The sequence below is a fragment of the Microbacterium sp. genome (assembly GCF_031179285.1).
Taxonomy (GTDB): Bacteria; Actinomycetota; Actinomycetes; order Actinomycetales; family Microbacteriaceae; genus Microbacterium.
This window is the reverse complement of sequence record NZ_JAPSHY010000018.1, coordinates 1-57671: the sequence shown is the minus strand read 5'-3', so window position 1 is coordinate 57671 and position 57671 is coordinate 1. Positions and strand designations below refer to the sequence as shown.

At 68.8% G+C, this 57671-nt stretch carries 45 protein-coding genes (1 of these 45 running past the window's edge); 24 read left to right on the top strand and 21 right to left on the bottom strand.

Features of this window, described 5'->3' with window-relative positions:
- The 7 genes from RIN18_RS12130 to RIN18_RS12100 form a co-directional block, all read right to left on the bottom strand.
- A protein-coding gene (locus RIN18_RS12130) for a glycoside hydrolase family 38 C-terminal domain-containing protein (RefSeq protein ID WP_309104236.1) crosses the window boundary here: on the bottom strand, positions 1 to 2604 show its 5' portion. 141 nt of this gene lie to the left of the window's left edge; 2604 of the gene's 2745 nt are visible here — the first part of the coding sequence; the start codon lies at positions 2602 to 2604; its stop codon lies off the left edge, out of view.
- Complete coding sequence (locus tag RIN18_RS12125) at positions 2601 to 3179, bottom strand: SIS domain-containing protein (RefSeq protein WP_309104235.1); 579 nt, start codon at positions 3177 to 3179, stop codon at positions 2601 to 2603. The genes RIN18_RS12130 and RIN18_RS12125 overlap by 4 nt, the downstream gene beginning before the upstream one ends.
- Positions 3172 to 4134 (bottom strand): ROK family protein, encoded by a 963-nt coding sequence (locus RIN18_RS12120; RefSeq protein ID WP_309104234.1) that lies wholly within the window; start codon positions 4132 to 4134, stop codon positions 3172 to 3174. Before RIN18_RS12120 ends, RIN18_RS12125 begins: the two co-directional genes overlap by 8 nt.
- A 177-nt stretch (positions 4135 to 4311) precedes the next feature.
- Complete coding sequence (locus RIN18_RS12115; protein WP_309104233.1) at positions 4312 to 5361, bottom strand: hypothetical protein; 1050 nt, start codon at positions 5359 to 5361, stop codon at positions 4312 to 4314.
- A gap of 316 nt (positions 5362 to 5677) precedes the next feature.
- Positions 5678 to 6706: a LacI family DNA-binding transcriptional regulator gene (locus RIN18_RS12110; RefSeq protein WP_309104232.1), complete on the bottom strand. Its 1029-nt coding sequence runs from the start codon at positions 6704 to 6706 to the stop codon at positions 5678 to 5680.
- Positions 6703 to 8550 (bottom strand): MBL fold metallo-hydrolase, encoded by a 1848-nt coding sequence (locus tag RIN18_RS12105; protein WP_309104231.1) that lies wholly within the window; start codon positions 8548 to 8550, stop codon positions 6703 to 6705. The genes RIN18_RS12110 and RIN18_RS12105 overlap by 4 nt, the downstream gene beginning before the upstream one ends.
- Positions 8547 to 10325, bottom strand: a complete 1779-nt coding sequence (locus tag RIN18_RS12100) for a hypothetical protein (RefSeq protein WP_309104230.1) — start codon at positions 10323 to 10325, stop codon at positions 8547 to 8549. Before RIN18_RS12100 ends, RIN18_RS12105 begins: the two co-directional genes overlap by 4 nt.
- A gap of 63 nt (positions 10326 to 10388) precedes the next feature.
- On the opposite strand from RIN18_RS12100, the gene RIN18_RS12095 reads away from it, so the two are divergent.
- Complete coding sequence (locus tag RIN18_RS12095; protein ID WP_309104229.1) at positions 10389 to 11942, top strand: beta-N-acetylglucosaminidase domain-containing protein; 1554 nt, start codon at positions 10389 to 10391, stop codon at positions 11940 to 11942.
- Between the two features lie 14 nt (positions 11943 to 11956).
- Here the strand turns inward: RIN18_RS12095 and RIN18_RS12090 are convergent, their stop codons facing one another.
- Entirely contained in the window at positions 11957 to 13624 is a 1668-nt protein-coding gene (locus RIN18_RS12090; protein ID WP_309104228.1) for an ABC transporter ATP-binding protein, read from the bottom strand.
- Positions 13625 to 13794: 170 nt separating this feature from the next.
- Between RIN18_RS12090 and RIN18_RS12085 the strand changes: the two genes are divergently transcribed.
- The 8 genes from RIN18_RS12085 to RIN18_RS12050 all read left to right on the top strand — a co-directional run bounded on the left by RIN18_RS12085 (position 13795) and on the right by RIN18_RS12050 (position 22666).
- The gene (locus RIN18_RS12085) at positions 13795 to 15003 is read left to right on the top strand and encodes a membrane dipeptidase (protein ID WP_309104227.1); all 1209 of its coding nucleotides are present in this window, start codon (positions 13795 to 13797) and stop codon (positions 15001 to 15003) included.
- Positions 15003 to 16622 carry an ABC transporter substrate-binding protein gene (locus tag RIN18_RS12080; RefSeq protein WP_309104226.1) on the top strand — a complete coding sequence of 540 codons (1620 nt, stop codon included), beginning with the start codon at positions 15003 to 15005 and terminating at the stop codon, positions 16620 to 16622. The genes RIN18_RS12085 and RIN18_RS12080 overlap by 1 nt, the downstream gene beginning before the upstream one ends.
- 32 nt (positions 16623 to 16654) lie before the next feature.
- Positions 16655 to 17617, top strand: a complete 963-nt coding sequence (locus RIN18_RS12075) for an ABC transporter permease (protein WP_309104225.1) — start codon at positions 16655 to 16657, stop codon at positions 17615 to 17617.
- Complete coding sequence (locus tag RIN18_RS12070) at positions 17614 to 18513, top strand: ABC transporter permease (protein WP_309104224.1); 900 nt, start codon at positions 17614 to 17616, stop codon at positions 18511 to 18513. Before RIN18_RS12075 ends, RIN18_RS12070 begins: the two co-directional genes overlap by 4 nt.
- Positions 18514 to 18522: 9 nt before the next feature.
- A complete protein-coding gene (locus RIN18_RS12065) occupies positions 18523 to 19701 on the top strand; it encodes a Xaa-Pro peptidase family protein (RefSeq protein WP_309104223.1) in 1179 nt (392 codons plus the stop codon).
- A 47-nt stretch (positions 19702 to 19748) separates the two neighbouring features.
- Positions 19749 to 20648, top strand: a complete 900-nt coding sequence (locus RIN18_RS12060) for an alpha/beta hydrolase (protein WP_309104222.1) — start codon at positions 19749 to 19751, stop codon at positions 20646 to 20648.
- Positions 20645 to 21694 (top strand): AsnC family transcriptional regulator, encoded by a 1050-nt coding sequence (locus tag RIN18_RS12055; RefSeq protein ID WP_309104221.1) that lies wholly within the window; start codon positions 20645 to 20647, stop codon positions 21692 to 21694. The genes RIN18_RS12060 and RIN18_RS12055 overlap by 4 nt, the downstream gene beginning before the upstream one ends.
- Positions 21695 to 21778: 84 nt before the next feature.
- On the top strand, positions 21779 to 22666 hold the full coding sequence (locus RIN18_RS12050; protein ID WP_309104220.1) for a type II CAAX endopeptidase family protein: 888 nt from the start codon (positions 21779 to 21781) through the stop codon (positions 22664 to 22666).
- Here the strand turns inward: RIN18_RS12050 and RIN18_RS12045 are convergent.
- The 6 genes from RIN18_RS12045 to RIN18_RS12020 all read right to left on the bottom strand — a co-directional run bounded on the left by RIN18_RS12045 (position 22623) and on the right by RIN18_RS12020 (position 27987).
- The gene (locus RIN18_RS12045) at positions 22623 to 22949 is read right to left on the bottom strand and encodes an NIPSNAP family protein (RefSeq protein WP_309104219.1); all 327 of its coding nucleotides are present in this window, start codon (positions 22947 to 22949) and stop codon (positions 22623 to 22625) included. The genes RIN18_RS12050 and RIN18_RS12045 overlap by 44 nt on opposite strands.
- Positions 22946 to 23668, bottom strand: coding sequence for a hypothetical protein (locus RIN18_RS12040; RefSeq protein ID WP_309104218.1), 723 nt, complete (start codon positions 23666 to 23668; stop codon positions 22946 to 22948). The genes RIN18_RS12045 and RIN18_RS12040 overlap by 4 nt, the downstream gene beginning before the upstream one ends.
- Positions 23669 to 23682: 14 nt before the next feature.
- Entirely contained in the window at positions 23683 to 24999 is a 1317-nt protein-coding gene (locus RIN18_RS12035; RefSeq protein ID WP_309104217.1) for a cytochrome P450, read from the bottom strand.
- A gap of 62 nt (positions 25000 to 25061) precedes the next feature.
- Positions 25062 to 25706 (bottom strand): hypothetical protein, encoded by a 645-nt coding sequence (locus tag RIN18_RS12030; RefSeq protein ID WP_309104216.1) that lies wholly within the window; start codon positions 25704 to 25706, stop codon positions 25062 to 25064.
- The gene (locus RIN18_RS12025) at positions 25703 to 26599 is read right to left on the bottom strand and encodes a hypothetical protein (RefSeq protein WP_309104215.1); all 897 of its coding nucleotides are present in this window, start codon (positions 26597 to 26599) and stop codon (positions 25703 to 25705) included. Before RIN18_RS12025 ends, RIN18_RS12030 begins: the two co-directional genes overlap by 4 nt.
- A complete protein-coding gene (locus RIN18_RS12020; RefSeq protein ID WP_309104251.1) occupies positions 26596 to 27987 on the bottom strand; it encodes an FGGY family carbohydrate kinase in 1392 nt (463 codons plus the stop codon). The genes RIN18_RS12025 and RIN18_RS12020 overlap by 4 nt, the downstream gene beginning before the upstream one ends.
- Before the next feature lie 81 nt (positions 27988 to 28068).
- On the opposite strand from RIN18_RS12020, the gene RIN18_RS12015 reads away from it, so the two are divergent.
- Genes RIN18_RS12015 through RIN18_RS12005 form a run of 3 tightly spaced genes read left to right on the top strand, consistent with a single transcriptional unit; the run spans position 28069 to position 30676 of the window.
- Complete coding sequence (locus RIN18_RS12015; protein WP_309104214.1) at positions 28069 to 28821, top strand: DeoR/GlpR family DNA-binding transcription regulator; 753 nt, start codon at positions 28069 to 28071, stop codon at positions 28819 to 28821.
- Positions 28818 to 30080 carry a 3-oxo-tetronate kinase gene (gene otnK / locus RIN18_RS12010; RefSeq protein ID WP_309104213.1) on the top strand — a complete coding sequence of 421 codons (1263 nt, stop codon included), beginning with the start codon at positions 28818 to 28820 and terminating at the stop codon, positions 30078 to 30080. Before RIN18_RS12015 ends, otnK begins: the two co-directional genes overlap by 4 nt.
- Positions 30077 to 30676 carry a class II aldolase/adducin family protein gene (locus RIN18_RS12005; RefSeq protein WP_309104212.1) on the top strand — a complete coding sequence of 200 codons (600 nt, stop codon included), beginning with the start codon at positions 30077 to 30079 and terminating at the stop codon, positions 30674 to 30676. Before otnK ends, RIN18_RS12005 begins: the two co-directional genes overlap by 4 nt.
- A 10-nt stretch (positions 30677 to 30686) precedes the next feature.
- Here RIN18_RS12005 and RIN18_RS12000 read toward each other — a convergent pair whose 3' ends face one another.
- On the bottom strand, positions 30687 to 32222 hold the full coding sequence (locus RIN18_RS12000) for an FAD-dependent oxidoreductase (protein ID WP_309104211.1): 1536 nt from the start codon (positions 32220 to 32222) through the stop codon (positions 30687 to 30689).
- Between the two features lie 223 nt (positions 32223 to 32445).
- Here RIN18_RS12000 and RIN18_RS11995 point away from each other — a divergent pair, with 223 nt between their 5' ends.
- From RIN18_RS11995 to RIN18_RS11970, 6 genes are all read left to right on the top strand, one after another.
- Positions 32446 to 33438: a sugar ABC transporter permease gene (locus RIN18_RS11995; RefSeq protein WP_309104210.1), complete on the top strand. Its 993-nt coding sequence runs from the start codon at positions 32446 to 32448 to the stop codon at positions 33436 to 33438.
- Positions 33438 to 34391, top strand: a complete 954-nt coding sequence (locus tag RIN18_RS11990; RefSeq protein ID WP_309104209.1) for a carbohydrate ABC transporter permease — start codon at positions 33438 to 33440, stop codon at positions 34389 to 34391. Before RIN18_RS11995 ends, RIN18_RS11990 begins: the two co-directional genes overlap by 1 nt.
- Positions 34392 to 34459: 68 nt before the next feature.
- Positions 34460 to 35824, top strand: coding sequence for an extracellular solute-binding protein (locus RIN18_RS11985; RefSeq protein WP_309104208.1), 1365 nt, complete (start codon positions 34460 to 34462; stop codon positions 35822 to 35824).
- 163 nt (positions 35825 to 35987) lie between these two features.
- Positions 35988 to 36650 carry a dihydrofolate reductase family protein gene (locus tag RIN18_RS11980; RefSeq protein ID WP_309104207.1) on the top strand — a complete coding sequence of 221 codons (663 nt, stop codon included), beginning with the start codon at positions 35988 to 35990 and terminating at the stop codon, positions 36648 to 36650.
- Between the two features lie 44 nt (positions 36651 to 36694).
- Positions 36695 to 37054 carry a YciI family protein gene (locus tag RIN18_RS11975; protein ID WP_309104206.1) on the top strand — a complete coding sequence of 120 codons (360 nt, stop codon included), beginning with the start codon at positions 36695 to 36697 and terminating at the stop codon, positions 37052 to 37054.
- A gap of 14 nt (positions 37055 to 37068) precedes the next feature.
- Positions 37069 to 38298, top strand: a complete 1230-nt coding sequence (locus RIN18_RS11970) for an RNA polymerase sigma factor (RefSeq protein ID WP_309104205.1) — start codon at positions 37069 to 37071, stop codon at positions 38296 to 38298.
- A gap of 30 nt (positions 38299 to 38328) precedes the next feature.
- Here RIN18_RS11970 and RIN18_RS11965 read toward each other — a convergent pair whose 3' ends face one another.
- A complete protein-coding gene (locus RIN18_RS11965) occupies positions 38329 to 39735 on the bottom strand; it encodes a GH1 family beta-glucosidase (RefSeq protein WP_309104204.1) in 1407 nt (468 codons plus the stop codon).
- Between the two features lie 206 nt (positions 39736 to 39941).
- Between RIN18_RS11965 and RIN18_RS11960 the strand changes: the two genes are divergently transcribed.
- Together RIN18_RS11960 and RIN18_RS11955 are read left to right on the top strand one after the other, a co-directional pair.
- Positions 39942 to 40382 (top strand): DoxX family protein, encoded by a 441-nt coding sequence (locus RIN18_RS11960; protein ID WP_309104203.1) that lies wholly within the window; start codon positions 39942 to 39944, stop codon positions 40380 to 40382.
- A 158-nt stretch (positions 40383 to 40540) separates the two neighbouring features.
- Positions 40541 to 41734, top strand: coding sequence for an endo-beta-N-acetylglucosaminidase H (locus RIN18_RS11955; RefSeq protein ID WP_309104202.1), 1194 nt, complete (start codon positions 40541 to 40543; stop codon positions 41732 to 41734).
- Positions 41735 to 41815: 81 nt separating this feature from the next.
- Here RIN18_RS11955 and RIN18_RS11950 read toward each other — a convergent pair whose 3' ends face one another.
- Genes RIN18_RS11950 through RIN18_RS11935 form a run of 4 tightly spaced genes read right to left on the bottom strand, consistent with a single transcriptional unit; the run spans position 41816 to position 48192 of the window.
- Complete coding sequence (locus RIN18_RS11950) at positions 41816 to 45031, bottom strand: glycoside hydrolase domain-containing protein (protein WP_309104201.1); 3216 nt, start codon at positions 45029 to 45031, stop codon at positions 41816 to 41818.
- On the bottom strand, positions 45028 to 45963 hold the full coding sequence (locus RIN18_RS11945; RefSeq protein ID WP_309104200.1) for a carbohydrate ABC transporter permease: 936 nt from the start codon (positions 45961 to 45963) through the stop codon (positions 45028 to 45030). Before RIN18_RS11945 ends, RIN18_RS11950 begins: the two co-directional genes overlap by 4 nt.
- A complete protein-coding gene (locus RIN18_RS11940) occupies positions 45960 to 46886 on the bottom strand; it encodes a sugar ABC transporter permease (protein ID WP_309104199.1) in 927 nt (308 codons plus the stop codon). Before RIN18_RS11940 ends, RIN18_RS11945 begins: the two co-directional genes overlap by 4 nt.
- A 4-nt stretch (positions 46887 to 46890) precedes the next feature.
- On the bottom strand, positions 46891 to 48192 hold the full coding sequence (locus RIN18_RS11935; protein WP_309104198.1) for an extracellular solute-binding protein: 1302 nt from the start codon (positions 48190 to 48192) through the stop codon (positions 46891 to 46893).
- 219 nt (positions 48193 to 48411) lie between these two features.
- On the opposite strand from RIN18_RS11935, the gene RIN18_RS11930 reads away from it, so the two are divergent.
- A complete protein-coding gene (locus RIN18_RS11930) occupies positions 48412 to 49722 on the top strand; it encodes a glycosyl hydrolase (RefSeq protein ID WP_309104197.1) in 1311 nt (436 codons plus the stop codon).
- Between the two features lie 19 nt (positions 49723 to 49741).
- Here RIN18_RS11930 and RIN18_RS11925 read toward each other — a convergent pair whose 3' ends face one another.
- The gene (locus RIN18_RS11925; RefSeq protein ID WP_309104196.1) at positions 49742 to 50773 is read right to left on the bottom strand and encodes a LacI family DNA-binding transcriptional regulator; all 1032 of its coding nucleotides are present in this window, start codon (positions 50771 to 50773) and stop codon (positions 49742 to 49744) included.
- A gap of 155 nt (positions 50774 to 50928) precedes the next feature.
- Between RIN18_RS11925 and RIN18_RS11920 the strand changes: the two genes are divergently transcribed.
- The 3 genes from RIN18_RS11920 to RIN18_RS11910 form a co-directional block, all read left to right on the top strand.
- Positions 50929 to 53928, top strand: a complete 3000-nt coding sequence (locus tag RIN18_RS11920) for a glycoside hydrolase family 38 C-terminal domain-containing protein (RefSeq protein WP_309104195.1) — start codon at positions 50929 to 50931, stop codon at positions 53926 to 53928.
- A gap of 140 nt (positions 53929 to 54068) precedes the next feature.
- Positions 54069 to 54479, top strand: coding sequence for an MmcQ/YjbR family DNA-binding protein (locus RIN18_RS11915; protein ID WP_309104194.1), 411 nt, complete (start codon positions 54069 to 54071; stop codon positions 54477 to 54479).
- 633 nt (positions 54480 to 55112) lie between these two features.
- Positions 55113 to 57671, top strand: a 2559-nt coding sequence (locus RIN18_RS11910; RefSeq protein ID WP_309104193.1) for a CshA/CshB family fibrillar adhesin-related protein, incomplete at its 3' end; no start/stop codon positions are given.

Sequence of the window (57671 nt, the reverse complement as noted above, 5' to 3'; positions counted from 1 at the left end):
CAGACGTGCGGATGCCGCCTGCCCGCGGGTCTCCACCGCGCGCATCACGATGTCGGCGACGGCGCCGTCCGGCACGTCCTCGCTGCCCTTCACCGCGGTGATCATCACCGCGCCGGAGCCGTCGTCGACGAAGCTGCGCTCGCCGGGGAGGTCGCCGTCGTGGAACGATTCCTGCTGGGCCCTGACCGGAGCCCCGAGCACCGCGGCGCGCCTCGTGGGCTGAGCGGCCCGCCAGTCGCCGGTGTGCGGGACGAGTTCCATCCGGAAGTGCTGCACGCCCTGATCCTGGAACGAGTAGATGCCGTCCGGGTCGAGCAGTCGCGGGTCGTGCCATGAGTACACGGGGCTGCGGACAGCCGTGATGCCGATGCTCGGCACATCGAGTCCGGCGGAGCCGGCGGGGGAGACGTCCCAGCCGTGCTTCGTGGTGCAGATCACCGTGAGTCCGGCGGCCGCACCGTCGACGGTGCCGGTGAGGTCGACCCAGGACTGGGCCGGCTCTTCGGCTCCATCGACCGGGCGCTCGATGGTGCCGTACGGGATCTCGTAGGTCGCCGACGGATCGTCGAGTCCGACCGGGAACCGCAGCTTCAGCAGATGCGCCTTCTCGCGCCAGTCGATGGTGACATCGACGCGGAGGGCTCGGGAGTCGTGGGCGAGCAGGTACTCCTCGATGAGAGAGCTCGCGCCCCAGGATCGCTCGACGCGCACGCGGGAGCGCAGCGGACCGGTCTCGCGCACGACGATGCGGTCCAGCGTCATCACCGCCCCGGGCCACGCATACGACACCACGCGGTGGCCCCAGGTGTCGGTCGGGTCGTCGCAGACGGCCGTGCGCGGCTGGCCGCGGGTGCCCCGCAGCGGGTCGACGCCGGTGTCCTTGTCGAGCAGCGAGATGACGTCGCCGGTTGCGGGATCGAGCTCGACACGCAGATGGGCGTTCTCGATGACCGTTCCGTCGTCTGCGACGACGAGGCCGCTCTCGGCCGGAAGCGCCGGCCCCGGTAGCAGCCGATACACGGAGTAGCCGAGCGCGGGCACCTCGGCACGGAAGGTCACCGCGCCCCGGCCGCGGTCGCCGGTCGTCGCCGTCGACTGCGTCGCCTGTGAGAGCACGGGGGTTCCCTCGTGATCGACGACCCGCACTCCGGTCGGCTGCACGCCGTACTGCATGTCGACCTCGACAGAGACAGGCCACGGATGCTGGTTGAACACGACGACCGGCTGGGTAGCGGTGTCCATCGGAATGTCGATGCGCCGGGCGATGCGGTTGTGTGCGCGGGTGATGATGCGCTTCGAGATCGCGATCGCCTCGCCGAGCTGGTCGCGGGCGTCGTCGTACGACGGCTCGATGGCCGAGCCGGGCAGGATGTCGTGGAACTGGTTGAAGAGGATCTGCTTCCACGCGCGCTCGAGATCCTCCCGGGGGTAGTCATCGCCCCCGAGAGAGACGTCGATCGCCGCCCAGCGCTCGGCCGAGAGCACCGCCCACTGAGCTTTGCGCTGCCAGGCCTTGATGCCGGAGTGCGCCGAGTAGCACCCAGGCGCGTGGTGCTGCAGGTCGTCGCGGCGCACGGTGAGGCCGTCGAGGAACCCCTCGCCGCGGGCGAGCATCTCGTCGAAGTAGCGGCGCGGTGACGACATGGTCATCCTCCCGAAGGTGCCCATCCGGTCGTACCGGTGGATGGATTCGATGTTGGCCTTGGTGGGACCGCCGCCGTGGTTGCCGACGCCGTAGAACACCATCATGTCGCCGAGGGCGCGATCGAACTGGCCGAGCGACTTCTCGGTCTGCCAGGAGACGTCGCCGGGAGGGCTGCAGTACTCGAAGGGGATGCGGTACCCCAGCACACGTGACCCGTCGGGGGATTCCCAGTGGAACAGCGTGTCGTCGAGGTCGCCCTCGTGAGGGCCTGGCCGCAGGAAACAGTACGAGTCCATGCGCTGCCCCTGCAGGATCTGCGGCAGGCTCGCACTGTGACCGAAGGGGTCGACGTTCATCCCGACTGAGGCGATCTTCCCGAACCGCGACTGCAGGTAGCGCTGGCCGTACAGGCCCTGACGGGCGAAGGACTCACCCATCGGCATGTTGCAGTCGGGTTCGACCCACCAGCCGCCGACGTTCACCCATCGGCCCTCGGCGACACGCTCCTGGATGCGGGCGAACAGCGCAGGATCCTGCTCCTCGACCCACGACAGCAGCACGATCTGGTCGCAGGTGAAGATGAAGTCGGGGTACTCATCCATGCGGTCGAGCGCGCTCGAGAACGTCGCCCGCGCCTCCTGGTACCCCTCCTGCCACGGCCAGAGCCAGACCGGGTCGAGGTGGGCGTTTCCGATCATGTGCACGGTGCGCTCGTGTGTGGCGACCGGGCGCGGCGTCGGAGTGAGACCGCGCTGCTCCCCGGAGGGGGCGTTGGCGGTCGGAGCCTTCGTCTGCGAACCCGTGACGGCGGGGTCGTCGGGTGAGACGCCCGGCGGTTCCGCGAGGAGGCCTGCGGCCTCGACGCTGTGGGCGTGCTCGGCGACGGCTGCGTCGCCGGGCTCTGCGACCGTGGTGTCGTGCTCTGCGGTCGGGGTATCTCGCTCTGCGGGGATGGTCATGACAGGTCCTCTCCGGCTGCCCACGCGTCAAGGATCTCGGAAAGGGCGTGCAGCAGGAAGGTGTGCAGCTCCTGGATCCGGGGGGTCTCGGTCGACGGTGCGATCAGGGCGTGGTCGGCCAGCGGCAGCGACGGGCCGCCGTCGCCGCCCGCGAACAGCAGCGTGGTCGCGCCGTTCGCCCGAGCCGCGGTGAGCGCATTGATCACGTTCGCCGATCGACCGGAGGTCGTGAACGCGGCGACGACGTCACCGGGCCCGGCGAGCGCCTCGACCTGGCGCGAGAACACGTCTTCGAAGGCGTAGTCGTTGGCGATGCAGGTCGAGACGGTGGCATCGGTGGTGAGGGTGACCGCCGGCAGCGGCCGACGATCACGGCGATAGTGGCCGATGAGCTCACCGGTGAAGTGCTGGGCGTCGGCGGCGCTGCCGCCGTTGCCGAGCGTGTAGAGCGTTCCGCCGCGGGTGAACGCGTCGATGAGCATGTCGCCGACGGCGCGCACTTCGGCGAGGAGTGGTTCGGCGGCGGTGGCGGTGCGGATATGGGCGTCGAGCTGGGCATCGAGCCAGTCAGACACGGGTCTCCTCCAGGAGGTCGAGGGCGAGGGCGCCGGCACCGATGACGCACACCTCGTCGCCGAGACCCGCGAGGGTGACGACGGCGCGGGCGGCGGGCGGCATGGCAGTGGAATGGACGATGTCGCGCACGGGGTCGAGCAGAAGGGCACCGGCCCTGGTCACGCCGCCGCCGAGGACGACGACGTGGGGTTCGAAGACGTTGACGAGGTCGGTCACCGCCTGGGCGAGGAGCGCCGTGGTGTCATCCCACAGCTCCCGGGCCAGCGGATCCCCCTCGGCGGCCGCCGCCGACACGTGCTCGGCGCGCACGACGTCGACGTCGCGCAGGCTCGAGGGGCGGTCGCTCTCGGCGAGCAGTTCGCGCGCGCGCACGGCGATGTTCGTGCCGGACGCGTACGCCTCGAGGCACCCCCGCCGTCCGCACGCGCACTGCCGCCCGCCGGGGCGGACGGTGAGGTGGCCGAACTCGCCGCCGTTCCCCGCGGCACCGCGATGCAGACGCCCGTCGATGATCGAACCGCCTCCGACTCCGGTGGAGAGCGTCAGGTACAGCGCGATCTCCGCGCCGCGCGCGGCGCCGTATCGGTGCTCGCCCAGCACCGCGGCGGTGGCGTCGTTCTCGACGACGGCTGGAACTCCGAACGCCTCGCTCGCCAGCGCCACGATCGGCACGTCGATCCAGCCGGGCAGGTGCAGGGGCCGGGTGAGTACTCCGGTCGTGGCGTCCAGCGGACCGCCGCAGCTGATCCCGACCGCGGCCGGAGCGCCGAGGTCGGCTGCGGCGATGCTGCGGCGGCCCATGTCGAAGAGGTGGGCGATGACGGCATCCGGTCCGCGCTGCTTGTCGGTCGGCTCAGAGAGGAACCCGTGGCTCTCGCCGTCCGGAGTGACCATGGCGACAGCGAGTTTGGTGCCGCCGATGTCGAGCGCCAGCACGGCCTGCTGCTTTGCCATTCGTTCCTCCGGACTGCGCGACACCCCCGTGCACGCCTGTGTGACATCGTTCCCACATCATAGCAATGAGAAGCTCCCTCACAAGTGCGAAGAACGACCCGCCCTGGGCATCGTCGATGACACCGAGCGACCCCTCAAGCCGAGGACGCCTCGGGGCGGCTATCCCAGCCGCTGGTATCAGTCGCCCCAGCGCTCCCGCACCGTCGCGATCGCTTCCGCGACGCCGCACGGGGTGAGACGATCAGCGAGCAGCAGCTCGCGCAGAACATGGAGCTGCAACGAGACGATCGTCTCGCGGTCCACGCGCGGAAGCCGCTCGAGCAGCGCCCTCTCTCTCTGTCGTGCGCTTGACGCGTGGGCGTCGAGCTCGGCTGCGGCGGCGCCGCTGGGGTCGGAAGTGCGGGCGGCACCATCGGTCGCGTTCAACGTACGCGAGCCGGAAAGATACTTCTCCCCCGAGCCCGCGGCGCCGCTGCCGGCTGTGCCGGTTTCCGTCCTTCCGGAGCGACGGTCGCCCCCTCGTCCGGAGAGGAGTGCGATCGACCCGACGAGCACGACGAACTGCAGGGCGAATGCCGCCACCACGAGCACCGACAGATCGCCCGGGTGGATGACGATGCGGGCGACCGCGAGCACGCACGCGAGTGCATAGAGAATGACGGCGATCACGAGGTGCCGCGCGGGGAGGAGCTCCCACCGTTGCATCGTCCCGGCCGCGACGCCTCGGTCGTAGCGGTAGAGGCACACGAAGGAGACGAGCATCGTCGCGGCGGAGAACACGATTGCAGCCGGCTCGGTCAGCAGGAAGGCGTCGCTTCTGATGAGTGCCGATTGGCCGAAGACGGCAGCGGAGAGGATTGCGAGGGCCAGCCCGGTGCTCGCCCAGGCGGCTCCCGACCGCACCGGCGCCGCCGAGTCGTGCGCGCGGTCGGTCGTGCCCTCCTTCTCGACATCCGAGCGGCCGCGGTCCTCGCGATCGTCACGGCGGTGCACCGGCTCCCACACCGCACGGACGGCGTGGCCGATCTGCGGGTTGACGGCCATGACGGCCGCATCGTGCACGACCAGGGCAGCATCGGCCCCGCGGTCGCCGAACGTGCGCTTCGCCAGGCGTTTGCGGATGTCCTTCAAGAGAGCGAGGTCGACAGCGCCCCGGCGGCTCTGCCACGCCTCTCCCGCCAGGTCATCCCACACCTTCGCTCGAGCGCGCCCCGTTGATGCCATCACACCTTCAGGCTACGACGTGGGCGCCGGCCGGGTCTCCGCCGCCCCGGAGTACGCCCAGCATCAGCCTTGAGAAAGTCGCGCGCGGACCAGCCCTCGCCTCGACCTCGGCGGGCAGCTGCTTCAAGCAGGCCATGGCGGTCATGTCGCGAGCACTGATTCCCTTGTTTCCGACGTAGCAGCCGCGTACACACTCAGCCCTGGCTCGACGGGTAGATCCCATCGCGGAGATCGCTCCGCACCCGCGTGAAGATAGACCATGACCCGCGAGCACCATCACCGCATTCTCGTGAGTCCCGGCTCGACGCTCGGCTGAGGTTCAGTCCGGCGGGGCCGCGATCGACCCGCGGTCGAGGAATCGGGTCGGCATGACGATCGTGCGCGCCGGTGCGTCGGGCGCCTCGATGCGTTCGAGCAGCGCGCGCATGGCGGCGGCGCCCATAGAGCCGGCATCCTGCAGCTGGGTGGAGACACCGGGCTGCACCATGCTCATCCACGGTGCGTCATCGAAGCCGACGACGCTGACGTCGGCGGGGATGCCGAGACCGAGCTCGGCGGCAGCACGCCAGACGCCCTCGGTGAGCACGTTGTTGGCGGCGAACACCGCGGTGGGACGGTCAGGGAGCGAGAGCAGGCGCCGCGCGGCGGCCGTCGCCTCCTCGGCATCCCACCCCGCCTGCACGATCAGCGAGTCGTCCGCGGGCATCTCCCGCGCTTCGAGGGCGTCGAGATACCCCTGCTGCCGCTCCTCGCCGGTCGTCCACTCGGTCTCGTCGATCAGCAGGGCGATCCGCCGATGACCGGCATCCAGCAGTCGGTTCGTGGTGTCGCGCGCGGCGGAGCGGTTGTCGATGACGACGGCGTCGTGCTCGTCGGCGTCGAAGCGGCGGTCGACCTCGATGAGCGGCACGCCGATGCGCCCGAGAAAGCGCCCGAGCTCACCCGAGACCGGCGTTGCGATGACACCCGAGACGCGGGACGTCACGAGCACCTCGGCCGCCTCGAGTTCATCATCGCCATCGCCGCGCAGATCGACGAGCACGAGCGTCCTGCCGTGCGCGCGAGCCTCGTCGCCGATCCCGGAGGCGAGCTCCGCGTAGAACACGTTGCGAAGGTCGGACACGAGTACGCCGACCGAGCGGCTCGTGCGCTGCTTGAGGCTGCGGGCCGTCGCATCGACGACGTAGCCGATCTCCTTGGCCACCGCCCGCACCCGCTCGCGCACCTCGGGGGCCGCGTAGCCGTTGCCCGACAGCGCTCGCGATGCGGTCGAGCGGGAGACACCGGCGGCGTCGGCGACCTCGCGGATCGTGGGGCGCTCGACGGGCCGGCGGCGCGGCTCGCTCACGGCCGTGGTCCAGAGACGTCCACGAGCGCCTCGGCGTGCTGGCCCAGGCGCAGGTCGCCGATCGTCACGTCGATGGCCAGGCGCTGGCGCCGACCGACAGCGGCTGGGGTCACGGTCAGCTGCACGGAGGCCTCCTCGCTCGGTCCGAGATCAAGGGCGAGCTCGGGCTGGGACGAGCGCCAGCCTAGCGGCAAGACCAGAGCGATCCGTGCCGCGGCGCGTTCGGGCAGCGGATTGCGCACCCGCACGGTGAAGCCGACCTCTTCCCCGACCTCGGCGGTGCTCCGGTAGGGCAGCAGCCGCGCCGCCTGACCGTCGGGGCCGATGCCGATCTCGTCCAGCGGAAGCAACCGCCGGTGCAGGCCGTCGACCTGCTGGGCCGCCGTCGCCAGGTAGTCGAGATACTCGTCGTCGACCCAGCGCGGCTCCCAGTGGCCGCTCGCCATGAGACCGGGACCGATCCGCCGATACAGCGCGGCGCTCTGCGCGTAGTCGCCGATGCGGAAGAGGTTGCGGTACTGGTAGTTCATGATGTCGCGCCGGCCGTCGCGTCCGCCGAGACCCTCCTGCTGGTCGCCGGTGAAGACGACGGTCATGCCGTCGATCTGGAGCGAGTACGCCACGGCGTACAGGGTGTGCCCCGGCTGGGCGTGAGCGGTGAACGTGTACTCGTTCCAGGTGAAGGGCTCGTCCAGCGGCAGGATGCGGTCGGCGATGATCGGGTCGTACCACTGGCAGGGCAGATCCTCGAGCCACGGATCGGCCATGGTGGGCGCGACGTTCTCCGGGATCCAGAGTTCCGTTCCCTCGACATCGCGCAGCAGCGGCATCCCCGCGATGTGGTCGTCGTGATAGTGGGTCGGCAGGGCGACGGTGATGCGCGTCACGCCGTACTGCTGACGCAGCGCGGGCAGCGACGCGAGCCATGGCCGTCGCGACGCCCGCTCCTGACCGGGTGGCAGGCCCGTGGTCATGTCGTAGCCGTAGTCGATGATGAGCGCCTCACCGGTCTCGGAGAGCACCACGTACGAGCATGACATCGACGTGCGATTGAGCAGCAGGTGCGGCGTCAAGGCGAGGTACGGGTCGTCGAGACGGGCGAGCAGATCCCACGGATACGAGCGCCGTGAATCGACGTACTCCTGCATGGTCGCAGCCAACTGGAGCAGGGCGCTCGCCGCATCGTCCATCACCTCGCCGTGCGAGGGTGCCAGGCGGGTGACGCCCTCGCGGGCGAGCATGTGAGAGCTCAGCACCGTCATCGCCGGGCCCTCGTTCTGGGTGTACGACCACTGCGTCGCCGCGAGCGACCACACCTTCCCCGGGGCGAAGATGAGGTCGCCCGAGAACCCGATCGTCTCGCCGTCGCGCTGCAGCAGATAGCTGACCGAACCGATGGTGTGACCGGGCGTCGGCACGACCCGCAGCCGCACCCCGGAGAGGTCGACGTCGCGATACTCGGGGACGGCGGCGTCGACCGGCACCGACGCGAGCAGTGAGAACCGGTCCTGGCGGAGCAGGTAGTCGTTGTCGAGGGGTCGCGACTCCCACATCTCCTCCACGCGGTCGAAGAGCTCGCGCTCGACCGGTGGCACGTGGATGCGGGCGCCGTGCTGCGCTGCGAGCGGCAGACCCTGGCCCTGATCGCGATGATGGTGCGTCATCAGCACATCACTGATGCGCCGGATGCCGAGCTCGGCGAGATGGTCGAGCGCGAGTCCGGACCCGAAATCGACCGCCACCGCATCGCGCGCCCCTTCCGGTGCGCCGGGGTCGACGATGAGATACACGTTGCAGGTGTCGGCGATGCGCCATACGCCGCGCGCGATCGCCGTCGCGGTCATCTCAGGGTCTCCCGGTAGTCGTCCCACACCTGGGCGATCTCGGCGAGGTGTGCGAGGTCGATCGGCTCGTCCGCACCCACCCGCTCGAGGTAGTACAGCGCCGGCACGCCGAACTCGGATTGCGAGCGCGCGTAGTCGAGCCACTCGTCGCGGTTCGGCATGGGCCACTGATCGGTGTCGACCGGATGCCGGGGCAGGACCGCGTCGATGATCTCGTGCCTGGCCCGCAGCTGTGCGGCCACCGACACCGGGGTCCCGGTGGTGTCATGCTCGAGCACGTCGTTGGTGCGGATCATGTCGGCGATGTCGCCGAACGAGGGGTGCACGGTGTGTGTGATCACGAGGGCGTCGGGCTTGGTGCGGGTCGCCGCCGCGTGCAGCCGCGCGACGAGGCGATGAAGCGCGGCGATGCCCCAGACGCCGTCGCTGTCGGGGGCGGAGTGCAGCATCGTGCCGCTGGGAGTGCGCTGGGTGAAGTCGACCTTGAACCCGTCGGCGTCCAGGCCGTCGGCCGAGAGCAGCCGCTCCACCATGCTGTCGAGGCGCGCGAGGTAGGCGGGGCTCCCCGGATCCACGGCGACAGGCCGCCCGGCGGCATCCGTCACGCACTCGTCGGCGGGAAGACCCGCAGGGTCCCAGGCCTTCCACCACAGCAGCACCCGCCGCCCGGCTGCGTGCTGCCGGGCGATCCAGCCGCGCATGTCGGGCCACGCGTCGGTGTCGGGTTCGGCGGTGCCGTACCGCGCCTGCCAGCGGTCGTCGATGACGATCGTGCCCGGGTTGAGGCCGGCGCCTTCGAGGGTCGTGAGGAATTCGTCGTAGATCTCCTGGCGGCAGAGATCCGGTGCGGGCGCGCCGCCACGGGCCACCTGCGCACCCCAGCCGCAGAAGATCGGCTCGAGCCACCAGGGGTGGACCTGCTTCGAGGGCGGGGGCGCGCCCCCGGTGCTCTCGAGATCGGCGCGGTACTCGGCGAGTGCGTCGGCGGGCGAGTCCACCGGCCGCAGCACGATCGACGGTGAACGCCAGGTGCCGTTGACGGAGGTGTGTCCCTCGAATGCCAGGCGGAGGAGGCCGCCGTCATCGACGGGATCGAATCGCAGCGTCGTGAAGCCCAGCTGCTCGACGGGCGCGCGCAGCCACGCCGCGAGCCACGGCCCTTCGCCCGGGGTGAACGCGTCGGTCGCGGGGGCACGGCCGAACGCGAGCGCCAGTGGCGGCGGCGAGAAGATGCCGTTCAAGCGACCCGGGTCGGCATCCCCGACGACGCCGAGGGATGCCGCCGACCACACCGGGCGCACGAAGGCGACCGGTTCGGTGGGGCTCGGCACATAGAGGGACTGCGCATCGAAACCCGAGCGGAACGTGCCGGCCGCTCCCGTCGGGAGCACGCCGTCGCCGCCGAGGAGCGTGACATCGGTGAGCCGCCCGGCGCCTTCGGCCGTGAGCGTGACCTCAACGGAATCATCGGTGCAGCGAAGCTCGATCGTGCGGTCGTCCCAGGCGCTCGACTCGGTGCGGACGGACACGGTGATGGCATCCGGCTCCGCGCGCACCTGCGGCTCGTGAATGAGCATCGCCTCATCGCGGGCCGAGAGCGTGTGCGCGCTCGACAGTGCGCACAGCCGCATCCACCGTCGCCCCTCGGCGTCAGCGAATTCGAAATAGGGGGAGCGGACGAGACCGCCGGGACCCGTTCGCCACGAGAGGGTGAAATTCGCCCCCCGGATCGTCTGCCGGTCAGAGGCACTCGTCATCGAGGGAGCGGAGCTCATGAATGCAGTCTATGTGACAACGTTCTCATATGCGAGTGGTGACTTGTGTAGTAACGTTCCCACGTGCGCGACGACGACACGAGGACTTCCGCTCTCCTTCCCTGGCCGCTGACATGCGACATCCGGGGTGGCACCTCCACGCCCGTGCGGACGGCGCCGGGTCTGAGGGAGGTCGGAGACCCGACGCTGCCGAGCGAGGGGTATCGACTCGAGGTGCGGCAGGGCACAGCGACGGCATACGCGTCGGGCCCGCGCGGGTTCCGCCACGCGTGGGTCACCCTCGATCAGCTCGTCACCATCCACGGCGGCATGGTGCCGGATGCGGTCATCGACGACGCGCCGGTGCTCTCCCGGCGCGGGATCATCGAGGGCTTCTACGGCGCACCGTGGTCACACGAGGAGCGGCTCGCCGCGCTGCGGCTCGCCGGAAGACTCAAGCTGAATTCCTATGTGTACGCACCGAAGGACGACCCGTTTCACCGCGAGCGGTGGCGTGAGCCGTACCCGGCCGAGGAGCTGAGCCGGCTCGTCGAGCTCGCCACGCACGGCGCCGCGCACGGCGTCGACGTCGTGGTGGCACTGCACCCCGCGGGCTCGATGGTCTTCTCCGACGACGCCGAGCAGGAGCGGCTGATCACGAAGGCGACCCAACTGCTCGATGCCGGCGTGCCATCGGTCGCGCTGCTGTTCGACGACGTGCCGCCGACGCCGACCAACGATGCCGACCGGCAGCGGTTCGGTGATTCCGGAACCGGGCTCGGCGATGCGCACGCTCTCACGATCCGCCGGTTCCGGGATGCGCTCGCCGAGCGACTGGCGGGCGGCGACCTGCTCGTGGTGCCGATGGACTACGCCGGGACCGGCACCTCGGAGTACCGTGAGGCGTTCGCCGCCGGACTTCCCGATGATGTCCTGGTGTGGTGGACCGGTCACGACATCGTCGTCGGTGAGGTGACCCGTGCGCACATCGATGCCGCCGCCCAGGTGTTCGGCGACCGACTGCTGCTGTGGGACAACTTCCCGGTGAATGATTTCGACCGCGGCCGCGCCTTTCTCGGTCCGCTTCTCGGCCGCACCGCCGATGTCGCAGGATCTGCACTGCACGGCGCGTGGTCGAACCCGATGGTCGAGTACGCCGCCGGCGGCTTCGGCATCGCAGCGTTCGCCGACTGGGCGTGGAATCCGGCGGCATACGAGCCGCAGCGCGCCGCCCGCGCCGCACTGCGGATCGTGGCTGGGCGCCAGGCCGACCGGCTCGGTCCGCTCGTGCGGACCCTGTCATCATGGCCGCCGTCGGCGCCGATGGATGCCGAGCTGGATGACGCGGCAGCATCCGCGCTCGCCGGGGTGGGCGACCGACTGCGCTCCCGCCTGACGGAATGGGCGGAACTCGCCGAGGTGAGCCTCGACGAGCAGCCGGCACGTTCGTTGGCGCCGTGGATCCGAGCGGCGATCGACATGGCCACGGCCGGCCTCGCCGCGCTGGATGTGCTCGACGGCCGGCGCGGTGCGACCGTCGCGGAAGCGGCGCTGGCCGCAGCCGAGGCACATGAGGCGAAGGTCGGCACCGACGTGGTTCCCGACTTCGTGCGCGCGGTCATCGACCGGCACGGCTGACGACCATTGCGTGCTCAGGCGCTCAGGGGTGTCCTGCGCGCGAGCATGCCGCGCTCCGCCCGCGTCTGCGGAGGGATCGCTGACAGCAGGGAACGCGTGTAGGGGTGGGACGGGTGCCGGTACACCTCCTCGGTCGCGCCGATCTCCACCATGTTCCCGAGGTACATCACGGCGACCCGGTCCGCGATGTGGCGGACGAGTGAGAGGTCGTGCGCGATGAAGACGATGGACATGCCCAGCCGTTCGCGCAGCTCGCAGAGCAGATCGATGATCTGCGCACGGATCGACACATCCAGTGCCGACACGGGTTCGTCGCATACCAGCACATCGGGATTGAGGGCGAGCGCCCTCGCGATACCGATGCGCTGCCGCTGTCCGCCGGAGAACTGATGCGGGAAGCGAGACCCCATCTCGGGTGTGAGGCCGACAAGATCGAGCAGTTCCGCGACGCGTTCGCGACGGCGGGAGGGCGTTCCCGTCCTCGTGGCGGCGAGCGGCTCCGCGATGATCTGCTGCACCGTCATCCGCGGATTGAGTGACATGTACGGATCCTGGAACACCATCTGCACCCCGCGTCGCAGGATCCTCCGATCGCGGAGTCGGCCCCGCGTCACCTCCTGATCGCGGTAGCGCAGGCTCCCGGCATCCGGGCGATCCAGTCCCACCAACATTCGGGCGAGGGTCGACTTCCCGCTCCCCGACTCTCCGACGATCGCGAGGATCTCACCGGCACGCAGCTGCAGGTCCACGCCTGCCACGGCGGCGACGCGGTGCGCGCGACGCCCGCTCCCGGAACGGAAGGTGCGCTCGAGGCCGCGGGCGTCGAGGATCGGCGCCGAGCCGTCGTCGTCCGCGGCGGCGCTGACATCTCGCGGCATCGAGTTCAGCAGCTGCCGGGTGTACGGGTGCTGCGGGGCGGTCAGCACCTCATCGGCGCTGCCCGCCTCGACGACACGACCCGTGCGCATGATGGCGACCCGATCGGCGACCTCCATCACCACGCCGAGGTCATGCGTGATGAGCAGGATCCCCATGCCCAGACGATCGCGAAGCGACAGCAGTAGATCGAGGATCTGGGCCTGCACGGTGACGTCGAGTGCGGTCGTCGGCTCATCCGCGATGATCAGGTCCGGTTCGAGGGCGATCGCCATTGCGATCAGGATCCGTTGCCGCTGACCACCGGAGAACTGGTGCGGATAGTCGTACACGCGCTTGTCCGGTGTGGGGATGCCGACCAGCGTCAGGAGTTCGACGGCACGCGCCTCGGCAACCTGCCTGCCGACGCGACGGTGGGCACGGATGAGGTCGACGATCTGGTCGCCGATGCTGAGCACGGGATTCAGTGCCGAGAGCGCGTCCTGCAGCACAAGGCTCACCGTGACGCCACGCAGGCGCCGTCGCTGCTCGGCGTCGAGGGAGAGCAGATCCGTCCCGCTCAGGGTCATGCGCTCTGCCTCGACGTCTCCGTCGTCGAGGAGCCCCATGATCGCGCGCGCCGTCATGGATTTGCCCGACCCGGACTCACCGAGCAGGGCGAACACCTCTCCGCGGCGGACGGCGAGATCGACGCCGTCGACGACGCGCGTGCGGCGGCCGTTGCCGGACAGCGTGACGGTCAGGCCCTGCACCTTGAGGACCGCATGCTCGGGACCGATGGGCGAAGAGGCGGGAGAGTTCTCCATGGATGCCATCATGCCAACAGTATGCCTCTGAAATGTTTCGAACAGGAAACATCTCGGCCGAAAATCTTCAAAACAGTTGACATCTGCGCCGAAATAACCGAGATTCGAGGAAATCTCCCGTTCGTCGAGCGAGAGACGCAACCGCATCCGAGAACCGAAGGAGCGCATCCGTGCTCGAAGAAGCAGACCGCTACACCGGCTACACCGCTTACGACTACCTCGAAGCCGGCAAGGACTACCGCGAGTTCCGTTACGCCAAGCAGATCGGCCGAGTCCCCGCTTACACCGGGCTCGACCTCAGCGACACGCAGAAAGAACGTGCCGAGCGCCTGCTGCGCGAGGAAACGGTGATCTCGTTGCACGAGCACGTGCAGGTCTTCCCCGAGGACATGGGCGAGCTTCGCGACCACATCCGTCAGGGCCGCGAACCCACGGGCTACCAGGGTCTCGCCCGGTCGGGCTTGACCGCCGTGTTCGACAACGGCATGGACGGGACCTGCTGCATCTCCAGCGATGCCGGCTGGAAGTACCAGGACGTGCTGTTCGACCTCGGCGTGCGGATGGCCGACCTCGCGCACCAGGACTTCGTGATCAAGGCCGAATCGATCAAGGACATCCGCTATGCGGCCGAGACAGGCCGCGTCGCCCACATCTTCGCCCTTGAGGCCTCGACCATGATCGAGAACGAGGTCGACCGCCTGGACGTGCTCTACGGGTTCGGCGTACGACAGATGGGCATCGCGTATTCGGAGGCCAACATGCTGGGCGGCGGGCTGAAGGAGCGCGGTGACGGCGGACTCACCTACTTCGGCGAGCGTGCTGTCGAGCGAATGAACAAGCTCGGCATCGCGATCGACATCTCGCACTCCGGTGACCAGACCTGCCTCGACGTGATCGCGCACTCGCAGAAGCCGGTGTTCATCACTCACGCGGGAGCGCGGGGGCTCTGGCCGACCAACCGGATGAAGACTGACGAGACGATCATCGAATGCGCCAAGCGCGGTGGCGTGATCGGCATCGAGGCCGCACCGCACACGACCATCTCGCCTCAGCATCCGAAGCACTCGCTGGAGTCGGTCATGGATCACTTCCAGTACTGCGTCGACCTGGTGGGGCTGGAGCACGTGAGCTTCGGTCCTGACACCCTGTTCGGCGACCACGTCGGACTGCATGACGCCTTCTCATCGAACCTCTCGCTGGGCCAGGCGCATGCCAATGTCGAGTACGAGAAGCAGCCGTACGTCGACGGCATCGAGAACCCGGCGGAGGCCTTCTACAACATCATCGGCTGGCTCGTGAAGCACGACTATTCCGACGACGAGATTCGCGCCGTCGTCGGTGGCAACACCATGCGCGTACTCGAGGAGGTTTGGGTCTGATGAAACACAGCAAGTTCCTCGCCCTCGGCGCGGCTGCGGCTCTCGCCGTCGGCCTCGCCGGGTGCGCACCTTCCGCGCCGGAGCCGGGTGAGTCGTCCGGCGGTGGCGGTGCGAGCGACGAGACGCTCAGCATCGGCACCACGACCGACGTCGTCAACTTCAATCCGGTGCTCGGAAATAGTCGGACGGACTCGTGGATCACGAACCTGATGTACCCGCACCTGCTGAGCATCAGCGACGACGGCACCAAGGAAGCTCACGTCGCGACCGATTGGGGCTACGTCGACGACACCACTGGGTTCTACGAGATCCGAGAAGACCTCACCTGGAGCGACGGGGAACCCCTCACCGCGGAGGACGTCGCTTGGACGCTCAATGCGGTCAAGCGCGACCAGGCGCCTGGCACGTTCTTCGGCCAGCTCGGCAACCTCGAGACGGCCACCGCCGTGTCCGACACGCGGGTCGAGCTCGCTCTCACCCAGCCGGATTCGTCGATCGTCGAGGAGATCGGCTTCTGGGGCGTCGTCGTCCCGAAGCACGTGTTCGATCCGAAGGGGTCGATCGCTGAGTTCGCGAACGACGGCAGCGACGGCGGCTGGGTGGGAATGGGACCGTTCATCCTCAGCGACTTCCAGGTCGGTCAGCATTACACGCTCGAACGCGTCGAGGACTATCCGCTCGTGGATGGCGGCGTCCCTGGCCCAGCCGAGGTCGTGTACCGCGTGTACCCCGACGTGAACACCGAGATCCTGGCCCTTCAGAGCGGCGAGATCGACGTCATCGCGAACGCCCTGCCGCCGGCGCAGGTCGAACAGCTGAGCAACACCGACGGGCTGCAGGTCATCGAGGCGGCGGGCCTCGGATACGCGCATCTCGTGTACAACATGGAGCGGCCGGAACTCGCCGACGTACGCGTGCGCAAGGCTCTGGCCCACGCCGTGGATTACGAGGCGATCCGCACCGTCGTCCTGCAGGGGCAGGCGGTGTCCACCGGATCCAGTGCGCTGATGCCCGTGCTCGCGAAATACCATGACGACTCCGTCAAGGAGTACGAGTTCGACCCGGACACCTCACGCTCACTCATGGAGGACGCCGGATACACGGCCGGTGCCGACGGGAACTTCCCAGTCTCCTTCCGGATGATCTACTCGCTGCAGGACAGCGTGACCAGCCAGTGGGCGCAGATGGTGAAGGACAGCGCGGCAGAGGCCGGAATCACGATCGAGCTGCAGGGCACCGAGCGCAACACCTACCTGTCGATGACCAACGAGGGCGACTACGACATCTATGCGGGCAACTTCGCCATCATGGACGACCCGGTGACGAACTTCGCCCTGTCCTACCTTCCCGGTGGCGCGATCAACTACACCCACGTCGACGACCCGGAGCTGAACGCCTTGATCGAAGAGGGCATGGTCACCTTCGACGAGGACGAGAAGATCTCGATCATGCGCGAGGCCAACAAGATCGTGCATGAGCAGGTGTACGACAACATCATGTACACGCAGAACCTTTTCTTCGCAGCCAGCGACGAATGGGACGGCTTCATCTCGAAGCCGAGCGAGCTCCTCTCGATCGTGAACCCGCTCTCGATCGCGAGCGCTCACCCGGTCGAATAAGAATCACTGCACTCTCGAGGAAGGTCGCCCGGGTGTCCCGAGCATCGTTCATTCTCCGTCAAGCAGGCCGAGGACTGCTCACGATCTGGTTCGCCGTGACCGTGACCTTCCTGCTCTTGCGTCTGCTTCCCGGTGACCCGGCACTCGCGCTGGCGAGTCCGAACATGACCGACGACATCCGGGCGACCATCCTCGAGCAGTATGGGCTGGATCAGCCGCTGCTGATCCAGTACGGCCTGTACATGTGGCAACTGGTGCAGGGAAACCTGGGCATCTCGTTCACGCAGTCGATCCCCGTGCTCGACGTTCTCCTGCAGCGGCTGCCGTGGACCCTGCTTCTGACGATCACCGCCCTGGTCCTCACCATCCTCATCGGCATCCCCCTCGGCGTCGTCGCCGCTGCCCGCAAGGGCCGCTTCATCGATCGGGCGGTGCAGGTCGTCGGAGTGACGGGACAGTCCCTCTTCGTCCCGAGTGTCGCGATCCTCCTCCTGTTCGTCTTCGGCCTGAACCTCGGCTGGTTCCCGATCGGCGGCGCGTACACCAACAACACCTACGGATTCGAGTGGTACCTGAGCGTCGCCCAGCACCTCGTCCTGCCCGCCGTCTCGCTGATGCTGATCCAGGTCGGCTCCTATGTGCTGACGATGCGTTCCACCCTCATCGAGACGCTCGGCGAGGACTACATCCTGCTGGCGAAAGCGAACGGACTCCGCGGACGCCGCATCCTGTGGAAGCATGCGTTGCGAAACGCCCTGCTGCCGACGACGACGCTCATCGGTCTACAACTCGGCTTCCTCGTGGGCGGCGCTGTGCTCACCGAGACCGTGTTCGCGTACCCGGGGATCGGTCGCGGCATCTATGAGGCGGTCACGCAACTCGACTTTCCCGTGCTGCAGGGCGCGTTCCTCATGCTCGCCGTGACTGTGGTGGTCGCGAACACAGTGACCGACATCATCTACGGCTACCTGGACCCGAGAGTGAAGACCTCATGACCGCGCCGCTTCCTTCATCCGTCCCCCTGGTGCCGACCGAGCCGGCAGCGTCGGGGAGCGAGCGCGCGAGCGCCCACACCTGGCGCGCCTTCCGCCGTGATCCCCTCGGCATGATCTCCCTCAATCTGCTGGTTCTGCTAGTGATCATCGCGCTCGCGGCGCCGGTCATCGCACCGTATCCCGCGAGCTACGGTCCCGATGTCCTTCGTCCACCGGGCGGTGCGCACTGGTTCGGCACCGACGCGCTCGGTCGTGACGTCTTCGCCGAGGTGATCTGGGGCACGCAGCAGAGCGTCCTCGTCGCCGTGGCCGCTTCCGTGATCGCGATCGTGTTCGGCACGATCATCGCCGTGATCGGCGCGTACTTCCGCCGGCTCGACAGTGTGATCAGCGTGATCGTCGACATGACTCTCTCGCTGCCCGTGCTGCCGCTGATGATCCTGATCGCGGCTCTCGTCGGACCCAGCACCTCGACGATCATCCTCGTTGTCGCCGCATTCTCCTGGCCCGAGGTCACCCGCCTCGTCCGGTCGCAGGCGCTCACGGTCGTGGGACTGCCGTACGTCGATGCCTCCCGGCTCATGACGACGTCTCCGCTGTGGATCATCACGCGCCACGTCCTGCCTGCCGTGACGCCGGTCGTCGTGGTGTCCGTCGTCGTCACGGCATCGCGTGCGGTGCTGTCGGCGGCCGGACTCGCCTTCCTCGGACTGGGTGACCCGACCACCTGGTCGTGGGGTCGCATCCTCTACGAAGCGCAGCAGGCCGGCGCCATGGTGAGCGCGTGGTGGCTGACGCTGTTCCCCTCCGTCGCGATCTTGATCCTCGTGCTCTCCGCCACGCTCCTGTCGATCGCATACAACGACGCGCGCAACCCCCGCCATCTTGCCCGCTAGGAGACCGACATGACCGTTTTCGACCAGCGACTGGCTCCCGAGTTCTTCGACGACGTGCAGCGCCGGGTGCGCGAGCGCCTGGCCGAGGAAGGATTGGACGCCTTCCTCACCGACCACCCGGAGGACATCGCGTACCTCACCGGGTTCTTCCATCACCCCTCCGAACGTCCGGTCGCGGTCTGGCTCGAAACGAGCGGACGCGTGGTGATGATGCTTCCGGAGCTCGAACGCGAGTACGCGCAGTCGCAGTCGTCCCGCGCCGAGTTGGTGGCCTTCTTCGAGTACCCGGGTGTCGTCGCCCCGTTCGAGGTCCTCGCTGCCGCAGTGTCGCCGCGGGGGCGCGTCGGCTTCGCCTCGACCATGCCGTACGCGCGTCTCGCCGCCGCCAGGGCGGCGATGGGCAACGCCCAACTTGTCGCTTCCGACCTGCTTGCGCGGACGCGATACGTCAAGTTTCCCGAGGAGATCGCGCTCCATCGCGAGGCTGCTCGCATCACCGACCGGATGCTGGCGGCCGGCGTCGCACTCGTCACCGACTCGGTCGCTGCGGGCGGAGAGCTGCCGACCGAGGCCGAGCTCGAGCGCCATGTCACAGCGGCGGGAACCGCTCTGATGTATGCGGAGCACCAGAACGTGGTCGTCGCATCGCTGCTGGCGGGCGGGCTCGTGTACTCGGGCGCGAACTCGGCATTCCCGCACGGCCTGCCCTCGGTCAATCGCCTGAAGGCGGGGGACACTTTCATGCTGTCGCTCGGATGCGCGGTCGGCGGGCGTTTCATCGAGGGAGAGCGCACCTTCGTGCTCGGCGAGCCGACCGTCGAGCAGCGCCGGTACCACGACGCGATCCATGCCGCGCAGAAGGTCGGTCGCGAGACCATCCGGCCGGGGCTCGAATGCCGGGACGCCAACCGCCTCTGTCTCGACGTGATCCGCGAGGCGGGGCTCGGCGAGTACATCCGGCACCGCCAAGGGCACGGGATCGGACTCGGAATGCACGAGGCTCCCTGGTTGGAAGACGGCGACGCGACAGTGATCGAGGCGGGGATGGTGGTCTCCAACGAACCGGGGATCTACGTCCCTGGTCATGCCGGATACCGCATCAGCGACAGCATGCTCGTCACCGAGCACGGAGCAGAAGCGCTGACCACTTTCCCCCGCGGTCTTGACGACTGCACCATCCCGCTCTGACGCCCCGGCGCCCCTCAGACCACCCCTGATCCCGAGAAGAGGACGATATGACATCCACCCCGCCGGTCTCCCCGGAGTTCGCCGCCGCGACAAGCGACCATGAGTGGGTCGAGATCAACGGCAACCATCTGGCGGTCGAGGTGCTCGGTCCCGACGACGCCCCGGTCATCATCACCCACCACGGTGCTCCGGGCCTCGGCTCCCGAGCCGAACCGCGGGCGAGCTTCGGCCGGCTCGCGGACGAGTATCGCGTGGTCGTCTTCGATGCGCGCGGGAGCGGGCAGAGCGAGGGAAACGGTACGTACAGCCACGAGCAGTGGGCGGCGGACATCGACGGGCTGCGGGAATGGGTCGGCGCCGAGAGGATCGTGATGGCCGGCGGGTCCTACGGCGGATTCATGGCGATGGAGTATGCCCTGCGGTATCCGGATAGGGTCGCCGCGATGGTGCTTAGAGACACGTCCGCCGACAACTCCAACGCGCATCTGGCGCGAGAGAACGCGTTGGCCTCGGATCGCGTGCGCATCGACATGGAGAAATTCGACCGCATCGACCTCGGTCAGGTCCGCGACGACGAGGATCTGAAGGACTGCTGGCGCGAAATCCTGCCGCTGTACGACTTCGTCTACGACCCAGAAGCGGTGGAGCGGAAGGTCGAGGCCACCCCCTACCGCTACCGCGCCCACAACTACGCGTTCTCGGTGAACCTGCCGGGTTACGATCTGAAACCACGCCTGTCCGAGATCGCGGTGCCGACACTCATCACCGTGGGGCGGGCCGACTGGATCACGCCAGTATCGTGTAGCCAGGTGATCGCGGATCTCATCCCCGACTCGGAGATGGTGGTGTTCGAGAAGTCGGGGCATTCCCCGCAGATCGAGGAGGCGGAGGCGTGGACCAGGACCGTGCGCGGGTTCCTGCACCGGGTGTACCCGCCGACTCGATGAGCAGCATCGGAATCGCGAGGGAAGTGACCGACCTCGATCGTCGCATCGTGGTCGCGCTGCAGCAGGATGGGCGGGCGAGCTGGACCTCCATCGCCGAGTTCGCCGGCGCCTCCGTCTCCACCGTCACCCGGCGCGGCCAGCAGCTGCTGGCCGAGGGCGTCGTGCGCGTCGGGATCGTTCCGACACTGGGCAGCGAGGGGCACGTGGAGACGTTCTTCGTGCGGATCAACTGCACCCCCGGCTCGCAGCTGGGGGTCGCCCAGGAGCTGATCGGTTCTCCGTACGTGCGGTTCGTGACGCTCGTGACCGGGAAGTTCGATGTGTTCGCAGAGGTGGTGATCCCAGGTGATTCCGCGACGTACGCGCACGTGCTCACCGACCTCCAGGCGATCCCCGGAGTCGAGCGCTGGCGGAGCGACCTCGTCGTGCACACGTACAAGGTGAGCTTCGACTGGGGTCGTCAGCTGTACGACGCTCATGCCGAGGCGACGAGCGACCCGAAGTCCTACATGCCGGCGCCGAACACCTGCGACCCCAGTCACTTCGACGACGCCGACCGGGCGATCATCGAGGAACTGCGGCATAACGGTCGGGCGTCGTTCCTGTCGATCGGCACGAAACTCGGCATGAACGAGAGCAGCGTGCGACGTCGGTACGAGCGCATGCGCAGCGCCGGCTGCCTCACCACGGTGACGATGGTGCCGGCGTCCGCTCTCGGGATGAGTGCGGAGACGCTGCTGATCCTCCGGGTCGAACCCTCGAGGATCTCATCTGTCGCGCAGACGCTGGCGCAGCACGTCTCCGTGAGGTTCCTCGCGGCTGCACTCGAGGAGAATTCGCTGTACTGCGAGATCATTCTCCCGAGCACGGAGACCCTCCACGACTTCCTGACGGGGACGATCGCGCACCTGAAGGGCGTGCGGGGCTGGAACGCGTCGATGGAGCTGGTGTTCATGAAGCGGGGTTTCATCGAGACACCGTGGTGGCGAGCTCAAGTCGCCTCGGCAGGCGAGGGCGGCACTCGGAGCGTGAGACAGCTCGGCTGACGCCACCCCGGTACGGGGCAGGTCAGCGAAGACCATACCCGCGTAGCATTGACCCCTTTCGAGGCCGCTGCGAGCGTTACAGCCATGATGTCGAGCACACTTTCCCGCCCCGTCCGCACAGACCTCGGTCTGTTCGCGATCGCGACCGCCGTCCTGACGGGTGCGCCGTTCCTGATCCTTCTGCTCACCGGATGGGACGTTCGCAGCGGGCCAGGGCTGTGGGTCTTCGGGGTGGGGACGTCGGGTCCTTCCCTGGCCGCCCTGATCGTCTTCCTCGTCTGGTCTCGTCGCCGGCGACGTGTCCCACGGCGGCGCGTCGCCGCCCCTTGGTTGTGGTTGCCCGCGGCGCTCGTCCTCGGCATCCTGCCCACCGTGATCGCGAACCTGCTCATCGATCCGGCCAGCATCACCGCCGCCGCCATCCACGCTCCCGAGGTGCTGGCCAGCTTCGGCGGCGGGCTGCTGTTCGTCGTGCTGTTCCTCATCGCCGGGCCCATCGCCGAGGAGTTCGGGTGGCGGGGGTTCGTGCAGCCGAGACTGCGGTTGCACTGGACTCCGATTCGCACGGCCGTGGTGCTCGGGTCGGTGTGGGCGCTGTGGCACATCCCGCTGTACTTCCTGCCGGGCACCGGTCAGTACCAGACCGGACTGTTCACCCTCGGCGGGCTCACGTTCGTGCTCTCCTGCGTGCCCATGTCGCTCGTGTACCTGTTCGTGTCCGAGCGGCTCGGCGGCCAGGTGTGGGCGGCGATCCTGATCCACTTCGCCGCCAACGCGATCGGTGCGTTCTTCCCGTCCGAGGATCCGGCGGTTCTCATCACGCAGCTGGTGGTCGCCGTGGCCCTGGCCGGACTCGTGCTGCTCGCCTGGGGGCCGGGCCGAGGTGCTGCGCACCCCGCGGAGGCCGGCTCCGGCGACGGTCCGGATGTCAGTCGGGGAGTGGGTTCACGCCAGGCAGCAACGGCCGCATGAACGTGCGCTCATAGCGCAGGACACAGCCGCTGGAATCGCGGATGCGGTCGGCAGCGATGAACTCCGGGTCGACGCCGAACCGCTGTCGGTAGGTCTCGTAGTCGGCGAGCGACGGGAAGGAGAACAGCGCGAGCGCCTGATCACTCGCGCCCTCCGACGGCAGGAAGTACCCATGGTGGGTGCCGCCGTGCCGGTCGACGAGGGCCATCCACGCCCGGGCGAACTCCTCGAAGGCATCGATCCGGCTCGGATCGATCGTGTAGGTCACGACGCAGGTGATCATTCCGGCACCCTACCGGGCCGTTCGTCGGGCTGGACGTGTCGGTACGACGGCTGTCGAGCGAGCCGGACCCAGCGGTAGGTGCCGGCCCCCGGCAGCAGTCGGCGGACGGCGTCGAAGCGCAGGTGCGCGTCGTCCTGCTCCGCCGCGGTGCGAAGGCTGGCCTCGGCGAACGGATGCCAAGTCCCGGTGGGACCCGCGAAGACGAACTGCACCCGCCACGGCGTCGTGCGCAGGGAACGGGCGAGGCCGGGAAGATCGGCGGGGCGCCGCGCACCCCTCTCGCCGCGAGCGCCGAGCAGCACCGGTCCACGGGAGGAACGGTACGGCAGCAGCGTGCCGAAGAACCCGCGGGTGGCCGCGACGCGCGGCATGAGGATGAAGCGCCCCGGCACCCCGGAGCCCGTCGACGCGAACTCGACGTCTGCCCATCCCTCCGCCGTCGGGACGCGGATGGCGAGGCCGATGACGTCCGGCGACCACCCCGGAAGCCCGACGGAACGGGAGACGCGCGCCGTCACGGGAACGGGGGCCTCCGGAACCTCATCGATCCAGCGGATGCCGGACGCGGCATCCGAACCCGTCCACTCCAGCGAGCCCTCGAGGAGGATTCCACGCGGATGGATCGGACGGGGCCGACGGACGACCGCGATCGCGGCGAACACGGCTCGCAGCAGCACGCCGGCGATGGCCGCCGCACCGTCGACGAAGCGTCGGATCATGCCGTGCTCCTGCCTCAGTGGAAGGGGCACCGGGACGCTCCGCCCGCTGCTCGCACACGCCCGCCGGATCGCGGCATGGTGGGAAGCCGTCGACGATTCACCTCGAGGCCGGCATGGGTGACGGTCACGCGCGGGTCGCTCATGGCGGCGATGCCGGCGGCAAGACCGGCGATCGCCAGCTTCTCGCCGGGGCAGCGGTGCCCGGTGGCGACGTCGGCACCGCCGTGGGGGATGAAGACCTCGATGGCCTCATAGTCGTCGACGCCGACGAAGCGTTCGGGGTCGAATGACTGCGGATGCCGCCAGGAACGAGCATCCGTATCGGTGCCGAGGATGTCGAGCACGAGACGCCCGCCCGCGGGCAGTCGCTCGCCGTCGAGTTCGATGTCGGAGATCGCCCAGCCGGGGAGCATCGGCACGAACGGAGAGGTGCGCCGGACCTCCTGAGCGAAGGCGGTCGCCAGAGGACCGCTGACGAGGGTGCCGCGTGCGGCGGTCTCCGCCGCGATCCGCTCCCGCCACTCCGGGTGCTCGTGCAGCTGCTTCGCCGCGAAGGCCACGAACCGCGCCACGGCGATCATGGGGCGCATGCTGTTCTGCAGTTCGATCCCGGCCAGCCGCGGTGGCAGCAGCGCACCGTCGGGGTCGCGGTGCCACGCCCACTCGTGAAGCGCCGTGCCTTCGACGGCTTCGAGGTCGCCCGCGCGCACCGCCTCGACGAGGCGCTCGGCATGCCGGTCCGACCACGCGCGGTTCATCGCGGCGAGCACGAACTCCGGCGAGTAGGGCACGCCGAATCCGTCGACGATCTGCGCGAGCCGGGCCGCCCAGCGTGTCTTCGCCGCAGCGGTGCCGGGAAGCCCGGCCCACCGCATGATCGCGCGCCCGAGTGCGCCGACCCCCGCCTCATACGCGGTACGCGCGCTCGTGCCATCCGCCCATTCGTCGAGTTCGGCCTGCCATTCGCGCTCGAGGTGGGGGGTGAGGCGCTCGACCTGCGCGTCCTCGTACGCCACATCGACGAACGTCGCCTTGCGGTGACGGTGATCGTCGCCGTCGAGGCTGTGCACCGAGCCGTGACCGAACAGCGTCTCCTGCACGATCGCCGGCATCGCCCCGTGACGTCTGACCCGGTTCTCGTCGTAGAACAGCGCGACCCCTTCGGCGCCGCGGACGAGGAGAGCATCGCGGCCGAGCAACCGCATCGGAACCGCTCGTGCTCCCTGCTGCGCACGTCGCCAGATGTGCGCACCGAAGTCGTAGCCGCGAGTGAGGATCGCGATCGAGTCATCGCGCAGGAGGGCCGTCATCCCGGTCGGTCGTGTCTGCATACCGACACGCTGTCAGCCCACGCGCGGCGCCTCCAGGGGGAAGCGCTGTGGCCTCGAATGTGCTAGTCGCGAAGGCCGGCGATGAATCCGTCGACACCGGATGCCGGCGACGTCAGCACCCGCGCGTCGTCACCGGCGCCCGTCGCCATGGAGGCCTGGGCGAGGACGATCACGTCGACGTCTCCCGCGCTGCGGACGGCTTGTGCCACGAGGGCGTCGTGACGGTCGAGGTCGCCGGCGGTGCGGGCGGCCGCGGCACCCGCCACGACGGTCGAGGTGACGTCCACCCCTTCCTGCCCCGCGGCACTTTCGACCAGACGGGCCGTCGGGCCGAGGGTCGCCTCGAGCGTTGCCAGCACCAGGATGCGGCCGCTCCCCGCCCTGGCGCGAGCCACAGCTTCGGCGGCCATCGGAGCATCGACCCGAGAGAGCCGAACCCCCACCACGGATGCCGCCTCGACCGCCGCCTCGCCGATCGACGAGCAGGTCACGAGCACCGCCTCGGCACCGGCGTTACGGAACGCCCGCAGGTGTCCGCGCAGCAGCGCTCGCACGGCATCCGTCACGCCGTTCGCGATCACGCTCGACAGCAGTGAGGCATCCGCCGTGTGCACGACGTCGAGGTCGTCGCGACGCTGCAGCAGCAGCTCCTGGAACACCGGAACCAGTGCCGGTACGGTGTGCAGCACTCCCACCCGCACGGTCACGCCGACACTCCGGCGGCGCTCGCGGAGCCACTCCAGTCCCGCCAGGGCCGTGCGTGCCGGTCGACCACCTCGGCGAGCGCCTCGAGGCGCCCGACCGACCGCGATCGCAGCTCTGCCCGGACGTCGTCGGTGCCGACGACGTCGCTCCAGAGGGCCCGGCCGGCGAGGAAACCGCTCGCGCCCTCCTGGCACGCCGCACGCACCGCGTCGGCGAAGTGTTCCCGCTCCACTCCCTGCGAGAGCACCACCCAGGGTCCCGTCATACAGGAGTTCAGCGCCGCGCTCGCCTCGCGCTGCTCGGACTCCGTGCCGGATCCGGCCATCGGCACCTGCGCCTTGTAGAGGTCGGGCCCGAGCGCCGAGAGCTCCCGTGCCGCCTCGCGGATCGCGGCATCCGCGTCGAAATCCGCCTCGCCGGGGGCCGCCTTCACCACCGGCTCCAGCACCGAGAGCACGCCCTTCTCGCGCGCCACGGCGATGAACCGCTCGGCGAGCGCCACTCGCGCGTCGCGCCGCTCATCGCGTCGCCAGATGAGCAGCAGCTTCAGCGCTTCGACGCCGTCGGGAATGGCATCGACCGCCGCCTCGTCGAGCGAGGTGTCTTCGACGGGGCCGCCGTCTGCCTGATCGAGCGCATCGACGGCGAGGATCACCCCCGTGCCCGCCGGCACCGCTGCGCGCACCGCGTCGAAGCCGAACTGACGATCCGCCAGGAAGCCGGACGCGTACGGCCCGAGCACCTCGGCGACGGCGACCTTGAAGTCGATGAGCACATCGTCGGCCGGGCGTCCGCGACCGGCGAGGTCGAACATGTGCCGCAGGCTCTCCCGCTGATCCATGGCGACCATGGCGAAGGCTCCGGAGGGGCGTGCGATGGCGTCGAGCGTTGTCATTGTTCTCCTTCAGCTGAGACGGCCGCGAGGAACCGCCGATGGATGTCTTCGAATCCCGCATCGCCTGCAGGCGTCACCGCGGCGCGCGGGAGGACTATGTCGGCGGGTATCACTTCCGCGCGCACGCCGGCGAGCAGGGCGGCCCCTGCGGCGACCGGTTCGGAGATCGAGCACAGGGAGGCCGAGACGCCGGATGCGGCGATCAGCGGCGCCCATGAGGGGATGCGCTCGGCGAGCGAGCCGAGCACGGTCAGGTGCGTCGACGGTGCGCCCGCGAGGGTGTCGGCGCTCTCGCGCATCCACCGGGCGTGCGCGACGAGGGACTGCAGCACGGCGCGGGCGCGCGTGTCTGCGTCATCGGCCGTCCCGTTCAGGTGAACGCGCGCTCCGGCGTCGGGGCGCGGACACTGCCGACCCGCGGGGTAGGGGAGCACCACGAGAGGACTGGAGATCCAGCGATCGGCCGGCATCGCCGCGAGACGCTCGATCGCGCGGTCACCGGGATGTTCGGCCTCCCACCACGAGAGCATCGCGCCGCAAGCGCGACTGCCTCCCAGGATCGTCCGCGCCGATCCGTCGACGGTCCGCCCCACCGAGAAGCCGTCTGCCACGGCACGCGCGACATCGACGGTGCCGGTGATGCGCACGATCGCCTCGGCGGTGCCGAGCGAGTCGGCGGCATCTCCCGGATGCCGGGCACCCACGGCCCAGGCCCCGACGGCGTGATCGTGGCCGGCGACGAACACCGGGATGCCGGCATCCATCCCGAACGCGCCGGCGCGGGTGGTGCCCACCGGCTCTCCCGGTGCGCGCAGCGGCGGGAGCACGGCTAGGTCGATCCCGAGGGAGCGGGCGAGGTCCGCATCCCACGATGCACCGTCGCGGCCGGCGAGCATCGTGCGGGCGGCGAGAGTGTGGTCGGTGGCGCGCTCGCCGGTGAGGGCGTGGGCGACGAGGTCGGCGACGCCGGCCCAGTGCCGCATGCCGGCGAACGCCCCGGGGTTCTCGGCCCGCAGCGCCGTGAGCGCGACGGCCGCGGGTTTGGTCGTCGCCGGGACTCCCGTGGATGCCGGCAGCGACGGGTGTGCGTCGAGGAGTGCGTCGAGGTGCGCCGGATCGACGGGGCGGTCCCAGCGCAGCAGGTCGGTCAGGGGCGCGCCGTCGGCCCCCAGCGCTGCACCGCTCTCCGCCATCGAGGCGATGCCGATGGCGGCGATCGGCTCGACCGCGTCGGCGGTGCTTTCGCGCACGAGAGCGGCGACCGTGTCGAGCAGCGCCGGCACGTCTGCGGGCGTGGGTCGCCGTGCGACGCGGAGGACGGACACGGCGTCGCGCACGGCGACGAGGGCGGCCTTCGTCGTCGTGCTGCCGATGTCGACACCGAGCATCAGGGTCACCTGCACAGTTTGTGACATTTTGAACACAAATTGCAAACATGTCCGATAATCAACAGAGACGGAAGGACGCCGATGCGATACACGAACGCGCCGGAGCGCCGCGCGCACCTGGAGCGGCAGATCTCCAATGACGGCTATCTGTCATCCGCCGACGCTGCCCGGCTTCTCGGTGTCTCGGAGATGACGGTGCGCCGCGATCTCCGGATGCTCGAGGAGCAGGGCCTGGCCCGCCGCGTCGCCGGAGGTGCCACGGTGCCGAGCGCCGGGGTGCCGTTCGAGGGGCGCGACGCCATCGGCTCGAGGCAGAAGCGGGCCATCGCCCAGCTCGCCGCGGAGGAGGCGGGGGGGGCGGACACCGTCGCCCTGGACGCCGGAACCACCGTCGCCGCTCTCGTGCCGCTGCTCTCGGCGCGGACGGTGGTGACGCACTCGCTTCCGGTGATCGAGGCCGTGACGCGGACGGGGTCGCCGGGGCTCATCGCCGCGGGCGGCCACTATCAGCCCGACACCCGCAGCTTCGCCGGCCCCCTCACCGAGGAGACGCTGCGCGGGATGCGGTTCGACATGGCCTTCCTCTCGGCCACCGCCGTCGGCGGTGACGGTCTCTGGGGCACCAACGCACTCGACGCCGCGATCAAGCGGATCATCGCGCGGCAGTCGTCACGGGTGGTGCTGCTCGCCGGTGCGGAGAAACTCCGGCTGACCGCTCCGGTGCGCATCGCCGCACTCGACATCATCGACATCCTCATCACCGACCGTCGTGCGGATCGGGGCGTCCTGGTGCCCTTCGAGGACGCCGGCGTCGAGGTCAGGATCGCGCGATGACGATCGAGCTCGGTGTCATCGCCGACGACATCACGGGCGCGTGCGATGTCGCCGCCGGTGTGAGTGCAGCGGGTCTGGATGTCGAGGTGCGCCTCGGTGCGCCGAGAACCGGCGAGCAGCTCGTTGCCTCCTGCGTGATCGTGGCGCTCAAGTCGCGCACGGCCCCGGTCGCGGATGCCGTCGTGGAGAGCGTCGCCGCCGCCAGGGCGTTGCGCGATGCCGGCGCTCGGCGGCTGTATCAGAAGTACTGTTCGACGTTCGACTCGACGGATGCCGGCAACATCGGCCCGGTCGCCGACGCGCTGCTCGATCAGCTCGCGTCGGCGACGATCTCGGTCGGCACACCGGCGACACCCGCGGTGGGGCGCACGATGCACCGCGGACATCTGTTCGTGGGTGACCGGCTGCTGTCGGAGTCATCGCTCGCGATGCACCCGCTGACCCCGATGCGCGACCCCGACCTGGTACGCGTGCTCGCGCGGCAGACGCCGCGAGGCGTCGGATCCGTGCCGATCGAGGTCGTCCACGCCGGCGCCGCAGCCATCCGCTCGCGCGTCAGTGAACTGCGCGCGACGCACGTGCGTCATGTGCTGCTGGATGCGATCGAGGACGCGGATCTGGATGCCGCAGCGACGGCGCTCTTGGACGAGGACGATGTGCTGCTCGGCGGCGCCGCGGGTCTCTCCGTCGCCCTTGCGCGCCGGCTGGCCGGTGGTCGCGAGCATGTCGTCGCGCCGCCGCCGTCCGGGCGAGGACTCGTTCTCTCGGGCAGCGGGTCCGAGCGGACCAGGGCGCAGGTGGCCGCCCACCGCGGCCCGGTGCGCACGATCCGCGTCGACGAGCTGGCGGGCGACTTCGAGGGCGTGATCGCCAGCGCGCTCGGATTCATCGAGACCGAGGCGGGCCGAGGCATCCCGCTCATCACCGCCACCGCGGAGCCCGCAGAGGTGGCCAGGGCACAGGAGCGATGGGGCCGCGCCCGTGCGGCCGCCCTCGTGGAAGAGGCGCTCGCGCGGATCGCGATGGAGGCGGTGCGCGGTCATGGCGTCCGTCGGATCCTCGTCGCCGGGGGCGAGACGTCAGGTGCGGTGACAGCAGCGCTCGGCATGAGCGCGCTGCGGGTGCGGCGGGTGGTGGCACCGGGTGTCGCGTGGATGACGGCGACCGACGAGGCGGGGCGCGACCTCGACCTCTGCCTGAAGTCCGGGAACTTCGGCGGAGAAGCACTGTTCGGCGAGGCCTGGGAGGAGACCCCATGACAGCGCAGCGGCTGGTCGACGCGTGCCACGCGCTCGCCGCGGCAGGGCTCTCACCCGGCAGCTCGGGCAACGCCAGCGCTCGTGAAGGCGACCGCATCCTGATCACGCCGACCGGCACCGCGCTTCGTCGGGTCGCGGTCGACGACATCACCGAGCTCACCCTCGACGGCGCGCTCGTCGCCGGCCCGCCACCGACGAAGGAGTGGGCGATGCACCTCGCCGCGTATCGAGCGAGGCCCGACGCCGGAGCGGTGATCCATCTCCACTCGCCCGCAGCGACCGCCGTCTCGTGCCTGCCGCATGCCCCCGGCGCGGATCCGCTGCCTGCCTACACGCCCTACCGCATCCGGATGCTCGGCCGGGTGGGCCTCGTCGGTTATGCGCCGCCCGGCTCCGACGGGCTGGCTGAAGGGGTGGGCACGGCGGCCGCGACGTCGGCGTGCCTGCTGCTCGCGCACCACGGAAGCCTCGTCTGCGGTCCCGATCTGACGCGCGCGGTCGATCTCGCCGAAGAACTCGAGGCTGCCGCAGCGCTCACCCTGGCGCTGGACGGCCGGGGAGCACGCGAGCTGGACCGCGACACCGCCTGGGGGTGATGCCGCGGGCTCACACGGCGAGTACGGCTCCGGCCTGTCGCAGGCGGTCCTGCAGCAGTGCGGTGTCGACCTCCTGGACGCCGATGCCGCCGCGTGCGGCGATGGCGGCTGCCGTTCCCGCGGCCTGGCCGAGCATCTGGTACTGCGGCTCCATCCGGATCGACGAGAAGGCGACGTGCGACGCCGAGACGCACACCGACGCGATCAGATTCACGCAGCGCTCCCGCGGTGGCACCAGGGCGCTGTAACCGATGCCGTAGACGGGAACCGGAACCGAAAGGTATCCCTCGGTCACCACCATCGCGACCGGCTCGGGGTGTTCGTACACCCATCGCCACGTGCGCTGCACCTCGCGGATGTCGAGGTGGTACGAGCCGAGCGCGATGACATCGTGCGGCATCCGGCCTTGGCGCAGATCGTGCTCGGTGAGCACGGTGTCGGAGCACATCCGCCGGGCCTCGCGCACGTACAGCTGATGCGGCAGATGCCCGGTGTCGGCGAACTCATCCGAGGGAAGCCCCCACGCCTGCATCCCGCGGCGCACGCTCGCCGGGACTCCCGGGTCGTTCGCGAGGAACCACAGCAGATCCTCGGCGTGGTGCAGGTGGTGCAGCCGAAGCTCTTCGCGGCGGTCGGCGTCGGCGGTGGGGTATTCCCACGCGGCACCGTCGAGCACGCTCAGCGAGAAGGGCCCGAGCGAGTTGCCGTCGGCCTTGCCGCCGGGAAGGTTGGGCTCCAGGCCGATGTACCGTCCCGCCGGGTGCACCTCGCGCCGGCGCTCGGCATCGGCGAAGATCCGCCTGCCCAGCTCCCAGTGCGCATCGTCGTATCCCTCGCGGCGGCGAAACGGGATGCGATCCGGCGCTTGAGAGAGGCAGACGCGATACCCGTACGACATCACTCCGCCGTCGCCCGCGCCCACCTCGGCGAGCGGCTCGTTCCGGATCTGCGGCAGCAGCGCCCCCTCGCGACGCCCGCTCTCGTCGTCGCGGAAGGGCGAGATCCAGGGCGGGGTGGCATGGAATCCCGGGGCAGGCTCCTGCCTGCCGGCGAACCGCTCGCCGTAGAGCGCTCGGTCCTCGCGTCCCACCGCGCAGGGGATGCCGGCGGCTGCGAGCAGATCCCCCTCATAGCTCGCGTCGATGAACACCTCGGCCGTCACCGTGCCGCCGTCGGCGAGCCCGACGGCATGAAGCCGGTCGCCGCGCATCTCCACCCGCTGCAGTGCAGCGTCGAGAATCACGGTGATGCCCGCCTCGTCGAGCCACCGGGTCAGGATCTCCTCGGCCACGTGCGGTTCCGGCCCGGCGAAATGGCCGACCGCGACGCCATAGTGCTCCGCCACGGCAACCCGGAACTCCGCCGCCATGCCACCGAGGGCGCGCACGTCGCCGATGTCGGTGTAGCCGAGCCCGCCGCTGGTCATCCCGCCGATGTGACGTCCTGGCTCGATCACCACGACGCGGGCTCCGGCACGCGCGGCCGACACAGCGGCGCACACGCCGGATGCCGTGGCCGCATACACCGCGACATCGGCATCGATCACGATCTGACCCCCTCGACAAGCACAGTCGACAGCTTGTACGCAAGCCCCGCGCCGGAGCGGTCGGGCGTGCCTACGATCTCGACACAGGACTGTGCGAACTGTTGCGTCAGACGGAGTCCGCACCGTATAGTCACGAGCATGTGGTAACGATGCCACACTTCGACAGGAGTTGCGCGATGAGAAACACGAACCGCCTGACCCCGCACCGGACGGGGGCGTCGAGATGAGCCTCGCCTCCCGGCCGGAGACTCATTCGCAGACAGTGCCGGACGACCCAGGCAGGCGCCGCCGCCGCAAGGACCGAGCGCCGAAGGTGAAGGTCAGCTACAACAAGCGCGAAGCGATCGCCGGGTACCTGTTCATCTCGCCCTGGATCATCGGGTTCCTCGTCTTCACCGCCGGCGCGATGGTCTACAGCCTCTACATCTCGTTCAGCAACTACAACCTCGCCACCAACACCGCGCGCCCGGTGGGCATCGACAACTATGCGGCCCTCTTCGACGATCCGCGTGTCGGAGTCTCGCTGGCCAACACGCTCTATTACGTCGTCATGGCCGTGCCGCTCGAGATCGCCTTCGCGCTCATCCTCGCCATGCTGCTCAACCGCGTCGGCCGCGGCGCCGGATTCTTCCGGGTGCTGTACTACCTGCCGAAGATGACACCCGCGGTCGCCACGGCCGCGGTGTTCTTCCTGCTTCTCAACGGCAACTCGGGTGCGATCAACCAGTTCCTGCGCATCTTCGGCATCGCGGGGCCGCAGTGGCTCGTCGATCCGGCATGGGTGAAGCCGAGCATCGTGATCATGACGCTGTGGACGGTCGCGGGAACCATGGTGATCTTCCTCGCCGCGCTCAAGAACGTCCCCGTCGAGCTCTATGAGGTCGCGTCCCTCGATGGTGCCGGAGCCGTGCGCAAGTTCTTCTCGATCACGCTCCCGATGATCTCGGGTGCCATGTTCTTCAACGTCATCGTGCTCTCGATCGCGGCTTTCCAGATCTTCGATCAGGCCTATCTGCTGTTCTGGCGAGATCAGAGCAACTCGTCGCCAGAGGCGTCACTGTTCTATGCCATCTATCTGTTCCAGCAGGCGTTCCGTCAGTTCAACTTCGGCTTCGCGGCGGCGATGGCCTGGCTGTTGTTCGTCATCATCATGATCATCACCGTCATCCAGGTGAAGTTCGGCAACCGCTTCGTGTACTACGAGGGAGACCGCTGATGTCATCGTCACTCCGGCAGGTCCCCCCGCCCGCCCTCGCAGAGCGCGATCTCGAGACGAGGAACGTCACCGTGCCGCAGCGGTCGCGCTGGCGCCGCAGCATCAGCCAGCCCAAGAGCTTCGCCACGCGCGTGATCCTCGGGGTGATCCTCGTCGGGTTCGGTCTGCTGTTCCTCTACCCCTTCGCGTGGCTGCTGGCGGCGAGCTTCAAGCCGCGCGGCGAGGTGTTCGACAACGCCCTGATCCCGAAGACCTTCGTTCCCGAGAACTACGTCGAGGTGTGGGAACAGCTGCCGCTCACGAGCTGGATGTGGAACAGCATCGCGATCGCGCTCCTCGCCGCCGGGGCCGTGGCGATCTCGAGCTCGATCGTGGCCTTCGGCTTCGCGTACTTCAAATTCCCCGGACGCGGCATCCTCTTCGGCCTGGTGCTCGCGACCATGATGCTCCCCGGTGCCGTCACCATGATCCCGATCTACCTGATCTGGAAGGAGACGGGATTGCTGGGCACCTGGGTGCCGCTGTGGGGCATGAACCTCTTCGGCTCCGCGTTCTACATCTTCCTGCAGCGCCAGTTCTTCCTCGGTCTTCCGCGGGAGTTGTTCGAGGCCGCGCGGCTCGACGGCGCCAGCTACTGGGGATTGTTCTGGCGGATCGCCATGCCGCTGTCGGTGCCGTCGTTCATCATCGTGTTCCTGTTCGAGTTCCAGGCGAGCTGGAACAACCTGCAGGCAGCACTCATCTATCTGAACGCCGGATCGGTCGATGACTTCACCGCGCCGCTCGGCATCGCCTACGCCATGACGAAGTACAGCCCCACCGCGGGTGGTCACGGCGACTATCAATACGTCATGGTCGCGTCGCTCATCGTGACCCTGCCCATGCTCATCCTGTTCGCCTTCGGTCAGCGGTACTTCATCGAGGGCGTCGCCACGCAGGGACGAAAAGGATGAGCCGGCCGGGCGCAGGCCCGGTCGACAGCTCGCACACCAAGGAAGCAATCACAACGAAAGGGAATGAGATGCGCAAGCGCATTCTGGGAATCGCCGCGATGGCCGCGGCATCCGCCATCGTGCTCGCCGGATGCGGCGGAGGCGGAGGCGAAGACCCCGCCGCCGACGTCGATTTCGGTTCGGAGCCCACCGGCACCCTCAAGGCATGGGGCTTCGAGAACGCCGACGACGTCGGCACCTCTCGGATGGACCACGCCGCCGAGCAGCTGAGCGACGTCGAGGTCGATCTCGACGCCACGGCCTTCGACGCGCAGAAGTTCACCACGCGAGTCGCCAGTGGCAATGTGCCCGACGTCGTGCAGATGGACCGGCGCTACGTCACCACCTACGCCGCACAGAACCTCATCATGCCGCTTGACGCCTGCTTCGAGGCGCAGGACGTCTCACCGCGCGACCACTGGTACCCGTTCGTGGTCGATGACGTCACCTATGACGACGAGATCTGGGCGGTGCCGCAGTTCTACCAGCCGCCGGCGATCCTGGTGAACAAGAAGGTGCTCGCCGAGGCGGGCGTCACCGTGGAGGAGATCGACACGTCTCAGCCCGACGTGCTCCTGGGAGCGATCGAGAAGATGTACCAGGAGTCCGGCGGAGTGCCGTCGCGACTCGGCTTCGATCCGGTCGCCACCGGCCAGAGCGGCCTGTGGATCCTCGGGATGGGCGGCCAGCTCAACGATGAAGAGGGAGCTCCGACTCTGGACGACCCGAGCAACATCGCGGGCGTCGAGATGCTGAAGCAGATCACGGACGCACAGGGCGGCTTCGCATCGGTGAAGAGCTTCACCGACTCGTTCGACACGTTCGGCGACAACAACCAGTTCGTCGCGAACCAGGTCGGCGCTCAGGTGAACGCCCAGTGGTACCCGAACGTGCTGTCGCCCTACATGGATCAGATCGACATCGAGGCGGTGCCGTTCCGCAACTCCGAGGGCGAGCCGTTCTCGGTCGCCTCGGGCACGGCGTTCGTCATCCCCGTGGGTGCGGAGAACCCGGCAGCAGCCTGCGCGTGGATGATCAACCTCACCTCGGACGATGCGTGGAACGCGGCCGGTGAAGCCCGCGGCGAGACGCGCGCTGCCGAGGGCGGTATCAACACCGGCCTGTTCACCGGATCGCCGTCGGCCGACCAGGCGATCCGTGAGGAGTGGGTCACCGAGAGTGGCAACGCCGGCTTCGACCAGGTCATCTCCACGTATTACGACGTGGTCGAGTACGGGCAGTCGTTCGGGTCGTCTCCGGCGGGTCAGGAGATCCAGAACGAGCTGAACAACGCCGTCACCGCGGCGCTCCTGGGCGACAAGACGCCGGAAGAGGCACTCGCCGACGCGCAGAGCGCGGCGATGCGGGCGTACGAGAACGCCACGGCAGGCTGAGCAGCGGCCGGCTGAATCAGAAGGGGCGGGGCGGCTGCGGCCGGCCCGCCCCTTCTGCTGCGCGCGAGTTTCGGACGCGGTGTCGAAATCGCGAGATCCGTTCGTGGAGGTGGTGAGAGGCGTCGAGACACGGCGCGGATCCATCGACGAAGGGGAGCCGAACATGGCCATGAAACTGAAGACGACCACGAACGTGACGCTGGACGGCGTGATGCAGGGCCTCGGCGGGCCTGATGAAGACCGTACCGGCGATTTCGAGCGCGGCGGCTGGGCGATCCCGCTCGTCGACGCGGAGGTCGGGCAGTACCTCGATGAGGTGTACGCCGCCGCGGACGCTTTTCTGTTCGGCCGGCGGACATATGACATCTTCGCGCGGTCCTGGGGAACGTTCGACGATCCCGACACGAGCCCGGTGGCGGCGGCTCTGAACAGCCGGCCCAAGTATGTGGTCTCGAACAGCCTCACCACACCCGAGTGGGACGGAACGGCGGTGTTCTCGGGAGACCCCGAGACGGCAGTGCGACGACTGAAGCAGTCGGGGGATGGCGAGCTGTTGGTGCCGGGCAGCGGGATGCTGGTGCGATGGCTGCTCGCCAGCGGACTCGTCGATCAGCTCGACGTGCTCACCTATCCGGTGATCGTGGGGCAGGGGACGCGGCTGTTCCCGGACGCAGGGCCTGACATGGCGCTCGAGCTCCAACGATCCGAGTCGACCTCGGGCGGCATCACGATCCAGAGCTATCGCCCCGCGGGGGCCGCCCGGTACGTCGGATCGAACCTGCATCCGCAGGACGTCTCCTGGTCCGACGGCGACCGCCGGGGGTAGCCTCACGGTGACGATGCCCTCGCGGGCCGCAAAGGGAGTGGGCGATGCCGCAGTATGCGCTGATGGTCTGGGGAGCCAGTGAACACGGTGAGTTCGGGATCTACGAGTCGGCCGAGGAACATGCCGCTCAGATGGAGGACACGGCTGCGTTCACCGAGCGGCTCCGGCGTGACGGCAGCTTCGTCTTCGTCGCCGGCCTCGCCGAGGCGTCCGCGAGCACCGTCGTCGACGGTCGCGGGTCGACACCCTTGATGACCGACGGGCCCTACATCGAGTCGAAGGAGTATCTCGCGGGATTCTGGATCGTCGAGACGACCGGCCTCGACGCGGCGCTCGACCTCGCAGGGATCGCGTCACACGCCTGCCGGCGCCCCGTCGAGGTGCGGCCCCTGGGAGCGGAGTGACAGAGCCGGCAGCGATGTCGGTCGTCGCTCGGGTGCACCGTGAAGAGTGGGCGAGGGTGGTCGCCTCGCTCACCCGCCGTTTCGGCGACCTGGGGTTAGCGGAGGAGATGGCGGGCGAGGCCTTCGCGATTGCCGTCGAGCGCTGGCCGAGGGACGGGGTTCCCCCGAACCCGGGCGCCTGGATCACCACGACCGCCAATCGGAAGGCGATCGACCGGCTGCGTCGAGAGGCGGTGGGCGGGGCGAAACAGGCAGAGGCGCTGATGATCCGGGATGACGGCCCACCGGAACCTGTCGGCGCCGTCGAGGACGACAGGCTCCGGTTGCTGTTCGTCTGCTGCCACCCCGCCCTCGCGGTCGAGGCGCGCGTGGCGTTGACGCTTCGCATGGTCGGCGGTCTCACCGTTTTCGAGATCGCGCGCGCCTTTCTCGTGCCGGAGGCGACGGTGGGTCAGCGGATCACCCGGGCGAAGAACAAAATCAGGAGTGCCGGCATCCCTTTCCGCGTGCCGCTCGACGGCGACCTGCCCGAGCGGCTGACGGGAGTTCTCGCGGTCCTCTACCTGGTGTTCAACGAGGGCTACCTCGCGACCGGCGAGGAGACGGAGCCGATCCGGCGCGACCTCATGGCGGAGGCGATCCGGGAGGTCAGGCTGCTGAAGAGCCTGCTTCCACATGACGGCGAGGTCGCCGGCCTTCTGGCGCTCATGCTGCTCACCGAGGCGCGTACTCCGGCGCGTGTCTCGGAGACGGGCGAGCTGGTGCGCCTGGACGAGCAGGATCGGAACGCGTGGGACCGGGCGCTGATCAGTGAGGGCGTCGCCCTCGTGCGGGAGCGCCTGACTGCCGTCGCTCGCGGAGACGCGCGACCCGGTCGCTACCAGATCCTCGCCGCCATCAACGCCGTCCACGCCACGGCCCCCGATGCGAGCGAGACCGATTGGTCACAGATCGTCACGCTCTACGATCAGCTCTCCGTCGTCGACGGCAGTCCTATGGTCGCACTGAACCGGGCGATCGCCGTCGCCGAGGTGGAGGGACCGGCTGCCGGGCTCACTCTCATCGACGGTCTCGCGGGGGCGCTCGACGGTTACCACGCATTCCACGCCGCGCGCGCTGATCTGCTGCGGCGCCTCGGTCGTACGGCAGAGGCTCACGCGGCGTACGATCGCGCGATCGAGCTCGCCGGCAACTCGGCCGAGAAGGCGCACCTCGTGCGTCGCCGTGCCGTACTCACCGGTTGAGCCCGCGACGAGTACCGAGGTCGCGCTCGATCAGCCGAAAGCGCCGAGGCTGTCGACCACCGGCCCGCGACGGCCGTCCGCGTCGATGAGGCCGCCGGCTGCGACGATCGCGGCGTACTCCCGAGCGCTGTCCTTGACGATGCGCTCGCCGGTGCGGAAGTCGACGTACACGAGCCCGAACCGCGGCCGATATCCGAGCGCCCACTCGAAGTTGTCGAGCAGCGACCAGTGCGTGTAGCCGACGAGAGGGACACCTGCGTCGAGGGCCTCGGCCATCGCGGCGACATGAGCGCGCAGGTACCTGCTTCGGCGTACATCGTGCACGGCCCCGTCATGCGTGGGGGAGTCGCCGTAGATCGCGCCGTTCTCGGTCACCATGAGAGGGATGCCGGGGTAATCGTGGTGCACCCGGAGGAGTAGGTCCCGGAACGCATCCGGCACGATCTCGGTGCCCTCGTCGGTGCGGTCGACCTCTCCCGTCGAGCCGACGACCTGCCAGGGGAACGGACGATCCTCGCTGACCTCGGCCGCCGCCATCACACGGTGCGTGTAGAAGTTGATCCCGAGGAAGTCGCTGCGCCCGCCGATCGCCGTTTCGTCGCCATCGCGGATGATGTCATCGAGCGGACCGCCGGTCGCCCGCTCCCAGTGCTCGCGCATGTCTGACGGATAGCCGCCGGCGAGCAGGGGGTCGAGGAACCAGCGGTTGACGTATCCGTCCGAGCCCCACGCGGCCGCGGCGTCGGCGGCACTGTCGGTGGCGGGTACGCACGGCAGCAGGTTCAGAGCCGCGCCGATGCGTCCCTTCGTGCTCGCGCGCATCGCGTCGACCGCCGCGCCGTGTGCGAGCAGCACGTGATGACCGGCGGTGACGGCTCCGCGGAGGTCCCGGACTCCCGGTGCGTGAAGCCCCAGCTGGTAGCCGAGCAGCTGGATGATCCACGGCTCGTTCTGCGTGATCCACCAGTCGACCCGGTCGCCCAGTCGCTCCGAAGCGGCCGCGGCATAGTCGACGAATGCGTCGACACTCGACCGCCCCATCCACCCGCCGTCCGCCATCAGCGCCTCGGGCATGTCCCAGTGGTTGAGGGTGACGATCGGTTCGATGTCGCGTGCGCGCAGCTCGTCGACGATCCGCTCGTAGTGATCCAGCCCGGCACGATTGGGGCGACCACGGCCGTCGGGCATGACGCGTGACCAGGCGAGGGAGAACCGGTACGCACGCATTCCGAGGTCCGACAGGATGTCGAGGTCTTCGCGCCAGCGGACGTAGGAGTCGCACGCGATCGACGCGTCCCCGCCGCCCTCGATCGCCCCCGGGCGCTCGGTGAACGTCTCCCAGATCGAGCGCCCTCGGCCATCGGCATCCAGCGATCCCTCGACCTGGTACGCGCTGGTGGCGGCTCCCCAGAGGAAGCCGGGGGGAAAGGCGGTCATCGATCCTCGCTTCGTCGGATTGCCGCCCGGGTTCGGGCCGGCATCCACCAGTCTCGTCGAAATGTGGGAACGATGCCATACCAACTTTTCACGCGCGGTCGCACCGCACTCAGCCCGGGGATAGCTCCGCTTCCTAACGTGAACGCAGGGACATTCCCTGCTCCGCGCCTGGCGCGCGGTGTCCTGCCACGAAGGAAATCCTCCTTATGACGAACACCACCGCCCACTCGCCCGCCGCCTCTCTGGGACTGCTCCTCCTGCGTGTCATCACCGGTGGGATCATCGCCGCGCACGGCGCGCAGAAGATCTTCGAGTTCACCCTCCCCGGTACCGTCGGCAGCTTCGCCGGCATGGGCGTGCCGTTCCCCGAGATCGCGGCGCCCGTCGTCGCCTTCGTCGAGCTCATCGGCGGCATCCTGCTCGCGCTCGGCTTCCTGACGCGCATCGTGGGCATCCTGCTCGCCGTCGACATGATCGTCGCCCTGATTCTCGTCCATCTCGCGGCCGGGCTCTGGGTCGGCGACGGCGGCTACGAGTTCGTCGCCGTACTGGGGGCGGCAGCTCTGGCGCTCGCCCTTATCGGTGCGGGGCGGTTCTCCCTCGACCGTGCACTGCTGCGCGGCCGCGGAATCGCCTGGCTGCGCTGACCATCGTCGCCTCGAGATCGTTCCTTCACAGCCGCTGACTTAAGCGATATAGTCGGCCGCAGGTCGCGCTGCCGCGACCCGCGATAGCGACATGACGCCAAAGGAGACGATCTGTGATGAGTGCATCAAACCCCCGGAAACGCTGGCTACGGAGAGCCATGGCCACGACTGCAGCGGTAGCTGTTGCGACCGCCGGCATGATCGGCGGAGCCATGGGAGCTGTAGCCGACGAGCAGGAGGTCGATCCTCAGCTTGTCGTCTATGTCGAAGTCAACTCGAACGATTTAGCGAACGTCGCCGACTATACGCTCGAGGACACGGGCAAGGCAGCCGTCGACATGGCGATGATCTTCGCCGCCAACATCAACTACGACGGCGAGAAGGCGTACCTGCACTTCAACGAGCGCGTCACCGAGACGCTCGAGGATGCCGAGAACCAGATCCGCCCGGTGCAGGCGAAGGGCACCAAGGTGCTGCTGTCGGTGCTCGGGAACCACCAGGGCGCCGGGTTCGCCAATTTCACCTCGTATGAAGCAGCCGACGCCTTCGCCGCGCAGCTCGCCGACGCGGTGACGACCTATGGCCTGGACGGCATCGACTTCGACGACGAGTGGACGAACTACGGCGCGAACGGGACTCCGCAGCCGAACGCCCAGTCGTTCGGGTGGCTGGCGACAGCGCTGCGCGACCGACTCGGGCCCGACAAGATCATCAGCCTGTATGCCATCGGCCCCTCGTACACGACGACCGACTTCACGCTGTTCGATGCCGCAGGCACGATCGACTACGCCTGGAACCCCTATTACCCGACCTACGACGCGCCGACCGTCGCCGGGCTCGAGGACCGTGCTCGCCTCGGAGCCGCAGCCATCGACCTCTCGCAGACGTCGGCGGCGACGGCGGCGGACTTCGCCCGGCGCACCGTGCAGGACGGATATGGGATCTACGTCGCCTACAACCTGACGGGAACCGATCAGTCGGCGTACCTCTCGGGCATCACCGAGCCGCTGAAGGGCAGCGCCACGGTGTACAAGGCGCCGGCCGAGCCCGACACCACCCGCCCCACGGTGGAGCTGGCGAGCCCGGCATCCAACCGTCCGCAGTCCGAGCTGAACGTGTCGTTGTCGGTGCAGGACGACCGAGGCGTCGCCACCGTCGTCGCCAACGTCTATCAGCACGGCGTGCTCGTCACCTCGACGCAGACGGATGCGGGCGGAGCCGCACAGGCGGTGCACACCGCCACGGTGGCGCTGCCGGACGGGCACTACGTCCTGCGATACAACGCGCACGACACGTCGGGCAACGTCTCGAAGACGAAGACGCAGCCCTTCACCATCGAGTCGACGCCGTAGCATGGGCTGACGCCCGCGCCCCGTGCCGCCCGCCGAACGGGCAGGCGGTGCGGGGCGCTTGGTGGATGTCGCCGCCCCGATTCAGTCCAGGTCGAAGAACTCGAGCTGCCGGAGCACCACCGGCGCGCTCGTCCGCACCCGAATCGCCGTCGTGGTCACGGCGGACACGAGGGTGAAGGCCGTCGTGCGATCCGGCGGCAGGGGAGATCTGTGCGTCGTCGACACCGCGCCCCAGGTGCCCTCCGGCGTCAGCGCCTCCCAGTGCAGTGCCGACGAGTCCGCTCCGGCGGCAGCGGTCACCGTGACATCGCTGATCCTCCGCGGCCGCGTGAAGCTCCATCCCGCCCACTCGTCCGCCGCGAGCAGCGTCCCCTCGTCACCGAGCGGATCGCCGTCGTCGAACAGGCGCGCGGCTTCCGTCACGGACGGCGAGGCGATGACCGAGCCTTCTCCGCCGCTGAGGTCACCGCACCACTCGACCGCATCCCCTGTCGTGCCGGGGTCGCCCCAGATCGAGGACCCGGTGGCCGTGCCGAACACCAGCTCCAGTTCCGCAGCCCCCGTGAGCTCATCGATCGGCAGTTCCGGTGAGCCGAGCGCGACGCCGTTCAATCGCGCTGATTGCAGGACGTGCGCGGCCGGCTCACTCCGCAGCGTGCGGATGCGCAGACTCGAACCGTCGCCGCGCTCGACGCGGATGTCGTCGAACAACGGCGAGCCGATGCGCAGCCGCCCCGAGGCGAGTTCGAGCGGGTACAGGCCGAGAGCAGCCCACAGCCACCACGCGCTCATCTCGCCGTTGTCCTCATCGCCGGGGAATCCCTGACCGATGTGCGCTCCGGCGAACAGGCGCCGGGCGAGGTCGTGCACGACGGCGGCGCTCCGCCACGGGCGGTCGCTGAACGCGTACATGAACGGGATGTGGTGTGCCGGCTGATTCGAGATCGCGCACATGCCCGCCCGCATCGCCCGCCCCTCGCGCTGCTCGTGGATGACCGTGCCGTACGCGCCGCCGAATCGGGGATCGGCGGTCTCGGGCTCGTCGAACAGGGCATCGAGGTGCCGACCGAGCGCCGCAGGCCCGCCGTGGAGGCGAGCGAGGCCATCGCCGTCGTGCACCGCGCCGACAGACATGCCCCAGGCGTTGGTCTCGACGTTGTCGCCGCCCCACACGCGCGGATCGAAATCGTCGGCGAACGATCCATCCCGCGCCCTGCCGCGGAAGAACCCGGTGCCGGCATCGAAGAGCGAGCGGTACGACAGCGCCCGATTGGCGAAGTAGCGAGCGAAGGAGCGGTAGCGCGCGGCATCCTCACCACTCGTCTCGGCGGCCAGAAGCGACGCGAAGCGCCCGAGTGCGGCATCGCTCACGGCGTTCTCGATGCTCCAGCTCATGCCCTCCGGCACGTCGGACGAGATGTATCCGGTGAACCGTCCTCGCCCGATCCCCTTGCGCCCGCGCCGCGGGTCGGGCCCCGGTTCGCAGGCGTTGCGCCAGCCGCTCTCGAAGGCTGTGTCGCGGTCGAACGCGAGGCCCCAGCGCTCGGCGTCGGCGAAGATCTGGTCGCTCGAGGTGCCGACCATGCTGTCGACGTACCCGGGCGCGCTCCATCGGGCCATCCACCCGCCGCGCCGGTACTGCTCGAGCTGACCGCCGAGCAGCCGCCCGGTGAGCTGCGGGTCGAGCAGTGCGAGGGCCGGCCACTCTGTGCGATAGGTGTCCCAGTAGCCGTTGTTGACCACGAGGGTTCCTTCGGCGACCGATGCGCCGGTGTTCTCCTCGCCGTGCGGCCGCGCCGGGACGAAGACGTCGGCGAAGCGCCAGGCGGGCGCCTCGTCGGTTCCGGCGTTCTCGGCCGCACTGTTGGGATACAGGTGGATGCGGTGAAGCGCCGCCGCGATCCGAGACCGATTCTCCTCGTGGGCCAGTGCTCGATACGGCGCCTCGGTGTCTGGCAGCGGGGGGATCGTGACGCGCCCGAGCACGCGGTTCCAGGATGCCGCGGCTTCCGCCCTCAGGGCGTCGAACGACCGCCCGGGCGCGGCCTCGGATGCGAGGCTCCGCCGTGCCTGCTCCACCGAGAGGAATGAGATCGCGATGCGCACCTCGAGCGAGCCCCGACCGGCGACGAAGCCGGCGACCCGTCCGCGTCCGTCGTCATCCAGCATCCCGTGGTCATCGTCGGCGCCCAGCACGATCCCGGCGAAGTACCCGCGCGGGGCGTTGCCCCACTCCGCTGAGCCCTCCGGGATCCAGCCGTCGAATCTCTCCGGCGCCGACCAGCGCAGGCGGCCGCCGCCGGTGAGCTGATCGATCACGAATCCGACGCGGGCGTCAGCGTCGGCGCTCTCGACGCGGAACGCACCGCAGTGGTCGGTCGCCGTCATCGCGACGCGCAACCCCTCGCCGAGGTCCGCCGCATACTCGTGCGGCCGTGCTCGTTCGGTGCCGGGCACGATCCACCGGCGTCGGTCCGCGCGCACCGACGTCGGACGATCGAAGAACGGCATGAGCTGCAGCACGGCGCGGTCGCCGATCCATGGGCTCGGCTGATGCGAGAACTGCAGCGCCTCGAGCCGGCGCCCCGCGAGGTCGTCGAGGTCGTCGTGGACAGAAGGGCGATAGGGCCACCGCGAATCCGCGGCGTCGGTCGCGGGTGTGACGAAGGTGAAGCCGTGAGGCACGGCGACGGCCGGGATCGTGTTGCCGCGCGAGAACCGCGGGCCGGAGTGCGTGCCGCGGCGGGTGTCGACGAGTTCGACCGGCGGCGCATCACGCATCAAGCGGTGTTCATCGACCAGGACCTGCGCGAAGCCGGTCGCGAGCGGGGGTAGCTCAGAGCCGCGGGCCGCCACCTCGGCGGCGCCGAGGAGCAGTTCGACGGTCCCGGTGCGTCCGGCTGCGGGAGCGAGCGACACGGTGTCGGCGTTCCACTGCTCCGGCATGGTCCACTTCGCCGCGAACTGCGCATCGGCGCCGATCGGGAAGTCGTAGCGGTCGCGGACGCGGATGTCGTCGCTCAGCCGGGTGCCGTCGTCGAACCGCACGTCGACGGTGACGGCCAGGGCGGCGTGCGGTGCGACGGTCGCCTCGGCCTCATCGGAGTAGAACGCCCAGTGCAGCACCGTGGCCGGGGCGATCTCGATGTGCTCGAGTCCGGGAACGTCGACACGCTGCACGCCGGAGGCCGGATCGAACGCGAACGAGAACACCGGCGCCGCGAGCACCCCGGCCCGCGGGCGCGATGACGGCGGATCGAGTGGGCCGTCGGCCGGTCGCAGGTGCGCCGTGCTCACCCCTTGATGGCGCCCTCCTGTACGCCCTTGAAGAAGAACCGCTGCGTGAACGAGAACATGATGACGATCGGGATGAGGGCGATCATGGTGCCGGCGGCGATGAGGCGCGGGTCGACCGAGAAGCTGCTGTTCAGGTACGCCATCCCGACCGTGAGGGTGTACTTCGCGGGGTCGGAGAGCACGATGAGCGGCCAGAGGTAGTCATCCCACGCGCCGATGAAGGCGAAGATCGCGACGACCGAGACCATACCGCGGATGTTCGGCCAGACGATGTGCCGGATGCGCTGCCACGTGGTGGCCCCGTCGACCGTGGCGGCATCCAGCACGTCCTTCGGGATCATGCGGCAGGCGGTCGCCACCAGCAGGACGTTCATCGCGCTGATGGCACCGGGCAGGAACACGCCCCACAGGGTGTCGGCGAGACCGAGCGCCCGGATGGTGAGGAAGTTGCTCGTCACGGTGACCTCGCCCGGGAACAGCAGCGTGGAGAGCAGGATCGCCATGACGATCCACTTGCCGCGGAACCGCATGCATCCCAGTGCGTAGCCGGCGAACGTGGCGAGCACGACGTTGCTGATCACCGTGCCGACGGAGACCAGCAGCGAGTGCCAGGCGTACAGGTACACGGGCACGATCTCGGCGACCGTCGCATAGTTCTCGAGCGTCGGGTCGGTGGGGATCAGATTCGGCGGGAAGGAGTAGATGTTCTCCTGCGGCCCCTTGAACGATGTCGACAGCTGCCAGATGAACGGCCCGATGACGAGCACCAGCACGAGCAGGAGGAGCGCGTACCGGCCGATCAGGCCGCCGAGCGTGGGCTTGGTGAAGTCGCCGGAGCCGCGACGGCGGAAGACCCGCTCGCGTGGTGGCTTCGGCGCGTCGTCGAGACGGCGGCGTTCAGCATCCGTCTCGCGTGTGGTGAGCGTGCTCATGCGGGCACCTTCGCCTTCTTCTCGCGGTTCATGAACGCGATCGCGGCCAGGGGGACGAGGGTCAGCAGGAACAGCGCCACGCTGATCGCGGACGCGTAGCCGATGTTGCCGTTCAGTCCAGAACCGACCTGCCGGATGAGCATCACGAGCGACATGTCATAGCCGCCTGGGCCGCCGGTGCTCTTGGACAGCACGTCGAGTTCGGCGAAAACCCTCATCGCAGAGACGGCGATGAGGATGGAGATGAGGAGCATGGCGCCGCGCACCGACGGGATGGTCACCGACAGGAATCGGCGGAACGCACCGGCGCCGTCGAGCATCGCCGCCTCGTGCAGTTCCTTGCCGACGTTGCCGAGGGCGGCGAGGTACACCACCATGTAGTACCCGAGCCCCTTCCACACCGTCAGCAGGATCGCGCAGCCCAGCAGCAGCCAGCGATCCACGAGGAACGCCATCGGCTTGTCCACCAGCCCCAGGAACTCGAGCGTCTGGTTGATGATGCCGCGGCTGTCGAACAACCAGGTCCAGATGAGGGCGACGACGACCACCGAGGCGATGACGGGGAAGTAGAAGGTGGTGCGGAAGAACGAGATGCCCGGCAGGTTCTTCTGCACGAGCAGCGCCAGCAGCAGCGGCAGCACCGTGAGCAGCGGCACGCACACGACGACGTAGATGATGCACGTCGTCAGGGCGTTCCAGAACATCTCGTCGCCGAACATCCGCTCGTAGTTCGCCCCGCCGACGAACGTGGGGGTGCGTAGCGGCCGCGCGTCGGTGAAGCTCAGCACGACCGTGTTGAGGAAGGGCCAGAGCGCGAACACCAGCACCCAGATGGCGGCGGGAGCGAGCAGAAGCCAGGGTGTGAACCACTTATGAGATCTCATCGACGACTTCCGCTCCGGGGTGCTGGTGTTCGTGCGCATCGGCTTACTGGTCGACGCGGTTGGCGTTGGCGTACTCGACGATCTTGTCGAGCTGCTCCTTCGCGTCGGCCTCTCCGTTGACCGCCAGTGCGATCTGCTGCGTCATGTAGGTCGCCATGTCGGAGGTCCATTGGAACGGGATCGCCCTGGCGTCCTCCATCGCGGTGAAGACGGTGTCGATCGCGGCGAGCTGCTTCTCATCCGTCACGGACGAGGCGATGTTGTCGACGACCTCGTCGCCGCCTGCGGCGGTGCCGGGCGCCGTGCCGACGGCGAGACTCGAGAACGCCACCTGGTTCTCCTCGTTGGTGACGAACTCGGCGAACGCGAGTGCGGCGGCCTTGTTGTCGGATTCGGCCGAGACGTTGAGCCCCTGCACGTACAGCGGCGGGATCCCGAGGCGCTGGGTGGCCACGGTGTTCTCGAGGAGCGCCGGCGCGTCCTTCGCGAGATCGGTGGTGAAGCCCGTGCCGCCGGTGGTGAAGGCGACCTTCTCCTGGATGTAGGCCTCGGCGTTGCCGCCGTAGTCACCGGTCAGCGCCTCTGCAGGCATCGCGCCGGCGGCGTAGGCCTCGGCGTACTTCTCGATGATCGTTGCGGCCTCCTCGGTGTTGAAGACGAACTCGCCCTCGTCGTTGATGACCTCCATGCCGGCGGAGGTGAACGTGTCCAGCGCCGGGATCGACGAGAGCAGTTGCACCTTGCCGCCGGACTGCGTGGCGACATCCTGCGCGAGGGTGAGGAGCTCGTCGACGGTGGTCGGCAGGTTGTCCTCGGTCACCCCGTACGGGGCGAGCTGGGCGAGGTTCCACCAGGAGGCGTCGCTGGAGAGGTACCAGGGGAGGCCATAGGTGCCCTCGACACCGGGGTACTCGCTGTAGGAATCCCACGCACCCGCGTTGTACGCGTCCTTCAGCTCGGCATCGGCCTCGTTCAGATCGAGGAGCTTGCCGGCCGCGACCAGCGGGTAGGCGATGTCGGGCGGCAGGTTCAGCACGTCGGGGAGGGTGTTGGCGTTGGCCTGGCTCAGGATCTTCTCCTGGTAGCCGTCGCCGGGCTGGTCGAGCCATTCGACAGTGACATCGGGGTGCTCCTCCTCGAACGCCGCGATGAGCTTTTCGAAGTAGGGCGTGAACTTCTCGTTCTTCAGCGACCAGGTCTGGAACTGGATCTCGCCGCTCAGCTCGCCGGAGGTGTCGATGGGGCCGGACTCACCGGCCGATCCACCGCCCCCTGTGCAACTCGTCAGCGCAAGAACGCCGACCGTGAATGCTGCCAGAGCGACAATGCGTGTGGGAACTTTCATCGTGCTTCTTCCTCGAGGCGGGTGAAAAGTGGGCGGCCCGTCGGTCGGTACCGACTACAGCGCTTTAGCAGATGAAATCATCCTGCTCTCTCCCTGTCAAGGCGAGGGTGCGGAGGTGTTGAGTGCTCCTCGGCTGGCATCGGCGAATCCGCAACTCAAGCGTTATAGTGATGCGACATGCCCTCCGACGGGGCCACACCGTCCGAAAGGTCCGAACAGATGACGCAGCGCGGCGCTCTTGATGCACCGGTGAGATTCGGGGCGAACTACACGCCATCGAAGCACTGGATGCATTCCTGGCTCGAGTTCACGCCCGACGACGTGCGCCGCGACTTCGCCGCCCTGGCGGAGCTCGGGCTCGACCATGTGCGGGTGTTCCCGCTGTGGACGGTGCTGCAGCCCAACCGCACACTCATCAGGGCGAAGGCGCTCGACGATGTGCGGGCGGTCGTCGACATCGCCCGCGAGTTCGGTATGGACGCCAGCGTCGACGTCATCCAGGGGCACCTCTCGAGCTTCGACTTCGTGCCGGCGTGGCTTCACTCCTGGCATGACCGCAACATGTTCACCGACCCGAAGGCCCTCGACGGGCAGATCGCTCTCGTCGAGCGGCTCGGGGAGGTGCTGCGCGACGCCCCGAACTTCCTCGGACTCACGCTCGGCAACGAGACCAACCAGTTCTCCGCCCAGACGCACCCGTCACCGTGGCCGGTCACGCCCGCGGAGGCCGAGGGGTGGATCACGGCGCTCCTCGATGCCGCCGAGAGGGCAGCGCCCGGCATCCCGCATGTGCACAGCGAATACGACGCGGTCTGGTACATGGACGGGCACGGTTTCACGCCGGCGCACGCGGCGCGCCTCGGGGCGATGACGACCATCCACTCGTGGATCTTCAACGGCACCGCACAGCGCTACGGCGGCAGGTCGGTCGCATCGGATCGGCATGCGGAATACCTGATCGAGCTCTCGCGGGCGTTCGCCGCGGATGCCGCGCGCCCGGTGTGGCTGCAAGAGGTCGGAGCCCCGTCGAACTGCCTGGACGAGAGCGAGATGCCGGGATTCCTGGAGGCGACGGTGCGCTCGGCCGTTAGCACCGAGAATCTCTGGGGTGTGACCTGGTGGTGCTCCCACGACGTCAGTCGAACGCTCAGCGACTTCCCCGAGCTGGAGTACTCCCTCGGCCTCGTCGACAGCGAGGGGGTGGCGAAGCCGATCGGGCGGCGCCTCGCCGAGATCATCCCGGAGCTCCGGCAGCGCCGGGCCGCTCCGGTGAGGGAGACGGCCATCGTCGTCGAGGTCGACGCCGGCGACGTGCCGCTGAGTCGCACAGCGCTGAGCCCGGGTGGTGCCGTGTTCCAAGCGTGGGTCGATGCCTGCGAGTCGGGTCTCGACCCCGCCGTCGTGACCTCTCGCGTGGCGGACGACGAGGCGGCTCTCACCGCCCGCGGCATCCGTCACCTCATCCGGCCCGATCTGTCGGCGAGCACCGTCGACCGCTACGACTCCGTCAACACCGTCGTCACGGGTTGACGGACGTCTGCCTCCGTGACTACGCCGGCGGGGCGGGGGGAGCCGTGCTCTCGCGAACGCTGAGCGTCGGCGTCGGACCCGCGACGCTCGGCAGGTTCATCCCCGCCTCGATCTGCTGGAGCAGGAGGGTCGCCGCGCGCTCGCCGAGCTCGAAGGTGTCGCGCGTCATCGCCGTGATCGACGGATTGATGAGGCCTGCGATGACGGAGTCGTCGAACGAGGCCAGGGAGGCGTCGCGCGGCACCACGCGTCCCATCTCCTGCGTGACGCGAAGTCCGGCGACGGCCATGACGTCATTGTCGTAGACGATCGCGGTGGGGCGATCCCGCCTGCTGAGCAGTGCGCGCGTCACCGATGATGCACGGGCCGGCGAGAAGTCGGTCGTGATCACCTCGCCGGTGACGCCGTCCGCAGCGAGGCGCTCGAGGACGTCGGCGCGGAGCCGGGTGTGCTCGAGCTCGGCCGGCCCGGCGACATAGGCGATGCTCGTGTGGCGCAGCGCGGCGAGGTACGAGAAGAGCGTCTCGGCCACGTCCTCGTCGTCGATCCAGACGCTCGGCACGGCACCCACCGGCGCAGGTTTCGAACCGATCATGACGGCCCTGGCGTCGAGGGCGTCGATGCTCGCACCGCGGGGGTCGTCTTCGAGCGGGTCGATGAGGATGATCCCGTCGACCTGGTTCGAGGAGCGCCACTGGCGATGCACCTCGATCTCTTCGGCGACGTCCGCGACCAGCCGCAGCTGGAGGCTGACCTTGCTCTCCGACAGACGGGACTCGATGCCCGCGATAAGGTCGGTGAAGAACGCCTCAGATCCGAGCGATCGCGCCGGTCGCGCGAGCGCCAGGCCGACCGTGTTCGCGCGTGCGCCGACGAGCGCGCGCGCCGCAGAGCTCGGCTGCCAGTTGTTCTCGCGCACGATCGAGAGGATCCGCTGGCGCGTCTCTTCGCTGACGCCGGGCCGCCCGTTGAGGGCGAACGAGACGGCGCCGGGCGAGACGCCGGCCATGCGCGCGATATCGGCGATCGTGACGCGCTTCGCCGGGGTCATGGCATTCACCCTACTTGATCGTTTTAGCCTCGGATACGGGAGCGCTGCCGGGTTGCGGAGCGATCATATTCTGGCACTGTGGACGGAATGGTGTGTCGTAGACTCGCTTACTAGATCGCTTTAGTTCCTCACCGTCGAGCCCGGAGAATCCATTCATGCATGACGACACCTCGCTCACCGTCGGCCGCGTCAAGCGCGTGCTCGATGAGCGCATCCGCCCGGCCATCCACTCGGCATCCACCCCGCTGACGGTCGAGGTCAACGAACTGCCTGGCGAGCCGATCAGCCCGGCGGACGGCCTCGCACTCGAGTTCTCGCCCGCCTCCGTCGGCGCCGCGTGGGGCCCGGCGTGGGGCACCACGTGGTTCAAGCTCACCGGCCAAGTGCCCGCCGAGTGGGCTGGCCGTCGGGTCGAGGCGGTCATCGACCTCGGGTTCGACATCAACATGCCGGGTTTCCAGTGCGAGGCGCTCGTCTACCGGCCGGACGGCTCACCCGTGAAGAGCATCAACCCGCGCAATCAGTGGCTGCCGATCAGCGAGAGCGCGCACGGCGACGAGCCCGTCGAGCTGTATCTGGAGGCGGCATCCAATCCAGTGCTGCTGGACTATCACCCCTTCCTCCCGACGCAGGAGGGCGACATCGTCACCTCCTCGAAGGAGCCGCTGTACCGCACCCGCCGCATGGACCTCGCCGTCTTCGAGCACGAGGTGTTCGAGCTCTCGCTCGACCTCGACGTGCTGTTCGAGCTGCAGGCCGAGCTTCCTGCCACCTCGCCCCGCCGCATGCGCATCCTGCAGGCGATGGACGACGCCCTCGACGTGCTCGACCTGCAGCGCATCACCGAGACCGCGGCAGCTGCGCGCGCGCAACTCGAGGAGGTGCTCGCCGCTCCCGCCGAGGCGAGCGCGCACCGCATCTCGGCCGTCGGCCACGCGCACATCGATTCGGCGTGGCTCTGGCCGGTGCGTGAGACCATCCGCAAGGTGGCTCGTACCTCATCGTCGATGACCGCGCTGATCGACGAGCAGCCCGAGTTCCAGTACGGCATGTCGAGTGCCCAGCAGTATGCCTGGCTGAAGGAGCACCGCCCCGAGGTGTTCGAGCGCGTCAAGGCGGCGGTCGCCGAGGGGCGCTTCCTGCCGCTCGGCGGCATGTGGGTCGAGTCCGACACCGTGATGCCGACGGGGGAGTCGCTGGTGCGCCAGTTCTCGCACGGGCAACGGTTCTTCGAGCGCGAGTTCGGCATCCGGTCGAAGGGGGTCTGGCTGCCCGACAGCTTCGGCTACTCGCCTGCCCTTCCCCAGCTGATGCGACGCGCGGGCTTCGAGTGGTTCTTCACCCAGAAGATCTCGTGGAATCAGCAGAACGTCTTCCCGCACCACAGCTTCCTCTGGGAGGGCATCGACGGCTCGCAGGTCTTCACGCACTTCCCGTCGATGGACACGTACAACTCGCAGCTCAGCGGTATGGAGGTCGCGAAGGCGGCCCGCCAGTTCAAGGAGAGCCGCTTCTCGTCACGGTCGATCGCGCCGGTCGGCTGGGGCGACGGCGGTGGCGGGACCACTCGCGAGATGACCGGTCGCGCCCGCCGTCTCAAGGACCTCGAGGGCAGCGCGAAGGTCGTGTGGGAGCACCCCGATGCGTTCTTCGAAGCCGCCCGCGCCGAGCTGCCGCATCCGGCGGTCTGGGTCGGCGAACTCTACCTCGAGCTGCACCGCGGAACCTTGACGAGCCAGCACGCGACGAAGGCGCTGCACCGCTGGGCGGAGCACGCGCTCATCGAGGCCGAGCTCTGGGCCGCCACCGACGCCGTGCGCACGGGCGCCGCCTACCCGCAGGAGGAGTTCGACCGGCTCTGGCAGATCGTGCTGCTGCACGAGTTCCACGACATCCTCCCCGGCACCTCAATCGCGTGGGTGCATCGCGAGGCCGCCGAGGTGCTCACGAACGTGCTCTCGGATGCCGAGGACATCGCGTCTGCCGCGCGTCGATCGCTGGCGGGGGAGGGCGATCGCGAGCTGCTGTTCGTCCCCACCTCCGTCGGCGGGCGCGGGCGAGCACTGGGAGCTGCATTCAGGGACGCGACCCCGGCTGCGGCATCCGTCTCGCTCACCGAGGAGGACGGCGGCTGGCGTCTCGAGAACGAGCTGGTCTCGGTGCTCGTCTCGGCCGATGGGCTCATCGTCTCGGCAGTCGACAGGGCGACCGGTCGCGAGGCCGTCGCCGAGGGGCGCGCTGCGAACCTGTTCCAGCTGCACCAGGACTTCCCCAACATGTGGGATGCGTGGGACATCGACAAGTACTACCGCAACAGCGTTGACGACCTCACCGCGGTGTCGTCGATCGAGGCGTCCGTCGTCGACAGGGTGGCGGCTTTGAAGGTCGTGCGTCCCTTCTCACAGTCGTCGATCGAGCAGACCATCCTGCTGGCGCCGGGGTCGCGTACCGTGCTGCTGCGCAACGAGATCGACTGGCACGAGACCGAGAAGCTGCTGAAGCTCGCCTTCCCCTTCGACATCCAGGCATCGCACACCGAGGCCGAGACGCAGTTCGGATACCAGGCGCGAGCGACCCACATGAACACGAGCTGGGAGGCGGCGAAGTTCGAGACCTCGATGCACCGTTTCGTCTTGGTGCGCGAGGCCGACTTCGGTGTCGCCCTGGTCAACGACTCGATCTACGGCTACGACACGTCGCGCGACGTGCAGGGCGATGCCGTGACGACGACGGTGCGGCTGTCGCTGCTGCGCGCGCCGCGCTTCCCCGACCCTGACACCGACCACGGGCATCACGCGATCGAGGTCGGCTTCGTCATCGGAGCGGATGCCGCGATCGCGACCGCCGAGGGCATCACGCTCAATGCGCCGGCGACGGTCGTGCGCGGCGCGCGCGAGGTGGAGCCGCTGGTGTCGGTGCAGGGTGAGGGGATCGTCATCTCGGCGGTGAAGCTCGCCGACGACGGTTCGGGCGACGTGGTCGTGCGCGTCTACGAGTCGCTCGGCCGACGGGCCGCAGGCGCTCTGACGGTCGGCTTCCCGCATCGCGAGGTGCGCGAGGTGAGCCTGATCGAGGACGAGCTCCAGGAGCCCCGCCGCGGCGGAGAGCTGAAGCTGCGTCCGTTCGAGGTGCGAACTCTCCGTATCGCCCGCTGACCCCAGTCACCCGTCGCCCATCACCGACGGCGGACTCCGTTTCGAAGTGCGCAAACTGCTCCATATCGGCTGAGATCGAGCACTTTGCGCACTTCGAACGGTCGGTTGTGCCCCGGCATCCTTCGCGAGACGATGGCCCGATGGCCGACGTCGACGATGTGCGCGAGATCGCCTTCGCGCTGCCCGGCACCGTCGAGACGGTGAGCGGGCACACCGGCGAGGCCGCCTGGCGGGTGAAGAGCGGGCAGTTCGCCTGGCTGCGCCGTGCCAGTGCGACCGATGAACGTCAGCTCGCGGAGCTCGGTCGTTCCTGGCCGGCGGGTGCGGTGCTCGGCGTGCGCGTACAGAGCCTGGAAGAGAAAGAGGCGCTGCTGGCCACCGACCCCGGCGTCGTGTTCACGATCCCGCATTTCGACGGCTACCCCGCCGTGCTCGTGGAGCTCGATGTGATCGACGGGGAGCGTCTGACCGAGATCGTCACCGACGCCTGGCTGACCCGCGCACCCGCGCGCGTCGCCAAGACCTGGCTCGCAGAGCACGGCCTGAGCTGAGGCGGCGCACAGCCCCTCTGACTCAGATCGAGTCGACCGATGGGCGACACCTGGCGAAGCGCCGGGGAGCATCCGCTCCCGGCGTCTCTCGTGTTGCGCGGCCCAGGGGGTGAAAGCCGGGGGCGAACGCCGCGATCGGAGTGAAATGAGGGATCAGTGGTCCCGCGCTGAGCAATGGGTGAGGGGCCGTCGATCCCCATGTCGACGGCCCCTTCACGATTCGAAAGCCGGCTGCGCTCGTGCTCTTCCCCATGAGCGCAGAGCGAGCCGTGCTGACATTCCCCAGATCAGCGCGCGAGCCCTCCCCAGAGCCTCGCAAGAGCTTCCTCTACAAGATGAGACGCGGTGCACAGGCGTTCATTACGCGATATCGCGACCTGCCTAACAAATTTCTCACCGACATCGGTCGATTCCGACAGGGCAACGTCAGCGCGACCTCCTAATTCCACCGTCCGAACGTGCCTCGCCCCCGAAGCGCGGAGGATGAAGTGAAGGTGTTTCACAGGTTCTCCTTGCGCTGAGCAAGTCGCAACCGATTGGATGAACTCGGTGCGCTCGGCTCCGCTGTATGCGGGAGGGCACTCACGTCTGAGGGGGAGGCCCGACGACGGGTGTCAATCGACGGAGGATGACGTGACTCGACGACTCACCGCGGCAGGAATGTGGCTGCGCGGAAATCGCATGCGCAGGGCCAGCCGTACCATCGCCGCCGTGGCCGTCGGGGCCGTGGTGGCATCGACGATGACGGCGGTGCTCGTGCCGGTGTCGGCGCAGGCGGTGCCGGTCGCCGCTTCTCAGTCGATGAGCGGCGGCGCGCTGAACGCTGCAGCAGGCATCCTGCCCATGCGGTTCGCCACCGGCGGCGCCGGGCAGTACCAGGGTGCGATCGACTGGTTCGAGTGGGGCACTCAGGGTCAGGTGCTTCCGGCCTCCGGGATGACGCGCACCGAAACGCGTGAGGTCCCGGGCGGCACGCTCGCGACGACGTGTACGGTCGGCGCTCCGGCCGGCGGCCAGGTGGTGGTCCAGCGCCCCGGAACCTTCACCGGCGATGGTCTCGACGATCTCTACAACATCGGCGGCACCGGTGCCAACAATCAACTCGCGATCGGCCTCGGGAACTTCGGCACCGCTGACGTCAGCTTCTCCTTCAACTGCTCGGTGACCCTCAACGGCACCGCCGTCCCGCTCGCAGGCCTCGTGATGGCCGACGCGGAGGCGAGTCTGCAGCCCACCGAGTGGCTCCAGGCGACGATCCCCGCCGGCGCGAACTGGCGCATGATCGATCGATTCCGCAGTTCCGAGTGCACCGAGAACGGATCCGTCATCCGCACGGGGCAGACGCTCCGCTTCGCCGGAGTTCCGACCGGGTGCACCACCTTCCCGACGGGCGTCGCGTTCATGGAGGGTGCCTCCTCGGCGAACGTCGCGCTGCACAGCGGCACGGCGCCCAACATCGGCCGCACGGCCGTCGCGCTCGGCGTCGTGCTCTTCTCCGACTTCGGCGACGCGCCGGCGAGCTATGGTGACGCAGGTTCGCTCTACTCCCCGAACTTCGCTGGCCCCGCCGTGCCCCAGGGCAGCTCCGCTCTGTTCGGACCGGCTCTCAGCACGGCCGGCCAGCCGGCCGTGCGCCTGGGCGCCGCGGTGACACCTGAGCAGGGCTCCCAGCCGAGTTCGGCGGCAAGTAGTGACGGCGCCGACGACGGCGTCCGGTTCAACACCGACGTCTCGGTCCCCGGGCGCAATGAGACGGTCTGGGTGAACGCCTCCGCTGCCGGATTCCTGAACGCGTGGATCGACTTCAACAGCAACGGCACCTTCGATCAGGGCGAACGCATCGCCGATGACACGCCTGTGGTCGCCGGCGCCAACCAGATCACCTACGTGGTCCCCGAGGGCGACGAGTTCGTCCCCGGCACCAGCTTCGCCCGCTTCCGCATCTCCGCCGGCGCGGGCCAGGTGACCGGTCCGACCGGTGTCGTGACCAACGGTGAGGTGGAGGACTACACCCGCGAGCTCTTCGACGCACCCGGCGAGGCGCTCGAGCTCTGCGTGGACGGAACCGAGCCGGTACCGGTCAGCCTCATCCAGAACCCGAGCTTCGAGAATCGGACGGGGAACTTCGCCAACACCAGCGCGGCGAGCACGATCGGCTACGCGGAGCACTGGTCCGATTCCCACCCCTCGGGTGGGCAGTACCACGTCTTCGCCCCCGACTTCGACAGCGGCCCCGCCGCGGGCACGCAGCCCGTTCGTGCGGGCGCCGAGGGGTATGGGTTCGAGGGCGGACACTCTGCCACCCTCGGCGGCGTGCCCGTGGGTGAGGGTGCTGTGAATGTCTTGACGGCGGCTCTCGACCCCGACGCAACCTACGTCGGATTCTTCTCCATGGCCGCCGGCGGCTACAGCCGCCAGGGCGACGGATTCATGCAGTTCTTCGGCACGAACGACCTCGCCACCGGCTCGTACCCGCACCCGGCGGTCACCCCGCAGACGCCGGCGAACACCGAGCTGCTGTACACGACGCCTGTCGTCGAGTACGCGGGCATCGGCGTCCGTCCCACCTGGGAGCTCAACACCTTCCAGCTGGATGCGAGCCAGGCGTGGCCATACTTGCGGGTCGAAGTTCGGAACGCGGTGCCCGCCAATGACGCCACCGTCGCCGGCCAGGTGTGGATGAACTTCGACGACTTCCACATGTACGAGTGCGCGCCGATCCAGGACTTCGGCGATGCGCCGGCCAGCTACGGCACGAGCCTGCAGGACGACGGTCCCCGTCATCTGCTGCCCGGCTACGGCGCCGATGCGACCACCGCCTCTCTCATGCTCGGTGCACTCGTCGACGAGGAGGAGGACGGTTTCGCGAGCGACGACGCACGTGGCGACGATGAGGATGCCGCCGCCGACGAGGACGGCGTCTCAGGCCCCATCGTGGTGAGCCCTCGCGGCGAGAGCACCGTCACGGTGACGGCGACCAACGACACGGATGCCGCAGCGACGCTCGCAGGCTGGATCGACCTCGACGGCAACGGCGCATTCGATGCCGGCGAGCTGGTGACCGTTCCAGTGCCGGCCGCCAGCGGCACCGCCGAGTACGCGGTGACCTTCCCTGCGGCCACCACCACCAGCGAGACCTACGCGCGCTTCCGGCTCTTCCCGGCCGGCGTCACCGAGTTCCTGCCGACCGGC

What these genes read in the sequence shown, in the direction of transcription:
- RIN18_RS11935 (WP_309104198.1), bottom strand. Translation starts at nt 48,192, where the DNA reads ATGAAAGTTCCCACACGCATTGTCGCTCTGGCAGCATTCACGGTCGGC.
- RIN18_RS12120 (WP_309104234.1), bottom strand. Translation starts at nt 4,134, where the DNA reads ATGGCAAAGCAGCAGGCCGTGCTGGCGCTCGACATCGGCGGCACCAAA.
- RIN18_RS11995 (WP_309104210.1), top strand. Translation starts at nt 32,446, where the DNA reads ATGAGCCTCGCCTCCCGGCCGGAGACTCATTCGCAGACAGTGCCGGAC.
- RIN18_RS12045 (WP_309104219.1), bottom strand. Translation starts at nt 22,949, where the DNA reads ATGATCACCTGCGTCGTGACCTACACGATCGATCCGAGCCGGATCGAT.
- RIN18_RS11985 (WP_309104208.1), top strand. Translation starts at nt 34,460, where the DNA reads ATGCGCAAGCGCATTCTGGGAATCGCCGCGATGGCCGCGGCATCCGCC.
- RIN18_RS12020 (WP_309104251.1), bottom strand. Translation starts at nt 27,987, where the DNA reads ATGCTCGGTGTCGACATCGGCAGCACGACGACGAAGGCCGCCCTCGTC.
- RIN18_RS12105 (WP_309104231.1), bottom strand. Translation starts at nt 8,550, where the DNA reads ATGACCGCGACGGCGATCGCGCGCGGCGTATGGCGCATCGCCGACACC.
- RIN18_RS12070 (WP_309104224.1), top strand. Translation starts at nt 17,614, where the DNA reads ATGACCGCGCCGCTTCCTTCATCCGTCCCCCTGGTGCCGACCGAGCCG.
- RIN18_RS11925 (WP_309104196.1), bottom strand. Translation starts at nt 50,773, where the DNA reads ATGACCCCGGCGAAGCGCGTCACGATCGCCGATATCGCGCGCATGGCC.
- RIN18_RS12100 (WP_309104230.1), bottom strand. Translation starts at nt 10,325, where the DNA reads ATGAGCTCCGCTCCCTCGATGACGAGTGCCTCTGACCGGCAGACGATC.
- RIN18_RS11965 (WP_309104204.1), bottom strand. Translation starts at nt 39,735, where the DNA reads ATGACCGCCTTTCCCCCCGGCTTCCTCTGGGGAGCCGCCACCAGCGCG.
- RIN18_RS11945 (WP_309104200.1), bottom strand. Translation starts at nt 45,963, where the DNA reads ATGAGCACGCTCACCACACGCGAGACGGATGCTGAACGCCGCCGTCTC.
- RIN18_RS11940 (WP_309104199.1), bottom strand. Translation starts at nt 46,886, where the DNA reads ATGCGCACGAACACCAGCACCCCGGAGCGGAAGTCGTCGATGAGATCT.
- RIN18_RS11980 (WP_309104207.1), top strand. Translation starts at nt 35,988, where the DNA reads ATGGCCATGAAACTGAAGACGACCACGAACGTGACGCTGGACGGCGTG.
- RIN18_RS12005 (WP_309104212.1), top strand. Translation starts at nt 30,077, where the DNA reads ATGACAGCGCAGCGGCTGGTCGACGCGTGCCACGCGCTCGCCGCGGCA.
- RIN18_RS11930 (WP_309104197.1), top strand. Translation starts at nt 48,412, where the DNA reads ATGACGCAGCGCGGCGCTCTTGATGCACCGGTGAGATTCGGGGCGAAC.
- RIN18_RS12025 (WP_309104215.1), bottom strand. Translation starts at nt 26,599, where the DNA reads ATGACAACGCTCGACGCCATCGCACGCCCCTCCGGAGCCTTCGCCATG.
- RIN18_RS12055 (WP_309104221.1), top strand. Translation starts at nt 20,645, where the DNA reads ATGAGCAGCATCGGAATCGCGAGGGAAGTGACCGACCTCGATCGTCGC.
- RIN18_RS11920 (WP_309104195.1), top strand. Translation starts at nt 50,929, where the DNA reads ATGCATGACGACACCTCGCTCACCGTCGGCCGCGTCAAGCGCGTGCTC.
- RIN18_RS11975 (WP_309104206.1), top strand. Translation starts at nt 36,695, where the DNA reads ATGCCGCAGTATGCGCTGATGGTCTGGGGAGCCAGTGAACACGGTGAG.
- RIN18_RS12050 (WP_309104220.1), top strand. Translation starts at nt 21,779, where the DNA reads ATGATGTCGAGCACACTTTCCCGCCCCGTCCGCACAGACCTCGGTCTG.
- RIN18_RS12035 (WP_309104217.1), bottom strand. Translation starts at nt 24,999, where the DNA reads ATGCAGACACGACCGACCGGGATGACGGCCCTCCTGCGCGATGACTCG.
- RIN18_RS12090 (WP_309104228.1), bottom strand. Translation starts at nt 13,624, where the DNA reads ATGGAGAACTCTCCCGCCTCTTCGCCCATCGGTCCCGAGCATGCGGTC.
- RIN18_RS11960 (WP_309104203.1), top strand. Translation starts at nt 39,942, where the DNA reads ATGACGAACACCACCGCCCACTCGCCCGCCGCCTCTCTGGGACTGCTC.
- RIN18_RS12080 (WP_309104226.1), top strand. Translation starts at nt 15,003, where the DNA reads ATGAAACACAGCAAGTTCCTCGCCCTCGGCGCGGCTGCGGCTCTCGCC.
- otnK (WP_309104213.1), top strand. Translation starts at nt 28,818, where the DNA reads ATGACGATCGAGCTCGGTGTCATCGCCGACGACATCACGGGCGCGTGC.
- RIN18_RS12015 (WP_309104214.1), top strand. Translation starts at nt 28,069, where the DNA reads ATGCGATACACGAACGCGCCGGAGCGCCGCGCGCACCTGGAGCGGCAG.
- RIN18_RS11970 (WP_309104205.1), top strand. Translation starts at nt 37,069, where the DNA reads ATGTCGGTCGTCGCTCGGGTGCACCGTGAAGAGTGGGCGAGGGTGGTC.
- RIN18_RS12040 (WP_309104218.1), bottom strand. Translation starts at nt 23,668, where the DNA reads ATGATCCGACGCTTCGTCGACGGTGCGGCGGCCATCGCCGGCGTGCTG.
- RIN18_RS11915 (WP_309104194.1), top strand. Translation starts at nt 54,069, where the DNA reads ATGGCCGACGTCGACGATGTGCGCGAGATCGCCTTCGCGCTGCCCGGC.
- RIN18_RS12065 (WP_309104223.1), top strand. Translation starts at nt 18,523, where the DNA reads ATGACCGTTTTCGACCAGCGACTGGCTCCCGAGTTCTTCGACGACGTG.
- RIN18_RS11990 (WP_309104209.1), top strand. Translation starts at nt 33,438, where the DNA reads ATGTCATCGTCACTCCGGCAGGTCCCCCCGCCCGCCCTCGCAGAGCGC.
- RIN18_RS12060 (WP_309104222.1), top strand. Translation starts at nt 19,749, where the DNA reads ATGACATCCACCCCGCCGGTCTCCCCGGAGTTCGCCGCCGCGACAAGC.
- RIN18_RS11955 (WP_309104202.1), top strand. Translation starts at nt 40,541, where the DNA reads ATGGCCACGACTGCAGCGGTAGCTGTTGCGACCGCCGGCATGATCGGC.